43 protein-coding genes and 11 pseudogenes (1 of these 54 running past the window's edge) are annotated in these 57671 nt (G+C 70.8%); 30 read left to right on the top strand and 24 right to left on the bottom strand.

The window, feature by feature from the left end; all coding sequences use genetic code 11:
* The 7 genes and pseudogenes from H8R17_RS09550 to H8R17_RS09520 form a co-directional block, all read left to right on the top strand.
* A pseudogene (locus H8R17_RS09550) lies at positions 1 to 315 on the top strand (thiamine pyrophosphate-dependent enzyme) (its annotated part extends 149 nt beyond the left edge of the window); the annotation flags it as partial.
* 281 nt (positions 316 to 596) lie between these two features.
* The gene (locus tag H8R17_RS09545) at positions 597 to 1112 is read left to right on the top strand and encodes a hypothetical protein (RefSeq protein WP_187822711.1); all 516 of its coding nucleotides are present in this window, start codon (positions 597 to 599) and stop codon (positions 1110 to 1112) included.
* Positions 1113 to 1372: 260 nt separating this feature from the next.
* A complete protein-coding gene (locus tag H8R17_RS09540) occupies positions 1373 to 2227 on the top strand; it encodes a serine hydrolase (protein WP_187822710.1) in 855 nt (284 codons plus the stop codon).
* A gap of 51 nt (positions 2228 to 2278) precedes the next feature.
* Entirely contained in the window at positions 2279 to 3421 is a 1143-nt protein-coding gene (locus tag H8R17_RS09535) for an esterase-like activity of phytase family protein (RefSeq protein WP_187822709.1), read from the top strand.
* Between the two features lie 62 nt (positions 3422 to 3483).
* A complete protein-coding gene (locus H8R17_RS09530) occupies positions 3484 to 7263 on the top strand; it encodes an ABC transporter ATP-binding protein (RefSeq protein ID WP_187822708.1) in 3780 nt (1259 codons plus the stop codon).
* 98 nt (positions 7264 to 7361) lie between these two features.
* Complete coding sequence (locus H8R17_RS09525; RefSeq protein WP_187822707.1) at positions 7362 to 7772, top strand: hypothetical protein; 411 nt, start codon at positions 7362 to 7364, stop codon at positions 7770 to 7772.
* Positions 7773 to 7881: 109 nt separating this feature from the next.
* Positions 7882 to 9336: a S28 family serine protease gene (locus tag H8R17_RS09520; protein ID WP_187822706.1), complete on the top strand. Its 1455-nt coding sequence runs from the start codon at positions 7882 to 7884 to the stop codon at positions 9334 to 9336.
* A gap of 100 nt (positions 9337 to 9436) precedes the next feature.
* On the opposite strand, the gene H8R17_RS09515 is transcribed toward H8R17_RS09520, so the two are convergent.
* From H8R17_RS09515 to H8R17_RS09505, 3 genes are all read right to left on the bottom strand, one after another.
* Positions 9437 to 10087, bottom strand: a complete 651-nt coding sequence (locus H8R17_RS09515; RefSeq protein WP_187822705.1) for a hypothetical protein — start codon at positions 10085 to 10087, stop codon at positions 9437 to 9439.
* A 106-nt stretch (positions 10088 to 10193) separates the two neighbouring features.
* Positions 10194 to 12035, bottom strand: coding sequence for a glycoside hydrolase family 3 protein (locus H8R17_RS09510; RefSeq protein WP_187822704.1), 1842 nt, complete (start codon positions 12033 to 12035; stop codon positions 10194 to 10196).
* Positions 12036 to 12345: 310 nt separating this feature from the next.
* Entirely contained in the window at positions 12346 to 13263 is a 918-nt protein-coding gene (locus tag H8R17_RS09505) for a LysR family transcriptional regulator (RefSeq protein ID WP_187822703.1), read from the bottom strand.
* Between the two features lie 102 nt (positions 13264 to 13365).
* On the opposite strand from H8R17_RS09505, the gene H8R17_RS09500 reads away from it, so the two are divergent.
* The 3 genes and pseudogenes from H8R17_RS09500 to H8R17_RS09490 all read left to right on the top strand — a co-directional run.
* Positions 13366 to 14277: an EamA family transporter gene (locus H8R17_RS09500; RefSeq protein ID WP_187822702.1), complete on the top strand. Its 912-nt coding sequence runs from the start codon at positions 13366 to 13368 to the stop codon at positions 14275 to 14277.
* Positions 14278 to 14328: 51 nt separating this feature from the next.
* A pseudogene (locus H8R17_RS09495) lies at positions 14329 to 14770 on the top strand (3-phosphoshikimate 1-carboxyvinyltransferase); the annotation flags it as partial.
* 87 nt (positions 14771 to 14857) lie between these two features.
* Positions 14858 to 15286, top strand: a pseudogene (locus H8R17_RS09490) (GNAT family N-acetyltransferase); the annotation flags it as partial.
* 110 nt (positions 15287 to 15396) lie between these two features.
* On the opposite strand, the pseudogene H8R17_RS09485 reads toward H8R17_RS09490, so the two are convergent.
* The 6 genes and pseudogenes from H8R17_RS09485 to H8R17_RS09460 all read right to left on the bottom strand — a co-directional run.
* Positions 15397 to 15609: pseudogene (locus H8R17_RS09485) on the bottom strand (lasso peptide biosynthesis B2 protein); the annotation flags it as partial.
* A gap of 82 nt (positions 15610 to 15691) precedes the next feature.
* Positions 15692 to 15961, bottom strand: a complete 270-nt coding sequence (locus H8R17_RS09480; RefSeq protein WP_187822701.1) for a lasso peptide biosynthesis PqqD family chaperone — start codon at positions 15959 to 15961, stop codon at positions 15692 to 15694.
* A gap of 82 nt (positions 15962 to 16043) precedes the next feature.
* A pseudogene (locus tag H8R17_RS09475) lies at positions 16044 to 16989 on the bottom strand (asparagine synthase-related protein); the annotation flags it as partial.
* 230 nt (positions 16990 to 17219) lie between these two features.
* The gene (locus tag H8R17_RS09470) at positions 17220 to 18020 is read right to left on the bottom strand and encodes a sugar phosphate isomerase/epimerase (RefSeq protein ID WP_187822771.1); all 801 of its coding nucleotides are present in this window, start codon (positions 18018 to 18020) and stop codon (positions 17220 to 17222) included.
* A gap of 277 nt (positions 18021 to 18297) precedes the next feature.
* Positions 18298 to 19230: a helix-turn-helix domain-containing GNAT family N-acetyltransferase gene (locus H8R17_RS09465; RefSeq protein ID WP_187822700.1), complete on the bottom strand. Its 933-nt coding sequence runs from the start codon at positions 19228 to 19230 to the stop codon at positions 18298 to 18300.
* Positions 19231 to 19342: 112 nt separating this feature from the next.
* A pseudogene (locus H8R17_RS09460) lies at positions 19343 to 19736 on the bottom strand (dihydrofolate reductase family protein); the annotation flags it as partial.
* On the opposite strand from H8R17_RS09460, the gene H8R17_RS09455 reads away from it, so the two are divergent.
* The gene (locus H8R17_RS09455) at positions 19716 to 20291 is read left to right on the top strand and encodes a hypothetical protein (protein WP_187822699.1); all 576 of its coding nucleotides are present in this window, start codon (positions 19716 to 19718) and stop codon (positions 20289 to 20291) included. The pseudogene H8R17_RS09460 and the gene H8R17_RS09455 overlap by 21 nt on opposite strands.
* A gap of 50 nt (positions 20292 to 20341) precedes the next feature.
* On the opposite strand, the gene H8R17_RS09450 is transcribed toward H8R17_RS09455, so the two are convergent.
* The 3 genes from H8R17_RS09450 to H8R17_RS09440 are packed head-to-tail and all read right to left on the bottom strand — an operon-like array spanning position 20342 to position 23474.
* Entirely contained in the window at positions 20342 to 21139 is a 798-nt protein-coding gene (locus tag H8R17_RS09450) for a sugar phosphate isomerase/epimerase family protein (RefSeq protein WP_223124843.1), read from the bottom strand.
* A 35-nt stretch (positions 21140 to 21174) separates the two neighbouring features.
* Positions 21175 to 22326, bottom strand: a complete 1152-nt coding sequence (locus H8R17_RS09445) for a dihydrodipicolinate synthase family protein (protein WP_187822697.1) — start codon at positions 22324 to 22326, stop codon at positions 21175 to 21177.
* Positions 22323 to 23474: a Gfo/Idh/MocA family protein gene (locus tag H8R17_RS09440; RefSeq protein WP_187822696.1), complete on the bottom strand. Its 1152-nt coding sequence runs from the start codon at positions 23472 to 23474 to the stop codon at positions 22323 to 22325. Before H8R17_RS09440 ends, H8R17_RS09445 begins: the two co-directional genes overlap by 4 nt.
* Positions 23475 to 23818: 344 nt before the next feature.
* Between H8R17_RS09440 and H8R17_RS09435 the strand changes: the two genes are divergently transcribed.
* Positions 23819 to 24865: a LacI family DNA-binding transcriptional regulator gene (locus H8R17_RS09435; protein ID WP_187822695.1), complete on the top strand. Its 1047-nt coding sequence runs from the start codon at positions 23819 to 23821 to the stop codon at positions 24863 to 24865.
* 274 nt (positions 24866 to 25139) lie between these two features.
* On the opposite strand, the gene H8R17_RS09430 is transcribed toward H8R17_RS09435, so the two are convergent.
* The 9 genes from H8R17_RS09430 to H8R17_RS09390 all read right to left on the bottom strand — a co-directional run bounded on the left by H8R17_RS09430 (position 25140) and on the right by H8R17_RS09390 (position 33693).
* Positions 25140 to 25418, bottom strand: coding sequence for a hypothetical protein (locus H8R17_RS09430; RefSeq protein ID WP_187822694.1), 279 nt, complete (start codon positions 25416 to 25418; stop codon positions 25140 to 25142).
* 66 nt (positions 25419 to 25484) lie between these two features.
* Entirely contained in the window at positions 25485 to 25748 is a 264-nt protein-coding gene (locus H8R17_RS09425) for a hypothetical protein (RefSeq protein ID WP_187822693.1), read from the bottom strand.
* Positions 25749 to 26220: 472 nt separating this feature from the next.
* A complete protein-coding gene (rbsD, locus tag H8R17_RS09420) occupies positions 26221 to 26610 on the bottom strand; it encodes a D-ribose pyranase (RefSeq protein ID WP_187822692.1) in 390 nt (129 codons plus the stop codon).
* The gene (locus H8R17_RS09415) at positions 26607 to 27509 is read right to left on the bottom strand and encodes a ribokinase (RefSeq protein ID WP_187822691.1); all 903 of its coding nucleotides are present in this window, start codon (positions 27507 to 27509) and stop codon (positions 26607 to 26609) included. The genes rbsD and H8R17_RS09415 overlap by 4 nt, the downstream gene beginning before the upstream one ends.
* A 32-nt stretch (positions 27510 to 27541) precedes the next feature.
* Entirely contained in the window at positions 27542 to 29494 is a 1953-nt protein-coding gene (locus H8R17_RS09410) for a substrate-binding domain-containing protein (protein WP_187822690.1), read from the bottom strand.
* A complete protein-coding gene (locus H8R17_RS09405) occupies positions 29484 to 31004 on the bottom strand; it encodes a sugar ABC transporter ATP-binding protein (protein ID WP_187822689.1) in 1521 nt (506 codons plus the stop codon). Before H8R17_RS09405 ends, H8R17_RS09410 begins: the two co-directional genes overlap by 11 nt.
* A complete protein-coding gene (locus H8R17_RS09400; protein WP_187822688.1) occupies positions 31001 to 32017 on the bottom strand; it encodes a LacI family DNA-binding transcriptional regulator in 1017 nt (338 codons plus the stop codon). Before H8R17_RS09400 ends, H8R17_RS09405 begins: the two co-directional genes overlap by 4 nt.
* 137 nt (positions 32018 to 32154) lie before the next feature.
* Positions 32155 to 32328, bottom strand: coding sequence for a hypothetical protein (locus H8R17_RS09395; RefSeq protein WP_187822687.1), 174 nt, complete (start codon positions 32326 to 32328; stop codon positions 32155 to 32157).
* 84 nt (positions 32329 to 32412) lie between these two features.
* Complete coding sequence (locus H8R17_RS09390) at positions 32413 to 33693, bottom strand: mannosyltransferase family protein (protein WP_187822686.1); 1281 nt, start codon at positions 33691 to 33693, stop codon at positions 32413 to 32415.
* Positions 33694 to 34524: 831 nt separating this feature from the next.
* Between H8R17_RS09390 and H8R17_RS09385 the strand changes: the two genes are divergently transcribed.
* A complete protein-coding gene (locus H8R17_RS09385) occupies positions 34525 to 36852 on the top strand; it encodes an ATP-dependent RecD-like DNA helicase (protein WP_187822685.1) in 2328 nt (775 codons plus the stop codon).
* Positions 36853 to 37094: 242 nt separating this feature from the next.
* Positions 37095 to 38384: a citrate synthase gene (locus tag H8R17_RS09380; protein WP_187822684.1), complete on the top strand. Its 1290-nt coding sequence runs from the start codon at positions 37095 to 37097 to the stop codon at positions 38382 to 38384.
* Between the two features lie 753 nt (positions 38385 to 39137).
* Here H8R17_RS09380 and H8R17_RS09375 read toward each other — a convergent pair.
* Together H8R17_RS09375 and H8R17_RS09370 are read right to left on the bottom strand one after the other, a co-directional pair.
* Complete coding sequence (locus H8R17_RS09375) at positions 39138 to 41441, bottom strand: cation-translocating P-type ATPase (RefSeq protein WP_187822683.1); 2304 nt, start codon at positions 41439 to 41441, stop codon at positions 39138 to 39140.
* A 55-nt stretch (positions 41442 to 41496) separates the two neighbouring features.
* Positions 41497 to 41736, bottom strand: a complete 240-nt coding sequence (locus tag H8R17_RS09370; protein ID WP_187822682.1) for a heavy-metal-associated domain-containing protein — start codon at positions 41734 to 41736, stop codon at positions 41497 to 41499.
* Between the two features lie 188 nt (positions 41737 to 41924).
* Here H8R17_RS09370 and H8R17_RS09365 point away from each other — a divergent pair, with 188 nt between their 5' ends.
* The gene (locus H8R17_RS09365) at positions 41925 to 42968 is read left to right on the top strand and encodes a zinc-dependent alcohol dehydrogenase family protein (RefSeq protein ID WP_187822681.1); all 1044 of its coding nucleotides are present in this window, start codon (positions 41925 to 41927) and stop codon (positions 42966 to 42968) included.
* A 260-nt stretch (positions 42969 to 43228) separates the two neighbouring features.
* Here H8R17_RS09365 and H8R17_RS09360 read toward each other — a convergent pair whose 3' ends face one another.
* Positions 43229 to 43429 carry an AlpA family transcriptional regulator gene (locus H8R17_RS09360; RefSeq protein ID WP_187822680.1) on the bottom strand — a complete coding sequence of 67 codons (201 nt, stop codon included), beginning with the start codon at positions 43427 to 43429 and terminating at the stop codon, positions 43229 to 43231.
* Between the two features lie 550 nt (positions 43430 to 43979).
* On the opposite strand from H8R17_RS09360, the pseudogene H8R17_RS09355 reads away from it, so the two are divergent.
* The 15 genes and pseudogenes from H8R17_RS09355 to H8R17_RS09290 form a co-directional block, all read left to right on the top strand.
* Positions 43980 to 44141: pseudogene (locus H8R17_RS09355) on the top strand (PfkB family carbohydrate kinase); the annotation flags it as partial.
* A pseudogene (locus H8R17_RS09350) lies at positions 44141 to 44308 on the top strand (deoxyribose-phosphate aldolase); the annotation flags it as partial. The pseudogenes H8R17_RS09355 and H8R17_RS09350, both read left to right, overlap by 1 nt.
* 54 nt (positions 44309 to 44362) lie before the next feature.
* A pseudogene (locus tag H8R17_RS46540) lies at positions 44363 to 44428 on the top strand (5-deoxy-glucuronate isomerase); the annotation flags it as partial.
* A gap of 137 nt (positions 44429 to 44565) precedes the next feature.
* A pseudogene (locus tag H8R17_RS09345) lies at positions 44566 to 45476 on the top strand (thiamine pyrophosphate-dependent enzyme); the annotation flags it as partial.
* A 14-nt stretch (positions 45477 to 45490) separates the two neighbouring features.
* Positions 45491 to 46999, top strand: a complete 1509-nt coding sequence (gene mmsA / locus H8R17_RS09340) for a CoA-acylating methylmalonate-semialdehyde dehydrogenase (RefSeq protein ID WP_187822679.1) — start codon at positions 45491 to 45493, stop codon at positions 46997 to 46999.
* A 139-nt stretch (positions 47000 to 47138) separates the two neighbouring features.
* A complete protein-coding gene (locus H8R17_RS09335; protein WP_187822678.1) occupies positions 47139 to 49808 on the top strand; it encodes a CocE/NonD family hydrolase in 2670 nt (889 codons plus the stop codon).
* Positions 49805 to 50686 carry an ABC transporter permease gene (locus H8R17_RS09330; RefSeq protein ID WP_187822677.1) on the top strand — a complete coding sequence of 294 codons (882 nt, stop codon included), beginning with the start codon at positions 49805 to 49807 and terminating at the stop codon, positions 50684 to 50686. The genes H8R17_RS09335 and H8R17_RS09330 overlap by 4 nt, the downstream gene beginning before the upstream one ends.
* A 322-nt stretch (positions 50687 to 51008) precedes the next feature.
* Positions 51009 to 52562, top strand: a complete 1554-nt coding sequence (locus tag H8R17_RS09325; protein WP_187822676.1) for a VWA domain-containing protein — start codon at positions 51009 to 51011, stop codon at positions 52560 to 52562.
* Positions 52563 to 52829, top strand: a pseudogene (locus H8R17_RS49145) (AMP-binding protein); the annotation flags it as partial.
* A 147-nt stretch (positions 52830 to 52976) separates the two neighbouring features.
* Positions 52977 to 53321 (top strand): hypothetical protein, encoded by a 345-nt coding sequence (locus tag H8R17_RS09315; protein WP_187822674.1) that lies wholly within the window; start codon positions 52977 to 52979, stop codon positions 53319 to 53321.
* A gap of 207 nt (positions 53322 to 53528) precedes the next feature.
* Positions 53529 to 53780: a hypothetical protein gene (locus tag H8R17_RS09310; protein ID WP_187822673.1), complete on the top strand. Its 252-nt coding sequence runs from the start codon at positions 53529 to 53531 to the stop codon at positions 53778 to 53780.
* 261 nt (positions 53781 to 54041) lie between these two features.
* Complete coding sequence (locus H8R17_RS09305) at positions 54042 to 54320, top strand: hypothetical protein (protein WP_316959359.1); 279 nt, start codon at positions 54042 to 54044, stop codon at positions 54318 to 54320.
* A gap of 272 nt (positions 54321 to 54592) precedes the next feature.
* Complete coding sequence (locus H8R17_RS09300; protein ID WP_187822672.1) at positions 54593 to 54835, top strand: hypothetical protein; 243 nt, start codon at positions 54593 to 54595, stop codon at positions 54833 to 54835.
* A 251-nt stretch (positions 54836 to 55086) separates the two neighbouring features.
* On the top strand, positions 55087 to 55335 hold the full coding sequence (locus tag H8R17_RS09295; protein ID WP_187822671.1) for a hypothetical protein: 249 nt from the start codon (positions 55087 to 55089) through the stop codon (positions 55333 to 55335).
* 1121 nt (positions 55336 to 56456) lie between these two features.
* Positions 56457 to 57671: glycoside hydrolase family 26 protein (locus tag H8R17_RS09290; RefSeq protein WP_187822670.1), on the top strand; the 1215-nt coding region annotated here is incomplete at its 3' end.

Genomic DNA, 57671 nt, shown 5'->3' with positions numbered 1-57671 from the left:
TGCCCTCTACTCGATCGCGGAGCTGGCCACGCCCGGCAGTACGACCTTGACGTCACCTGGCTGATCGTCGACGACGGCGGCTGCGGCATCCTGCGCGAGTACATGACGGGTGCCTTCGGCGAGGCGACGGGCACGGAGCTGGCGCGGCCGGACTACGTGGCTCTGGCGGAGTCGTTCGGCGTGCCAGGGATGCGTACGACCCCTGAAAGGCTTGAGACCGATCTGAGGAAGGCACTGGGCATGCCCGGTCCGTCGCTGGTGGTGTTTCCGGCAGTGCTGCGGATGTTCGCGGCGACGCATGTGGGCGTGCAATAGCCGTTGTGCGCGGCATTATCAATACACGACACGCGGGCGGCGGCGTGAATGGGTGTCAGACAAGTCCCCCGAGCGGCTCAACAGCCCCCAAGTCGGCGTGTTTCTCAGCTCATTTGAGCTTACTGATTGCTTGTCATGACTTCCGTCCCGGGGTGTCAGCACCCGGTTGGCCCCCTTCCATCACCCTCCGAAGATTTCTGAGGTGGCGGCAGAAAACGACATGAGTAAGTTCATTCATGGTCGGCCGCTCAGCTGACATCCCTGAGAGATGGAGAAACGGAATGTCTGAGAGAAGGAGAAACGGAGCGCGCAGGCGAGCCGTTGCCGCGATCGCAGCGACGGTGGGTGTCGCCGCTCTGGTCGCAACCGGCGTGAACTACGCCTCGGCTTCCAGTTCCGCCCCCCAGTCCGCCCCCTCCGACGTGCAGGAAGCCGCTGCCTCCGTTCCCCTCGGAGGAGACGGCCAGACGAACTTCGACCCCAGGCATGACAGGCATGACGAGGGCCGGATCCACGTCAACGAGCGAACGTATCCGGCCGATCCGGGTGAGTGCATCGCTGTGGTCAGTAGTACTGCTCCCACCAGTACCACCGCCACCTTCAACGTCCGGAACCAGAGTGACAAGACCATCGAATTCTTCAACGGGATCACCTGCGACAACGGCTCCCCGCTGGCGGAGATTGGGCCGCGAAGCTCTGCCAATCAAATCGCCGCCACGCCGGTCTTCGACGGCGCCGTGGTGCCTTTCGCGATCGTAGGCAGCTTCCGAGTGGTTGACGACCACCGCCACAAGTGACCCCGACGGAATTTGGACCCCGGCCCGCCGTAATCGGGCCGGGGTCCAGGGGCATCATCCCACATGTCCTCGGCGTCAGCCGATGCCGGAGGCGGTGCCGTTCTGGCAGATGTCACACGGGCGTCGTGGTCGGCCGGAGTTGGCGGTCGCTGTGGTGAGGCCGGCCACAGGCTGTGAAGTTCCCCAGGCTTGGTAACGGCTTGTGCAAGCCTTCCCCAGTGCCTACAACCCTTCCGCCCTCCTCGCGTGTCATCACGTGCATGACACCTGGGACTTCCCTCCGCGCGAGAGCGCTGGTGGCGGGCGTGGGCGCCGGCGTGCTCGTGCCGCTCGCCGTCGCCGCCTCGCCCGCCGCCGCGGCCACCGCGCCGACGGTCAGCTGCACCTCCGCCACGGCGGGTCTGGCCGCCAAGCTGACCAAGGACATCACCGCGGCGCTGGCGAACCGCAAGGGCACGATCGCCGTCGGCCTCCACGACCGTACGACCAACACGACCTGCTCCCTGCGGCCCACCACCGCCTACGACTCGGCCAGCGTCGTCAAGGTCACCGTGCTGGCCGCCCTCCTCTGGGACGCGAAGAAGCAGGGCCGCTATCTCACCGACCGCGAGGCCTCCCTCGCCAAGGCCATGATCACCAAGTCCGACAACGCCGCGACCTCCACCCTGTGGAAGCAGCTCGGCATGACAAAGATCAAGGGCTTCCTCGCCGCCGCCGGCATGACCCGGACGACACCCGGCGCGAACGGCTACTGGGGCCTGACCCGGATCAACGTCACCGACGAGCAGAAGCTCCTCGAGCTGATCACCGCGAAGAACGCCGTGCTGAGCGACAACTCCCGCGCCTACATCCTCAAGCTCATGGGCCAGGTCGTCTCCGCGCAGCGCTGGGGCACGCCGTACGGCGTCCCGTCCGGCGTCTCCGTGGCCGTCAAGAACGGCTGGCTGCAACGCTCCACGCACGGCTGGCGCGTCCACAGCGTCGGCGCCTTCAAGGGCCGCGGCCACGACTACATGATCACGGTCCTCACCCACGGCAACAGCACCATGAACTACGGCATCGCGACCATCCAGGGCGCGGCCAAGGTCATCCACCGGGACCTGGCCGCGAGCTGACTTCACGTCGCGGTCTCCCGTACGTCACCGTCTCGCCCTACGGTGACCGCCATGCGCCTGAGAACCGTAATCGCAACCGTCACCGCGGGCCTGGCGGCGGCCACCTGCCTGTCCGCCACCGCCCCGGCGAACGCCGACGCCGGGGAAAACCACGCCTGTTCGCCCGCTGTCTCCATCGACCGCTTCTCCGACGCGCTCGACAAGACGACGTACCGGGGCACCCACGTCGGCAACATCTCCGCGCTCGCCGTCCACCGAGACGGTTCGCTGGCCGCCCTCTCCGACCGCTCGTCCCTGTTCGCCCTGAACGTGAGGACGCTCGCGCCGCAGCGGGTCACCGCACTCGCCGACGAGAAGGGCACCGCCCTGGACTCCGAGGGCCTCGTCGTCGACCTCCCCCACTCTCGGCTTCGCTCGAGCGGGGGGACCCCCATCGGCACGCGGCTGGTCACCTCCGAGACCGAGCCGTCCGTACGCCGCTACTCCCGTGACGGCAAGATCCTCGACCGGCTGCCGGTGCCGGACTCCCTCCGCGTCGCCCCCGCGGGCCGCGCCCAGTCCAACGGCACGTTCGAGGGCCTGACCATGCTCCCCGGCGGCCGCACCCTGCTGGCGTCCATGGAGTACGCCCTGTCCGGCGACGACACGCGCACCGTCCGCTTCCAGACCTGGCACCGCCAGGGCGCCCACTTCACGCTGGGCCCCCAGTACGCCTACCGCACCGACCCCGCCCTCGGCGTCCCCGAGATCCAGTCCCTCCCCGACGGCCGCCTCCTCGTCCTGGAACGCGGCTTCACCTCCGGCGTGGGCAACACGGTCCGCCTCTACCTGGCCGAGCCCCGCCTCGCCACGAACACGAGCAACATCGAAAACCTGACGGGCCAGCCCGAGGTACGCCTGATCAAGAAGACCCTGCTCGCCGACCTGGTGAACTGCCCGTCACTGGGAGCAACGGCCAAGCAACCCCAGCCCAACCCCCTCCTCGACAACATCGAGGCCATGACGATCACGGGCTGGAGCAGAGGCCGCTTCCACCTCCTCCTGGCCAGCGACGACAACGAGAACCCCACCCAGACGACCCGCTTCTACTATCTCCGGGTACGCACAGCGCCCCTTCAGGGGCGCGGGGAACTGCGCGATCAACCACTACGGAGCCGCACCCAAAAGACAACCCAGACCCCTACGGCGGGATGAAATCGGCTCCCCATCACGTTGGTGCCTTCCGGAAGATCAGGCCAAAAGTGGAGGGCACCGGCGTGGGCACGCAACGGGGATGGGCACGACGACTCTGGGAACACGCCTGGCGATATCCCAAGGACGTAGTCCTCGCCCTCGGCTCCTCCCTCGCCGGCATGGCCGTCATGGCCCTCATCCCCCTGATCACCAAGGTGATCATCGACGACGTGATCGGCGACCACAGCCGCAGCATGGCCGTCTGGGCGGGCGCCCTGATCGTCGCCGCCCTCCTCGTCTACGCCTTCACCTACATCCGCCGCTACTACGGCGGCCGCCTCGCCCTCGACGTCCAGCACGACCTGCGGACGGAGATGTACAACACGATCACCCGGCTCGACGGCCGCCGGCAGGACGAGCTGTCCACCGGGCAGGTCGTCGGCCGGGCCACCAGCGACCTCCAGCTGATCCAGGGGCTCCTCTTCATGCTCCCGATGACCATCGGGAACTTCCTGCTCTTCCTGATCTCCCTGGTCGTCATGGCCTGGCTGTCCCTGCCGCTCACCCTCGTCGCCCTCGCCGTCGCCCCGGCCCTGTGGTGGATCGCCGAGCTCAGCCGCAAGAAGCTGCACCCCTCCACCTGGTACGCCCAGGCCCAGGCCGCCGCCGTCGCGGGTGTGGTCGACGGCGCCGTCACCGGCGTACGCGTGGTGAAGGGCTTCGGACAGGAGGACCAGGAGACCGGCAAGCTGCGCGAGGTGAGCCGCAGGCTGTTCGCCGGGCGGCTGCGCACCATCCGGCTGAACTCCGTCTACACCCCGGCCCTCCAGTCCGTACCCGCCCTCGGCCAGGTCGCCATGCTGGCGCTCGGCGGCTGGCTCGCCGTACGCGGGAACATCACGCTCGGCACGTTCGTCGCCTTCTCCACCTATCTCGCCCAGCTCGTCGGCCCGGTCCGCATGCTGGCGATGGTGCTGACCGTCGGCCAGCAGGCCCGCGCCGGCACCGAGCGCGTCCTGGAGCTGATCGACACCGAGCCGTCGATGGACGACGGCCACAAGACGCTGCCCGCCGACGCGCCCGCGACCGTCGAGTTCGACGACGTGTCCTTCGGCTACGACCCCGACCAGCCCGTCCTCGACGGGCTGAGCCTCGAGATCCGCCCCGGCGAGACCCTGGCCGTGGTCGGCTCCTCCGGCTCCGGCAAGTCCACGGTGGCCCTGCTGCTCCCGCGCTTCTACGACGTCACCGGTGGCGCCGTCCTCCTCGGCGGCCACGACGTGCGCGAGCTGACCTTCGAGTCGCTGCGCGCCGCGATCGGCCTGGTTCCCGAGGACTCGTTCCTCTTCTCCGACACCGTCCGCAACAACATCGCGTACGGCCTCCCGGGGGCGACCGACGAGCAGATCGAGCAGGCCGCCCGCGCCGCCCAGGCGGACGGTTTCATCCGGGAGCTCCCCGACGGCTACGACACCACGGTCGGCGAGCACGGCCTGACCCTCTCCGGCGGCCAGCGCCAGCGCATCGCGCTCGCCCGCGCGATCCTCACCGACCCGCGGCTGCTGGTCCTGGACGACGCGACCTCCGCCGTGGACGCCCGGGTGGAGCACGAGATCCACGAGGCGCTGAGGGAGGTCATGCGGGACCGCACCACCCTGATGATCGCCCACCGCCGCTCCACCCTCAACCTCGCCGACCGCATCGCCGTCCTCGACGGCGGCCGCCTCGCCGACATCGGCACCCACGACGAACTCCAGCACCGCTCCGCCCTCTACCGGCGGCTGCTGACCGACCCCGACGAGCTGGGCGCGGTCTCCCCGGGTCACACCCAGCCGCCCTGCCCCCGTGAGGACACCTCCGTACGCGACGAACTGGACGCCGAGTTCGACGCCGAGCGCGGAGTCACCCCACGACTGTGGACCGGCGACCGCGAACCCAGGGACACCGCCCTCACCGACAGCCCGGCCACGCCCGAACTGCTCGCCCAGGTCCAGGCGCTGCCCCCGGCCACCGACACGCCGGGCGTCGACGAGGCGCGGGCCGTCCAGCCGGAGGAGTCCTACGGCCTGCGACGCCTCCTGCGCGGCTTCGGGCTGCCGCTGCTGGTCAGCCTCGGCCTGGTCGCCGTGGACGCGGGCATGGGGCTGCTGCTGCCCGTCCTGATCCGGCACGGCATCGACAGCGGCGTGACGCAGGCCGCCCTCGGCGCGGTGTGGGCGGCGTCGCTGCTCGCGCTGCTCGCCGTGCTCGCCCAGTGGTCGGCGCAGATCGGCGAGATGCGGATGACCGGGCGGACGGGCGAGCGGGTCCTGTACTCCCTGCGCCTGAAGATCTTCGCCCAGCTCCAGCGGCTCGGCCTCGACTACTACGAGCGCGAGCTGACCGGCCGGATCATGACGCGGATGACGACCGACGTGGACGCGCTGTCCACGTTCCTGCAGACCGGCCTGGTCACCGCGTTCGTCTCCGTCGTCACCTTCTTCGGCATCATGGGCGCCCTGCTGGTGATCGACGTCCAGCTCGCGCTCGTCGTGTTCGTGACGCTGCCGCCGCTGATCGTCGCCACGTACTTCTTCCGCCGGGCGAGCGTGAAGGCGTACGAACTGGCCCGCGAGCGCGTCTCCACGGTCAACGCCGACCTCCAGGAGTCGGTGTCCGGGCTGCGGATCGTGCAGGCCTTCAGGCGCGAGCGGGACGGCGGGCGGCGGTTCGCCGAGCGCAGCGACAGCTACCGGCAGGCCCGGATCCGCGGCCAGTGGCTGATCTCCGTCTACTTCCCGTTCGTGCAGTTCCTGTCGTCGGTCGCCGCGGCGGCGGTGCTGTTCGTGGGCGGCGCGCGGGTCGACAACGGCACGCTGACCGCGGGCGCGCTGGTGGCGTATCTGCTCTACATCGACCTGTTCTTCGCGCCCGTGCAGCAGCTCTCCCAGGTCTTCGACGGCTACCAGCAGGCGTCGGTCTCTCTCGGCCGCATCCAGGAGCTGCTGCGGGAGCCGACGTCGACGAAGAGGGCGAAGGAGCCGCTGGAGGTGCTGTCGCTGCGGGGCGAGATCGCCTTCGAGGACGTGCACTTCAAGTACGGCGGTGCCGGTGAGGAGGACGCAGCCCTCGGCGGCATCGATCTGCGCATCCCCGCCGGGCAGACCGTCGCGTTCGTCGGCGAGACCGGCGCGGGCAAGTCGACGCTCGTGAAGCTGGTGGCGCGGTTCTACGACCCGACCGGCGGCCGGGTCACCGTCGACGGCACGGACCTGCGGGCCCTGGACCTCACGTCGTACCGGCACCGGCTGGGCGTCGTCCCGCAGGAGGCATACCTCTTCCAGGGCACCGTCCGCGACGCCATCGCCTACGGCCGCCCGGACGCCACCGACGCCGAGGTCGAGGCGGCGGCCCGTGCGGTCGGCGCGCACGAGATGATCGCCACGCTGGAGGGCGGCTACCTCCACGAGGTCGCCGAGCGGGGCCGCAACCTCTCCGCCGGGCAACGGCAGTTGATCGCACTGGCGCGCGCGGAGCTGGTCGACCCGGACGTCCTGCTCCTCGACGAGGCGACGGCCGCGCTGGACCTGGCCACCGAGGCGCAGGTCAACCAGGCGACGGACCGGCTGGCGGGCCGCCGTACCGCCCGCCCGTCGCCCGACCACCACCCCTCAACGAGCGCTCACGCGCGCACCACCTTGATTGTCGCGCACAGGCTGACCACGGCCGCCCGCGCCGACCGGGTCGTGGTGATGGACCACGGCCGGGTCGCCGAGGACGGCACGCACGACGAACTGCTGGCGCGCGGCGGGCGGTACGCCGAGCTGTGGCGCACGTTCGTCGGCGCGGCCGAGCCGGAGGAGCCGGTCGGCGCGTCCCGCTGACGGTCGTGCAACCGTCCGGCATACGACCTGCGTCCGTACAGCAGTACGCCACTGATACGGCAAGGGTCGTGCGTCGTTCGCGGTTCGGGAGGGGCACAGTGGGCAGTGGTGCGATACGGCGGCGGTCCGCGCTGGCCATGGCCGTGCTGACCGGGTCCGGACTGCTGACGGTCGCGGTGCCGGCCCAGGCGCAGGCCGCTCCGCTGTGCACCGGCCGGAAGGTCCGGACACTGCCGTTCTCCACCGGGGCCGTGCAGCTCTACAAGAGCGGCCGCTGGCTGTGCGCCGTCACCGTCGCCAAGGACCCCGGCACGAGGCGGACGATGTCGGTCAGCGTGCAGGCGCGCGGCAGCGTGCCGGTCCCTGACGCGGGCCACTACGAGCGCTACGCCGGCCCGGTGATCGTGCACGACGGGCGCCGCTGCGTGTGGGTGACGGGGCGGGTCGGGCGGGGGGCGCTCAGCAGCAAGGCGTGGATCCTTGCTGACGCACCGTCAACATCCTGCTGACGCTTCGTCAGCACATTGCCCCTGTACAGGGTTTTCCCCATGTGCCCTGGTGCTGCCGGGAGTTGACCGCTAGCTTCCGGCGCACATCTGTACTCACAGGGGAGGGTGCATGCGCAACGCGCTCAGATGGCTGCTGGCGCTCACGGTGCTCATAGGCACGCTGGGCACGGCGGGAGCGGCCACCGCCGCCGAGCCGGAGGCCACCGCCCGCACGACCGGCACCACCGACACGACCGACATCAAGGACAGGCTGCTGTCCGTACCGGGGATGAGCCTGATCGAGGAGAAGCCGTACCCCGGTTACCGGTTCTTCGTCCTGAACTACACGCAGCCGGTCGACCACCGGCGCCCGTCCAAGGGCACCTTCCAGCAGCGGATCACCGTCCTGCACAAGGACGTCGCCCGCCCGACAATCTTCTTCACCAGCGGCTACAACGTCTCGACGACGCCCCGGCGCAGCGAGCCGGCCCAGATCGTGGACGGCAACCAGGTCTCCATGGAGTACCGCTTCTTCAACCCGTCCCGGCCCGACCCGGCCGACTGGTCCAAGCTGGACATCTGGCAGGCGGCCAGCGACCAGCACCGCATCTTCAAGGCCCTGAAGGGCATCTACGCGAAGAACTGGATCTCCACGGGCGGTTCGAAGGGCGGCATGACCGCCACGTACTACGAGCGGTTCTACCCGCGCGACATGGACGGCGTCGTCGCGTACGTCGCGCCCAACGACGTCGTCAACAAGGAGGACTCGGCATACGACCGGTTCTTCGGACACGTCGGCACCAAGGAGTGCCGGGACCGGCTGAACGGGGTGCAGCGGGAGGCGCTGGTGCGCCGGGAGCCGCTGGAGAAGCGGTACGCGGAGTACGCCGCCGCGCAGGGGCTGACCTTCGACACCGTCGGCAGCCTGGACCAGGCGTTCGAGGCCGTTGTCCTGGACTACGTGTGGGGCTTCTGGCAGTACAGCCTGCTGAAGGACTGCGACAAGATCCCGGCCGACGCGAAGAAGGCGACCGACGAGGAGATCTGGAAGTCGGTGGACGCGATCGTGGGCTTCTCGGCCTACGCCGACCAGGGACTGGAGCCGTACACGCCCTACTACTACCAGGCGGGTACGCAGCTGGGGGCGCCGACGATCGGGTTCCCGCACATCGAGCAGGAGTACATCCGCTACGGCTACCTGCCCCCGCGGAACTTCGTGCCCCGCTCGATCCCGATGACGTTCCAGCCGTGGGCGATGCGTGACGTCGACACCTGGGTGCGCCACAACGCCCGCCACATGCTCTTCGTCTACGGCGAGAACGACCCGTGGGGCGCCGAGCCGTTCCGCCTGAGCAGGGGTGCGAAGGACTCCTACGTCCTCACGGCTCCCGGCATGAACCACGGCGCCAACGTCGCGGGCCTGGCCCCCGACCAGAAGTCCCTGGCCACGGCCAGGATCCTCGACTGGGCGGACGTCGCGTCGCCGTCGGTCCAGGCGAACGAGTCGACGGCCAGGCCCCTGGCCGAGTTCGACCCGAAGCTCGACAAGCGGGACGTGGAACGCGAGCGGTCGCTACGGCCGTGAGGTGACGGCAGCCACTGACGGTGGGTTCGGCACCGCCGAGCTCCACCGTCAGCGGCTGATCGCCGTTGCCGCGGACAGAAGGGAACGGCGTCCCCCCGGCTCACATCGGGTGGGCGCAGCCCACCGGAGTGGTGCCGCCGAGGCGGACGTACAAGGCCGTTGAGGGTGGGCAGTCGGTGCGAGACCTGACCGCCTTTGTGACCTGGTACTGCGGTTTCTGTCTGCCCTTGCCGTCGCAGCTGGTCTCGCGGACCTGGTCGTCGCCGGAGCCGTAGACGCAGTCGCCGACGATCGTGCGGGGACCGCCCCCGCCGCCGGGGTCGCCGGGATGCGGTGGCTGGAGGTTGCGCATGCAGGCGTAACCCTGCGGTACCGCCCCGTCGCCGTCCTCGTCGGAGGACGGTCGCTGTTCGCTGATGTGCAGGACGAAGTCGGTGGTCGCCGGACAGCGCGGCCCGTCCCGCACCGCACCGTCGTACCGGGCGACGACCCGCGCCGCTGCCCGCTCACTTACACACGGCACCTCGGTGAAGCTGCGCGTGCCGAACGAACTGCACTCGTCGACGGCGAGGAACACCGCCCCGTACCCCGACGTCGGCCCACTCGTCGGCACCGACGCCCCCGCGTCGCCCAGCCGGCCGTCCTCCCGCGCCGCTCCCGACAGGCTCTGACAGCCTGCCAGCAGTACGGCGACGAGCAGTGCCGCCGGCGCGTACACCGCCCCCGCGGGCCATCTCTCACGCAATGCCATCCCCCGAGCACCCCCGGCCCAGCGTGACCCGCCGCGGCGGCCCACGCCAGACAAACAGGGTGCTTTGCGCATGTTGGCGGTGGAGTGCCCGGTACGGGGCGTAGGTCTAGTACGACAGCCCGTACCCGACGGGGTACAGCACCTGTTCCCCAGCGTCCGCCCGGACCACGTCCACCGGCAGTTTCCCGCGTGGCTCGACCCGGCCCGCGATCACCCGTGCCGCGGCCCGCAGTTCGACGTCCGTCCAGGAGTAGGCGGCCAGGCAGGCGGGGACGGAGGGCAGGTGGGCGACGTCGTACGGGTTGCGCAGGGCGATCGCCACGACCGGCCTGCCGGTTGCCGCGAGGCGTTCGACCAGGGTCTTCTGGCTGCTGCTCGCGGTGACGTTGTATGTCCCCACGACCACCGCGTCCGCCGCTGCCGCCGCCGCGACCGCCCGCTCGATCACCGCCGCCGACGGTGCCGTACCGGTCGACCGGGCCGTCGCCGTGAAGCCCAGCTCAGTGAGCGCGTCCGCGAGGACTCGCGTCGGAGGACCCGTCGTACCGGACGGGGAGGCCGGGTCGGCGCCGACGACGAGGAGTCGCGGGTGCCTGCGGCGGGACAGGGGCAGCAGGCGGCGCTCGTTGACCAGCAGGGTCGTCGTCCGCTCGGCGATGCGGTCGGCCGCCGCCAGGTGCGGGCGTACGCCGACCGTGCGCGAGACGCCGGCCCGGCTGACGTACGGCTCGTCGAAGAGGTCCAGCTTCGCCTTCAGCCGCAGGATGCGCAGGATCGACTCGTCGAGGCGTTCCTCGGTCAGTTCGCCGTCCTGTACGGCCTTCAGGACGGCGTTCCACGCCACGTCCGGCTCGGGCGGGTTGAGGAGTTGGTCCACGCCCGCCTTCAGCGCGAGCACCGGCACCCGGTCGTCGCCGTACTTCGTGCGCACGCCCGCCATGCCGAGGGAGTCGGTGACCACGACCCCGTCGTAGCCGAGCTGCTCGCGCAGGATGCCGGTCAGGATCGGGCGGGAGAGGGTGGCCGGGTCGCCGGCGTCATCGAGGGCCGGGACCATCAGGTGGGCGGTCATGACCGAGTCGGTGCCCGCCGCGATCGCGGCCCGGAAGGGCGGCGCGTCGAGCCTCTCCCACTGCTCACGGCTGTGCTTGATGACCGGGAAGCCGGTGTGGCTGTCGACGTCGGTGTCGCCGTGGCCGGGGAAGTGCTTGGCGGTGGCGGCGACCCCCGAGCGCTGGTAGCCGGCGACCTCGGCCGCGACCAGCGCGGCCACCGCCTGCGGGTCGGCGCCGAAGGAGCGGACGCCGATGACCGGGTTGGCCGGGTTGACGTTCACGTCGGCCACGGGGGAGTAGTCCTGCCGGATGCCCATCGCGCGCAACTCCCGCCCGGCGATCCGCCCGAGGGCGCGCGCGTCGGAGCGTGAGCGGCCGGCCCCGATCGCCATCGCCCCCGGGAACAGCGTCGCCGGTTTGCCCACGCGGGCGACGATCCCGTGTTCCTGGTCGGTGGAGATGAGCACGGGCACGCCGTGCGGCAGCTCCAGGGACGCCTTCTGGATGCCGTTGGACAGGCCGGCGATCTGGTGCGGGTCGCGGGTGTTGTGCGCCCAGGCGAAGTAGATGATGCCGCCGACGCGGTACCTGGCGATCAGCTCGGCGGCGCTGCGGACGCCGATCTCCCGGAGGTTGGCGTCGACGTCCGCCTGGTCCGGGGCGGTGGCCGAGTGCCCGTACACCCGCATCACGAACAGCTGGCCGACCTTCTCCTCCAGTGTCATGCGGGAGATGAGGCCGCGAAGCCTGTCGCCGGTGCCGGCGTGGACGGTGCCCGCTTGGGCTGTGCCGCCGACCGTGGCGGTCGCGGTCACGCCCGCGGTCGCGGTGAGGACGGTGCGTCTGGAGGGCCGTGCGGTGTTTCCTCTGCCTTCGGTGCCGGAGTCGCGCATGTGCGCCCCTTCCCTGGTGCCCTGCTGAAGGAAACTTCCGAGAAGTCACCAATATCCGGGAAGTTTCCGCCGGTCAAGGGATGGCGCCACAGCCCGGGGAGGTGCCGCCATCGGCGCAGTTGGAGGGGGCGCGCCGATGACGGCATGCTGCCGGCCGCGGTACGGCGGAGAGGGTGGTCAGCGATCGCAGCCAGCAGCGAGGGCCGACACCGGACCGCGGTGACTCTCCGGCAGGCTGCGCATTGGACGAGCCGGGCCGGGACCGGGTTCCCGGACCCGGCCCGATTTCCCGAAGTCGGTGGCCGGGAGGTCAGTGAGGCGTGTGAGCCGATACTTTCGGCCAGTGCTCGCGCAGCGTCCGCACGGTTTCCGCGATCGCCGGACGCCGGGCGGCCCCCGCCCGCCACAGCGCGTACAGCCGTCGTACGGGCATGGGGTTCAGCGGCACCTCCACCACCCCGGCGGGCAGCGGGCCGCGCCCGAGCCGGGGGATGAGGGCGATGCCGAGGCCGGCGGCCACGAGGGCGACCAGGGTCGGGTTCTCGTCCGCCTGGTGGACGATCTCCGGCTCGTGCCCGGCGGCGCGCAGGGTACGGAGCAGCCAGTCGTGGCACACCCGCCCCGGCGGCTGGCAGATCCACCGCTCGCCGCCCAACTCCGCCCGCCGTACCGCCGTACGCCCCGCGAAGCGGTGCCCCTCGGGCACGAGCAGATCGCACAGGTCGTCCCCGATGGCCGCCTGTTCCACCCCGGCCGGGGCGGGCAGCGGCGCGATGTCCCAGTCGTGCGCGACGACGAGGTCCACGGCGCCCTTGGCGACCAGGTCGACGGACAGGTGCGGGTCGATCTCGGTGAGCCGGGCGTCGAGGGCGGGGTGCTGCGCGGCGAGGCCGGCCAGGACGGAGGGCAGCAGGCCGCGGGCCGCCGACGCGAACGCGGCGATGGTCAGCCGCCCGGCCGGCACCCCGCGCCGCTCCTCCAGCTCGGTCTCCCCGCGCTCCACGATCGCCAGCAACTCCCGTGCGGTGGCGGCCAGTTGCTGCGCCTCGTCGGTGAGCCGTACGCCGCGTCCCTCGCGCTCCAGCAGGACGGTGCGGGTCTCCCGCTCCAGCTTGGCGATCTGCTGGGACACGGCGGAGGGCGTGTAGCCGAGAGCGGCGGCGGCCGCGCCGACGGTGCCGTGCACGGAGACGGCGTGCAGGGCGCGCAGGCGCTGGAGGTCGAGCATGGGCGCTCCCGGGGATCAGCGTCCGATGATTAGCGTTGCTTCATCCAACCATGCAGCAATCATCGCTGGTGCTTCATGGTCCATGGCCGTGATCATCGACGCATGCGACCTTCCCACGTCCTCCTAGCCGTCCTCGTCACCGCCGTCTGGGGCGTGAACTTCACTGTCATAGAGATCGGCCTCGACCACTTCCCGCCCCTGCTCTTCTCCGCCCTGCGCTTCCTGGTGGCGGCGGTCCCGGCAGTGTTCCTCGTGGGGCGCCCGAAGGTGGCGTGGAAGTGGATCGTGGCAGTGGGGCTGACGCTCGGAGTGGCGAAGTTCGGCCTGCTGTTCGTCGGGATGGACGCGGGGATGCCGGCGGGGCTGTCGTCGCTGGTGCTGCAGATCCAGGCGGTCTTCACGGCGGCCTTCGCCGCGGTGGTGCTGCGCGAACGGCCTTCCCCCGTCCGCGTGCTGGGCATGATGGTGGCCCTCGCCGGTATCGGCGTCGCGGCCGTCGACGAGGGCACGGCGGGCCCGCTCGGCGCCTTCGCGCTCGTCGTCGCGGCGGCGGCCTGCTGGGGCGCCTCCAACGTCCTGACCCGCAAGGCGGCGCCCCCGGACGCGCTGAACTTCATGGTGTGGGTGAGCACCGTCCCGGTCCTGCCCCTGCTCGCCCTCTCGCTGTGGACGGAGGGCGCCTCCCGCGACCTGGCGGCCCTGCGCGCCCTCGACTGGCAGGGCGCGGGCACGGTGGCGTACGTCGCCTGGGTGACGACGGTCTTCGGCTTCGGCGCCTGGGGCTGGCTGCTGCGCCGGCACCCCGCCTCCACGGTCGCCCCCTTCTCCCTCCTCGTCCCGGTCTTCGGCATGTCGTCGGCGGCCCTGCTCCTCGGCGAGCCGGTGAGCCCGCTGCGCTGGTGCGCGGCGGCCCTGCTGGTGGGCGGCGTGGCCCTGACGTCGCTGGCGCCCGCCCGGCCCGCGGTCCGCCCTGTGGACGCCCCGGCACCGGAACCGGCCGTCGGGCGATCATGACGGCATGCCCGTGGTCGGCATCCCCGTTCCAAGTCCGTCACTGCCCGCGCCCTGTTCCTGGGTGCCGCGGCCGACGGGGTCACGACCCTCTACGGCCGCTGAGCTCCGACGACACGGAGAGCTTCGCCGCGGACCTGGTGAGCCTCGGCCACCGCGTCATCCGTATCCCGGACACCTGGCAGATCGACGGCCGCCCGCAGGGCCCCGCGGTGCGGGAGGCCGACATCCACTGCCGTGACGGCGCGACGACGGCCCGCTTCCTTCCGGTGCCGGCCGCCGCGGGCCGCGGCACCTACCGCTTCGACGCCTCCCCGCAGACGCGCCGCCGCCCGCTGGGCCCCTCACGCGGGCGCTGCGCGACCTCGGCGTGCGTCTGCGGCACGAGGAGCGGGCGGGCGGCCACCCGCTGACCGTCGAGGCGGCGGGCGTCGACGGCGGCGAAGTGACCCTGGACGCGGGCCAGTCCTCCCAGTACCTCACGGCCCTCCTGCTGCATCGCATGGTGATGTCGTTCGCGGCGACCGGGCTGCGGGTGCCGGGTATTTCGTTCGACGACCCCCGCGTGCGGAAGACTCACGTGGTGCCGAGGGCGGACGAGGTGGACGCCTACATCGACGCGCAGCACGCCCGCGCGGCCACGGGGCGGCTGGCGCCGTACGCGCCGGTGGCCCTCGCCTCGGGGCGGGCGGTCGGTGCCACAGCGTACTGGGAGCCGCGTCCTGGCTGACCGACACCGGCTCGACGCCGTCGAGGTCGGCTTCACCTGGCTCGCGGCCTCCGCCCAGGGCACAGGGCTGAACGCCGAGGCCAAGCTCCTGCTGTTCCAGCACGCGTTCGACGGGTGGGGCGTGTCCCGGGTGGACCTGAAGACGGACGCAACTGGTCCCGCTCCTGGGCCCCCGGCGAGGAGGACCGGCTCCGCGACTCCGCGATCTTCTCGATCACGGCGGGGGAGTGGCCGGAGTGCCGCAAGCGGCTGGAGGAGCGGGTGGCGGGGTTTCTGCCGCGGAGTGAGGCGGGCGGGGTGGCGTCGGCGGATTGGGATGGCGGGGCGCGGTGGCGTCGGCGAGCGAGCTCACGGCCGACGTGCGTGTGTTCGGGGCAGGGCACGGTGAGCAGCGGGCGGAAGCAGTCGGCCGGGTTCTCCTCGCCCACCGGCACCCCCTCCGCCTCCACCCAGGCTTGCGCCCCGAACGGCGGCAGGCGCCGCGCCCCCACGCACCAGGTGGGCCACCGGCCGTGCAGGCGGCACAGCAGGACCGTGGCCAGGGACCGCGGCAGGCATCCCTCCCGCCCCGCGCACGCCAGGCTCACCGCGACCACGAGCCGCACCAGGATCCGGCGCGGCTACGGCACCGAGCGCGGATCGTGGACGACGACCTCCGGCGAACTCACGGCCGCCGACTGTGCGCTTTCAACCCTCGACGGGCTCCTCCACCAGGCCCGCAGCACGCAGCTCGCCGATCAGCTCCCGCACGTCCCCCTCCGCGCTGTAGGCGTCCACGTCGTACTCCGCGGTGAGCGCCCGGACGGCCTCGGCGGCGCTGCCGCCGTCCAGTAGCGTGCGGACGACGACGGCGGCCGTGGGATTGAGGGTGAAGTACCGGTCGTGCTCCTCGTCGAGCAGCGCGATCCCGTACTCGGTCTCGGTCGTGAACACACCCTCACGCAGCTTCAGCGTCATGACCTCTCCCTCGCGACTCGGCCTCGTCGGACTGAGGGCACAGAACCGGCCGAGGGGGCTGACCGGCCCCCGGCCCGCCCGGCAGCGTGCGCAGCCACATCTCGCACGCCACGGTCTGGTACAGCGCGTCGAACGGCAGCTCCGGCGGCAGCGGCCGGCGGCACACCTCGCGCAGCGCGTCCGCGTCCACCAGGCCCAGCCGGGCCAGCCGCGAGTCCTCGCACAGGGCGAGCAGTTCGGCGCGGTTGTCCCGCAGCCCGGCCGCCACCTCGTGGGACCCCTCGTCCTTGGTGGTCCGGGCCAGGCTCCCGCCGGGCACGACACCGCGCATCGCCTCGACGATCAGCGGCTTGTAGCGCCACGGGGTGATCCGGTCCCGCGGCCGTACGGCCAGGCCCGCCTCGATCACCCGGTCGTCGTAGTACGGGGCAGCGAGCGCGACCCCGAGCCGGGCGGCCATCTGGCCCAGCTGCCGGACCATGCGCGAGGTGCACGCCACGCCACACGGGCAGGCCCGCCACGGGGTGCAGCGCGGACGAGTTCAGCAGCCGGACCGCCAGCCGCTCCCGGTCGACGTCCGCGCCGGCCAGCCGGGCCAGGATGTCCGCCCGGTCCCCGGCCACCACCACGTCACGGGCCCTGACGTGGAACACCGGCCGCATGCCGGTGACGCTGCCCTGCACGCGCACGCGTCCGCCGACCGAGGCGGTCAGATGGAAACTCCCGGCCCAGGACCTGGCCGCCGCGTCGAGACCGGCGACCGTACGCAAACGTCGGGCCGACGCGGTGAGCCGGCCGGGGGAGAGGGCGTGCTCACCGAGCACCGCGATCCTGGCCCCGCCCGCCTCTCCGACGGCCAGGGCGTCCTCGGACCACCGTCCGAGCAGCCAGGGCCGCCCGGACGGATGACGTACCTCCCGCACCGCGGGGCTCCGCAGGGCGGCTGCCACCGGGCCTGCCGGGGCACAGTCGGGGAGAACGACGAACCAGCCCGGTAGGCCGCCGTCGGCGAGCTCGGCAAGGCCCATGATGATCTCTCACCGGATCTCAGGAACGGTGAACGTGGAATGCGGCGCACCCGAAACTACGTGTATCCAGACATGTCCAGGCTAGACATGGAGTGGCTGACTGCCCACTTTCGTTAAGGATTCAATTGTTGATGCCGGGAGTTGCGTAGGGCGCGACGGCCGACCGGTGTCGCGATCGCGCCGACTCCAGCCGACATCGAGGCCCTTGGGTGGAACCTGGGTCGTCCCGCCTACGCCGATTCGTTGAGCAGGCGCGCGAGGTGGTCGTGGCCCGCGCCCAGCAGGTCGGGGAGCGGGGCGGCGGCCTCGTACCACCGCTTCTCGTACTCCCAGCACAGCCAGCCGTCCCAGCCGTGCCGGGAGAGCACCTCCACGCACTCGGCGAGCGGCAGGACACCGGCGCCCAGCGGCAGCGGGGTCGTGTCGTCGGCGGAGGCGATGTCCTTGACCTGGACGTAGCCGAGGAAGGGGGAGAGGGCCGCGTAACTCTCGGAGGGCTGCTCGCCGCCGAGCCAGGTGTGCATGACGTCCCACAGCGAGCCGACGTGGCGGTGGCCGACCAGGCCCAGGACGCGGATCGCCTCGGCCCCGGTGCGGTGCGAGTCGTGGGTCTCCAGCAGGATGCGTACGCCTACGTCGGCGGCGTACTCGGCGGCTGTGCCCAGGCGCCGCGCGGCCGTCGCGTCGGCGTCCTCCGGCCTCTGGTCCGGGGCGCCGCCGGGGAACACCCGGATGTACGGGGCACCCAGATCCCGGGCCAGGTCGAGCAGCGCACGGATCTCGGCCAGCACGGGCTCGTCATCGCCCGGCGCGGCAACCCGGGCGTACCCGGCCAGCCCCAGGACCTCCACGCCCGCCGCCTTGAACCCGGCGGCCACATCGGCCCGTTCACCGGCACCGATACCGGGATGCACCGGTTCCTCGGGATGCGCACGCAATTCGACACCGTGGTACCCGTGCGCGTCAGCGAGCCGCAACACGTCGGACAGGGGCAGGCCGGGGACACCGAGGGTGGAGAACGCCAGCTTCATGGTCATGGACCCTACTAAGACTTGATCCGGGAGTCACCAAAGGTGAGCTGTGGACCGCACGCGGGGCGGGGTCCGGGCTTTCCGGCGTGGTCGCGCACGAGGCGCGGCTCATCCGGGGTCGCTCGGCCCTGCGGTCCGGCGGTTCGGTGACGTCCAGCACCCGTTGATGTGCACCGGCGGCCAGGTCGCCCGCGCCGTCCGTCTCGGGCCACGCTTTGCGGTCTGCTCGTGCCCCCGGAGCCCACTCATACGCCCGTCGCGCTCATGCCCCGCTCCGTCACTCCGGCACCCCCCGCAGCTCCAGCCTCCAGTCCTGCCCCACCAAGTCCTTGCCGAACGAGCGGTGAGGCTTCTCGCCGACCAGCACGAAACCGTGGCGCTGGTAGATGTGGCGGGCCGCGGTGAGCACGTCGTTGGTCCAGAGGACGAGGTCGCGGTATCCCACGCCGCGTGCGAAGTCGATGACCGCCCGGACCAGACGGTCGCCGATGCCGAGACCGCGTGCGTCGGGTTCGACGAGCAGCAGGCGGAGCCGCGCGGTGGCCGGTGCCTCGTCCCGTACGCACATCACGCACCCCACCGGCCGCCCGTCCAGCTCGGCGATCCACACCCGCTCCAGGTGCGGATCGTGATCCTCGGCGAAGTCCGCGACGATCCGGGCGACCAGCCCCTCGTAGTCGGCGTTCCAGCTGTACTCCGCGGCGTACAGCGCGGCGTTGCGCTGCACGATCCAGCCGAGGTCCCCCGGCCCCGGCTCGCGCAGCACGACGTCGTCGCGGCGCGGCCGGCGACCGTCGGACAGCAGCTTGCGGACGGTCTGCATGGCCTCGGCGAGCCGGGGCCGGTCGTCGGCCGGGACCTTGGACAGCAGCGAACCGACCGCGTCGTTCGACCGCTCCTCCAGCAGCGCGGAGGTCTCCCGGCCCCGCGCGGTGAGCGTGACGCGCCGCCGCCGCGGATCGTCCTTGGACGGCTCCCGCTCGACCAGCCCGTCCCGCTCGAACTTGTTCAGGATCCGGCTCAGATACCCGGCGTCCAGCGACAGCGCACCGCGCAGGTCGGCCGCGTCGGTGTGCGGGGAGTGCGCGAGCTCGTACAGGACGCGGCTCTCGGTGAGGGTGTACGGCGCGTACAGCTGGCGGCTGTAGTCGAGGGCGCCGATGACGTTCGTGTAGAAGCGGTTGAAGGCGCGGATCTCCTGGACGGTCATGGTCGTCGCCCCCGGTCTCGCTGATCTCTGACTCAGTCAGAGATATCCTCGGGTCGAGCGTAGACCGAAGGGGCGCCGCCCGTCCATGCCCATGCGGCGACGCCCCCACCGCTCACTGCGCCTCGCCGGCCGGCCGGTACACGCACACCTGCGCCCCGGTCTTCGCCGAGACCGCCGACACCAGCTCGAACGGCCGCTTCCCCCCGTCCCGCGGGAAGACCGACTTGCCGCCGCCGAGCATCACCGGCATGACGACGAGCTGGAGTTCGTCGACCAAGCCCTCGCTGAGCAGCGTGCGGACGAGGGTGGGGCTGCCCATCATCGCCAGGTCACCGCCCTCGGTGCCGCGCAGCTCGGGATCCGGGCGACGGCCCCGTCACCGGGATGCGCGTGGTGTTGTTCCAGGTCAGCTCGGCATCGGTGAGCGTGCTGGTGACGACGTACTTCTTCAGCGAGTTCATCCGGTCGGCTGGGGGTGCCCCCGCTTGCGGGGGAGGGTCCCCGGCCCGGCGGACCTGGCGACGGCCTGGGTCCTCGTGGCCCTCGCGCTGGCGGCCGTCGTGGGGGCGATCTGCTGGCTGACCGGCCGTGGGACGCCGGTCGCCGGCGGGGCGGCGGTGGCCGGTCCGGCGATGGAGATCCCCACGGGAGAGCGTTTCGTGTGGCTCTCCCGCGCGTCGAACGCCTGGCTCCACGCGCTCGCCGGCGCCGTCGGCCTGCTGGCGATCGGTGTCGCCCTGGCGGGGCTGGTGGGCCTGCTGGACGGCCGGACCGCATGGGTCGCCGCGCCGCTCGCCCTCGCCTCACTCGCGGGCCTCGGCTGCGCGTCCGTACGGGCACAGGTCGGTGAGCAGGGGCTCGAAGTGGGGCTCGAAGTGGGGCTCGGCCCGCTGGGCCGGCCGAGGCGGCGCCGGGCCGCCGCCGACATCGAGTCCGTGATGGTGCGCGGCGGCGAGTTCCTGGTCGTCCGTCCCCGCGGCGGCCGGGAGTTCGCCGTCAGCGTCGACGACGCCGGGCGCGGCGCGGCCCTGCTGAACTCCCTGGCCCAGCAGTCACGCTGATGAGCGGCCCCCGGCTGAGAGCCGAAGCCGGGGGCACCCCAACCACGTGGTCACAGGGCGTGCTCGACGAAACGTGCCGCCGTCTGCGCCAGCACCTCGCGCCCGTCCCGCGCCCACAACCCGTCGTTGAACAGCTCGACCTCGATGGCGCCGGTGTACCCGGCCGCCTCGACGTAGCCCTTCCACTCCCGCATGTCGATCGCGCCGTCGCCGATCTGGCCGCGCCCGGTGAGCACGCCCTCGGGCAACGGTGTTGTCCAGTCGGCGAGCTGGAAGGTGTGGATACGGTCGCCGGCGCCGGCCCGGGCGATCTGCTCGGGCGCCCGGTCGTCCCACCAGATGTGGTACGTGTCCACGGTCACGCCGACCTGCTGCGCCGGGAAGCGCTCGGCGAGGTCCAGCGCCTGGCCGAGGGTGGAGACCACGCACCGGTCGGAGGCGTACATCGGGTGCAGGGGCTCGATCGCCAGCCGTACGCCGTGCGACTCGGCGTACGGCCCCAGCTCCGCCAGCGCGTCCGCGATGCGCTCCCGCGCCCCGTGCAGGTCCTTCGAGCCCGCCGGCAGGCCGCCGGAGACCAGGACCAGCGTGTCGGTGCCCAGCGCCGCCGCCTCGTCGATCGCACGGCGGTTGTCGGCCAGCGCGCCGGCCCGCTCCTCCGGGTCGATCGCGGTGAAGAAGCCGCCCCGGCACAGGGTCGTCACGGTCAGGCCCGCGTCGCGGACCAGCTTGGCGGTCGCCTCCAGGCCGTACGACTGCACCGGTTCACGCCAGAGGCCGACGTTGCCGATGCCCAAGTCCCGGCAGGCGTCGACCAGTTCCGGCATCGACAGCTGCTTGACCGTCATCTGGTTGATGGAGAAACGTGAGAGGTCCGGATTGCTCACTGCTCCACCCCGTACAGCGACAGCAGGGTCTTCATGCGCTCCTCGGCGAGCTTCGGGTCCGGGAACAGGCCCAGGCCGTCGGCGAGTTCGTACGCCCGCGCGAAGTGCGGGAGCGAGCGGGCCGACTGCAGGCCGCCGACCATCGTGAAGTGCGACTGGTGACCCGCGAGCCAGGCGAGGAAGACCACGCCCGTCTTGTAGAAGCGCGTCGGCGTCTGGAAGAGGTGACGGGACAACTCGACCGTGGGGTCGAGGAGTTCGCGGAATCCGGCGACGTTGCCGGTGTCCAGGACCCGCACCGCCTGAGCCGCCAGCGGACCCAGCGGGTCGAAGATGCCCAGCAGCGCGTGGCTGAAGCCCTTCTCGTCGCCCGCGATCAGCTCGGGGTAGTTGAAGTCGTCGCCGGTGTAGCAGCGGACGCCCTGCGGCAGCCTGCGCCTCAGGTCGATCTCCCGCTGCGCGTCCAGCAGGGAGACCTTGATGCCGTCCACCTTGTCGGGGTGCGCGGCGATGACCTCCAAGAACACGTCGGTCGCCGCGTCCAGGTCGGCCGACCCCCAGTAGCCCTCCAGCGCCGGGTCGAACATCGGGCCCAGCCAGTGCAGGACCACCGGCTCGGCGGACTGGCGCAGCAGATGGCCGTAGATCTCCAGGTAGTCCTCGGGGCCGGAGGCGGCCGCCGCGAGCGCCCGGGACGCCATCAGGATCGCCTGCGCGCCGGACTGCTCGACGACGGCGAGCTGCTCCTCGTACGCCGCCCGCACCTCGGCGAGCGACCCGGCGGCGATCTGGTCGGTGCCGACCCCGCAGGCGATCCGCCCGCCGACGCTCCGCGCCTCGGCCGCGGACCGCCGGATCAGCTCCGCCGCCCCAGCCCAGTCCAGCCCCATCCCGCGCTGCGCGGTGTCCATGGCCTCGGCGACCCCGAGCCCGTGCGACCACAGATGGCGGCGGAAGGCGAGCGTCGCGTCCCAGTCGACGGCGGCGGGCGAGTCGGGCGTGACGTCCGCGTACGGATCGGCGACGACGTGCGCCGCGGAAAAGACCGTACGGGAGGTGAAGGGGGCGCCCGCGGCGAGGGAGAGGGGCTCCTGGCGGGACTCGTAGGTCCGCAACCCGCCTTCTGCGGAGGGAAGTCGAATGGTCACAGCGTGATCTCCGGTACGTCGAGACGGCGGCCCTCGGCCGAGGACCTCAGCCCCAGCTCGGCGAGCTGGACGCCGCGGGCGCCGGCCAGCAGGTCCCAGTGGTAGGAGGCGTCGGCGTAGACGTGCTTGAGGAACAGCTCCCACTGGGCCTTGAAGCCGTTGTCGAACTCGGCGTTGTCCGGCACCTCCTGCCACTGGTCACGGAAGACCTCGGTGGCGGGGATGTCCGGGTTCCAGACCGGCTTCGGGGTGGCGCTGCGGTGCTGGACGCGGCAGTTCCGCAGGCCCGCGACCGCGGAGCCCTCGGTGCCGTCCACCTGGAACTCGACCAGCTCGTCCCGGTTCACGCGCACCGCCCAGGAGGAGTTGATCTGCGCGATGGCGCCGCCGTCGAGCTCGAAGACGCCGTACGCGGCGTCGTCGGCGGTGGCGTCGTACGGCTTGCCGTTCTCGTCCCAGCGCTGCGGGATGTGGGTGGCGGTCAGGGCCTGCACCGACTTCACGCGGCCGAACAGCTCGTGCAGGACGTACTCCCAGTGCGGGAACATGTCGACGACGATGCCGCCGCCGTCCTCGGCGCGGTAGTTCCACGACGGGCGCTGGGCGGCCTGCCAGTCGCCCTCGAAGACCCAGTAGCCGAACTCGCCGCGCACGGACAGGATCCGGCCGAAGAAGCCCCCGTCGATCAGCCGCTTGAGCTTGAGCAGGCCGGGCAGGAAGAGCTTGTCCTGGACGACCCCGTGCTTGATGCCCGCCTCGCCGGCGAGCCGGGCGAGCTCGAGGGCGCCCTCCAGCCCCGTGGCCGTCGGCTTCTCGGTGTAGATGTGCTTGCCCGCCGCGATCGCCTTCTTGATCGCCTCCTCGCGGGCGGAGGTCACCTGGGCGTCGAAGTAGATGTCCACCGTCTCGTCGGCGAGGACCGCGTCCAGGTCCGTCGAGACGTGCTCCAGGCCGTGCTGATCGGCCAGTGCCCTGAGCGCGTGCTCACGGCGGCCGACCAGGATCGGCTCCGGCCACAGCACGGTGCCGTCGCCGAGGTCGAGGCCGCCCTGCTCGCGGAGGGCCAGGATGGAGCGGACGAGGTGCTGGCGATAGCCCATGCGCCCGGTCACGCCGTTCATGGCGATACGCACCGTCTTGCGTGTCACGTCATTCCCTTCATTGGCGCCACCGGCGCAACCGGCTCTGCCGTCGTCTCGTGGTGTCGTCGGTTTTACTGGTGACCGTTACAGCAAGCGCTTTCTATTCAAGGAGAAGCTAGCCTCTGAACCGCGGTCCGGACAAGACCGCGCCAGGGGCAAGTTGTTCGAGGGGGCGAACGAAAGGGGGTCGGGGCCGTAAGGTCTGCTCGAAACCATGGCCAAGGGCGGTAGGAACCCCTGGCCAAGGGGCTGTGGAACCGTGCCCATGGGCCTGTGTGTATATGAGTGCGGACGAGGATGGGTCCCATGAGGGGGGCGGACGACGAGATGGGCGACCGGAGGACGAGGACATGACGGTGACCCTGGCGGACGTGGCGGCCCGCGCGCAGGTCTCCCCCGCGACGGTGTCGCGCGTGCTGAACGGGAACTACCCGGTGGCAGCCTCCACCCGTGAGCGGGTGCTGAAGGCGGTCGACGAGCTCGACTACGTCCTGAACGGCCCCGCGAGCGCACTTGCGGCCGCCACGTCGGACCTGGTCGGAATCCTGGTCAACGACATCGCCGACCCCTTCTTCGGGATCATGGCGAGCGCGATCCAGGCCGAGATCGGCGGCCCCGGCGGCCGGGCGGGCGGCGAGAGACTCGCGGTCGTCTGCAACACGGGCGGCTCCCCGGAACGCGAGCTGACCTACCTGACCCTGCTCCAGCGGCAGCGGGCGGCGGCGGTGGTGCTGACCGGCGGCGCCATCGAGGACGTGGCGCACAAGACGGCGGTGGCCGCGAAGCTGCGCAAGCTCCAGGACGCCGGCACACGCGTGGTGCTGTGCGGGCGCCCGCCCGCACCGGAGACCGGGGCCATCGCCCTCACCTTCGACAACCGCGGCGGCGGCCGCGAACTCACCGAGCACCTCATCGGCCTCGGCCACCACCGCCTCGGCTACATCGCGGGCCCCGAGGAACGTACGACCACCCGCCACCGCCTGGAGGGCCACCGCGCCGCCCTCGCCGGCCACGGCATCGCGGAGGACCCCGCCTGGACGGTCCACGGCCGCTACGACCGCCAGTCCGGCTACGAGGCCACGCTGGAGTTGCTGCGGCGCGACCCGACGTTGACCGCCGTCGTGGCGGCGAACGACTCCGTCGCCCTGGGCGCCTGCGCCGCCCTCCGCGACTCCGGCCTCCGCATCCCCGAGGACGTCTCGGTCGCCGGCTTCGACGACCTCCCGTTCAGCGTCGACGCGGTGCCTTCGCTTACGACGGTCCGCCTCCCCCTCGCGGAGGCGGGGGCGCGGGCCGGCCGCATCGCGATGGGGCGCGAGGAGCCGCCGCCCGGGGGGATCGCCACGGTGCGGGGGGAGCTGATGGTACGGGGCTCGACTGGCGTGCCGAGGGCGTGAGGCTGCTGCTGGGGGCGCCCGGGACGCCCGCCCCCGCACACAACGGACTGACGGACCAGATCCACCCACCACCCGCAGGCCGCCGAACCCACCCTGCGTGCAGGCACGCGCCCGCGCCCGCCAACTCCGCGCAGCCCGGCAACCAGCCCTAGGTGTTCTGCCCCGGGAGGTTGTGGACGGCCGGGCACTGCGTCCACATGGGTGACGGCAGCGGCTCTGCCGGCTTCATGAACACCATGACGTTCATTCCGGGCTACCGCGACGGAAGCGGCCCCTACGGGGAAACGATCAAGTCGAAGATCGTCAACGACGACTGGATCGACAGCGGAGACGTGATCAACTCCGCTACGCAGCCCTGGTCCTCAACGATCACCCCACCTACGGCAAGCTGCAGGACAACGTGGGTGCCTTCGGCTACACCTTCGCCGAGAACGTCACCGACCACAGCGACGTCTACGACGCCGGCTACCCAGGCGAGGGCCACCAGCGCACCGACATTCTCTTCCGAGCACGACACGATGGCTGGGAACACGATCGACGCGGCCAACAGCATCAGCTGACCTGCAGCTCCATGAAGGCGGCCCCACACATGGCGTGCGGGGCCGCCTTCATGTGCCGCTCAGCCTGGCTCCGCGTCCTTGGCGAACTCTTTCGTCCACTCATGGATGATCTGCTGCTTGCTCATCTCGTCGACGTTCGGCGGTAGTTCCTTGCCGTCCTCCTCGAGCTCCTGCTGCCAGAGTTTGATGTAGTCTGCGCGGCTTTTCTCGGGCTCATGGTTGATCGTGACACCGGTGTCCTGGTTCCACGGCCCGTACGCTGCGGCGCCGGCTGCGGTGAGCGCAACGCCTGCCACACCTGCTGCGACCAGTAGTTTCTTCATACGGCGGAGGCTAGCGGAGTCGCCTCGGTCGCACGATGCGCCCACGCGGTAGGCCACTGCCCTGTTGGCCTCGACGCGGTCGGCCCACTCGGTGCCCCGGTGGGCGAAACGGACCGTGCCGGTGAGGACGTAGCGGCCGTGCGGAGCGTTCGCCAGATCCTTCAGCGGAGGGCTGGGAAGCACCGGGCTTCAAGCAGGACGGGTACGACTACCGCGCGGTGACCATCGTGCCGCGGCCCCCTGACCAGGCGTGATTCCAGGGAGCACGGCGGTTCGGAAAGATCGCGCAAGAAATCTCCAGGGGCCGTGCAACCCTTCCCCCACCCCGCGGGTCGTACTTGGCATCAGAACTTCTGGGAGGGGGACCTGGGGGGACCGCGGGAGTTCTGATGGGGAGGGACACGCCGAGGGGGCCCGATCGACGGATCGGGCCCCCTCGAAGGCGTTCCGGAGCCCGGAGAGCCTCAGCCGCTCAGAAGAACACCCCGCACCGCAGCAGCACATTCGCATACGGCCGCGCCTCGCCCGTCCGTACGACGAGCCGCGCACCCCCCGACAGCTCCTTCAGGCGTTCGTGCGGGACCAAGGCCAGGTCGGGCAAGCACCCCTCCAGCAGCCCAGCAGCCGCCGGATTGGCCTCACGCACCTCGCTCGCCGCCGTCGCGCCCTCCACGACCAGCTCGGTCAGCAGGCCGTCCAGGACCTCGGCGAAGGACGGCACCCCGGCCCGGAAGGCCAGGTCGACGACGCGCGGACCGTCGGGTACGGGCATGCCCGCGTCGCACACCAGGACGCCGTCACCGTGGCCCAGTTCGGCCAGGGCGCCGGAGAGGTGGCGGTTGAGGATTCCGGTCCTTTTCACGAGCCCAGAACCTCCGAGGCCGTCGGGAAGGAATCCTGCGCGCCGTTCCGCGTGACCGTCACCGCCCCCACCCTCGCCGCGTACGCCGCCGCCTCCGCCAGCGACTCGCCCGCTCCCAGGCGGAACGCCAGCGCCGCGGTGAACGCGTCGCCCGCGCCCGTGGTGTCCACGGCGTCCACCTTCCCGGACGGGATGCGGGAGACTCCCTCGGGAGAGGCGACCAGGGCACCTTCCGCGCCCAGGGTCACCACCACCGAGCCCGGGCCCTTGGCCAGCAGGATGCGGGCCCAGTCCTCGGGGGTGTCCCCGACCGCCGCCTCGCCCAGGATCACCTTCGCCTCGTGCTCGTTGACGATCAACGGGTCGCAGGCGGCGAGCACCTCCGGCGGGAGCGGGCGCGGCGGGGAGGGGTTCAGGACGAACCTGCTGTCCGGGGCCAGGTTCCGTACGACCTCCTCGACCGTCTCCAGCGGGATCTCCAGCTGGGTGGAGACGACCCGGGAGGCGTGGAAGAGGCACCCGGCCGCGCGCACGTCCTGCGGGGTCAGCCGGCCGTTCGCGCCCGGCGAGACGACGATGCTGTTGTCCCCGGACGGGTCCACCGTGATCAGTGCGACGCCGGTCGGTGCGCCGCCGACCAGGACGCCCACCGTGTCGACGCCGGCCGCGCGCTGCGAGTCCAGCAGCAGCCTGCCGTACGAGTCGTCGCCGACCCGCGCCAGCAGGACCGTACGCGCCCCGAGCCGGGCGGCCGCGACCGCCTGGTTGGCGCCTTTGCCGCCCGGGTGCACGGCCAGGTCGGAGCCGAGCACGGTCTCACCGGCGCCCGGCCGGCGCTCGACGCCGATCACCAGGTCGGCGTTGGCCGACCCTACGACCAGCAGGTCGTAGTCGTCCATGAAATGTCTCCCTGTGGGGGTGAGTTGGGGCGTCAGCCGCCGAAACCGGCCGCGTTCTCCTTCGTGACCACCTTCACCGGCACCTTGACCATCTCGTCGGTCTTCTTTCCCTCGGCCGCCCGCAGCGCGTTGTCCACCGCGATCCTGCCGAGTTCCTTCGGCTGCTGTGCGACGGACGCATACAGCGTGCCCGCCTCGACCGCCTTCAGCCCGTCCGGCGTGCCGTCGAAGCCGACGACCTGGACCGACTTCCCGGCCTTGGAGCCCAGCGCCTTGATCGCGCCGAGCGCCATCTCGTCGTTCTCGGCGAAGACGCCGTTGACGTCGGGGTGGGCCTGGAGGAGGTTCGTCATCACGTCGAGGCCCTTGGTGCGGTCGAAGTCCGCCGGCTGCCTGGCCACGACCTTGATGCCCGGGTACTCCTTCAGCCCGGCCGCGAAGCCCGCGCCGCGCTCCCGGCTGGCGGACGTACCGGCCTGGCCCTGCAGGATCACGATCGTGCCCCGGCCGCCCAGCTTCTCCGCCAGCGCCTTGGCGCCGAGCTTGCCGCCCTCGACGTTGTCGGAGGCGACCAGCGCGGCCGTGTCGGCCTTGTTGACGCCACGGTCCACGGCTACGACCGGGATGTCCGCCTTGTTCGCGGCCCGCACCGACGGGCCCGCCGCGTCGGAGTCCACCGGGTTGACGATGATCGAGCCGAGGCCCTCGCTGGTGAAGTTCTGCAGCTGGTTGGCCTGCTGCGAGGCGTCGTTCTGCGCGTCCGTGACCGTCAGGTCCACGCCCAGCTTCTTCGCCTCCGCCTCGGCGCCCGCCCGGATCTGCACGAAGAACGGGTTGTTGAGCGTCGACAGGGACAGGCCGACCTTCTGGGTCTTCGCCGCCGACGAACCGCCGTGCAGGAAGGACATCGCCCCGACGATCGCCGCCGCGACCACGGCCGCGACGAGGTACGTCGCCGCCTGCCTGCCCTTTCCACCGCTGGAAGCACCGGCGGCGACGGGAGTGGCCCCCGCCTTGCGCCGCACCGTGTCCAGCAGCACCGCCAGCGCGATCACGACGCCGATGACGACCTGCTGCCAGAAGGCCGACACCGACAGCAGGTTCAGGCCGTTGCGCAGCACCGCCAGGATCAGCGCGCCGATCAGCGTCCCGGACGCCTTGCCCGTGCCACCCGCCAGCGAGGCGCCGCCGATGACGACCGCGGCGATCGCGTCCAGCTCGTAGCCCTGCGCGGCCTGCGGCTGCGCCGACGACAGGCGCGAGGCCAGCACGATGCCGGCCGCCGCTGCGAACAGGCCGGACAGCGCGTAGATGACGAGCTTCTGCCGCTTCACGCGCAGACCCGACAGCCGGGCCGCTTCCTCGTTGCCGCCGATGGCGTACATCGAGCGGCCGATGTACGTCCGGCCGAGCACGAACGCCGTGATCAGGCCCATGACGACCATCACGAGCACCGGCACCGGCAGCCAGCCGCCGAGCGTGTCGCCCAGGTGCGAGACCGAGTCGGGGAAGGCGATGGGGGAGCCCTGCGAGATCACCAGCGACAGGCCGCGGCCCACCGACAGCATGGCCAGCGTCGCGATGAACGGCGGCAGTTTGCCGTACGAGATCAGGATGCCGTTGACCAGGCCGCACGCGATGCCGGTCGCGATCGCCAGGAGGACGGCTATGACGACCGGGACGCCGTCCGAGGTCGCGCTCCAGGCGAGGACGGTGGCCGACAGGGCGGCGACCGAGCCGACCGACAGGTCGATGCCCGCCGAGACGATCACGAAGGTGACGCCGAAGGCGAGGATGGCGGTCACCGCGGCCTGGACACCGACGTTCAGCAGGTTGTCGGCCGTCAGGAAGTCGCCGGACAGTGCCGACATGGCGATGACGAGGACGATCAGCGCGGTGAGGGCGCCGTTGTCGAGCAGGAGGCGGCGCAGGCCGCCCGAGGCGCCACCCGCGCCCGCGGTGCTCTTGAGCGTGTCAGTGGCCACGGGGGGCCTCCAAATCCGTAGTGGGGTTGCTGACGGCGAGCGCCATGACGGCGTCCTGCGTGGCCTCGTCGGCGGCGAGTTCGCCCGCGATCCGGCCCTGGGCCATCACCAGCACCCGGTCGCTCATGCCGAGCACCTCGGGCAGGTCGCTGGAGATCATCAGGACGGCGGCGCCCTGCGCCGTGAGTTCGTTGATGAGCTGGTAGATCTCGACCTTGGCGCCGACGTCGATGCCGCGCGTCGGCTCGTCGAGGATGAGGACCTTGGTGTCGGCGAGCAGCCACTTGCCGATGACGACCTTCTGCTGGTTGCCGCCGGACAGGGTGCGCACGTGCTGGCCGAGGCCCGCCATCCGCACGCCGAGCTGCTCCGCGATCCGCGCGGCCGACGCCCGCTGCCCCCTGAGGTCGACGAGCCCCGCGCGCGTGGCCGACCGCAGGGTCACCAGGCCGAGGTTCTCCGCCACGGAGGCGTCCAGCACCAGCCCCTGGCCCTTGCGGTCCTCGGGGACCAGTCCGATCCCGGCCTGCAGGGCGGCGTTCACGTCGTGCCGGCGCAGCCGCGCGCCCGCGACCTGCACGGCTCCCCTGTCGTACGGATCCGCCCCGAACACGGCCCGGACGACCTCCGTACGGCCGGCGCCGACCAGCCCCGCGATGCCGACGACCTCGCCGGCGTGTACCTCGAAGCCGACGTCGTGGAAGACGCCGTCCCGGGTCAGCCCCTCGACCTTGAGCAACGCCTCGCCGGTGCCGGGGCGTTCGCGCGGGTACTGCTGCTCGATCGAGCGGCCCACCATGAGCCGTACGAGCTCGTCCTCGGGTGTCGACGCCGGTACCTGTCCGACGCTCTTTCCGTCCCGGATGACCGTGACCCGGTCTCCCAGGGCGGTGATCTCCTCCAGGTGGTGCGTGATGAAGACGATCCCGACGCCGTCCTCGCGCAGCCTGCGCACGATGGCGAAGAGCCTGTCGACCTCCTCGGAGGTCAGCACGGCGGTCGGTTCGTCCATGATCAGCACGCGCGTGTCGAGGCTGAGGGCCTTGGCGATCTCGACCATCTGGAGCCGTGCGATGCCGAGTTCCCGCACACGCGCGCGCGGGGACACATGCACGCCGACCCGCTCCAGCAGGACGGCGGCGTCCGCCTCCATCCTCTTCCGGTCGATCATCCCGAAGCGGCGCGGCTGCCGCCCCAGGAAGATGTTCTCGGCGACCGTCAGATCGGGAACGAGGTTGAACTCCTGGTAGATGGTGGCGATCCCGAGGCGCTCGGAGTCCTGCGCACCATGGATGCGCACCTCCTCGCCGCCGACCAGGATCCGCCCGGCGTCGGGCGTGTAGGCGCCGGAGAGCATCTTGATGAGCGTGCTCTTGCCCGCGCCGTTCTCGCCGAGCAGCACGTGCACCTCGCCACGGCGCAGGTCGAAGTCGACGCCGTCGAGCGCGACCACGCCGGGGAAGGTCTTGCGGATGCCTTCGATGCGCAGCAACTCGTCCGCGTTGCTCACGACGTACTCCTTTGTACGGAGGGGGACTCGCCGCACGAGCGGCGTACGACGAGACGGGCAGTGAGGGTGAGGGACTCGGGGGGCCGCCCCTCGATGCGGTCGACCAGGGCTCGTACGGCGGCCCTGCCCAGCTCGCCCGTCGGCTGGGCGACGGCGGTGACCGGGGGATCGGTGTGCACGAACCACGGGATGTCGTCGAACGCGGCCAGCGCGAGGTCGTCCGGCACGCGCAGCCCGCGCGCGCGTACGGCGTCCAGCGCACCGAGCGCCATCAGGTTGTCGGCCGCGAACACGACCTCGGGCGGCTCGGGCAGGTCGAGGAAGCCGTCGGTAACCCGCCGGCCGCTCTCGGCCTGGAAGTCGCCGTGCCCTGTGTAGGCGTCGGGGAGTTCGAGGCCGTACGCGCCGAGCGCCTCCCGGAAGGCCTCCACGCGCTCCCGGCCGGTCGTGGTCGCCGCGGGCCCCGCGATGATGGCGAGCCGCCGGTGTCCGAGCCCGTGCAGATGCGCCACGAGATCCCGTACGGCCGCCCGCCCGTCCGCCCGGATCACCGGCACGTCCACGCCCGGGATCCACCGGTCGACGAACACCATCGGCGTGCCCGCGCGCGCGGCGTCCAGCATCAGCGGCGAGCCGCCGTCGGTGGGGGAGACTAGCAGGCCGTCGATGCGGCGGTCCAGCAAGTTCCGTACGTGGTGGTCCTGGAGGTCGGGCCGCTCGTCGGCGTTGCCGATGATGACGCTGTAGCCGAGGGCGCGGGCCTCCTCCTCGACCGCGCGGGCCAGTTCGGTGAAGTAGGGGTTCATCACGTCGCTGATGACCAGGCCGAGGGTGTGGGTCTGGTCGGTACGCAGGGAGCGGGCGACGGCGTTCGGGCGGTAGCCCAGCGTCTCCACGGCGGCCAGCACGCGCGTGCGTGCGTCCGTGCTGACCGACGGGTGGCCGTTCAGCACGCGCGACACCGTGGCGACGGAGACGCCTGCCTCGGCGGCGACGTCCTTGATGCCCGCCATCGACGCTCCACCTCCTCGTGGAATCGATTACACATCTGGGACAACGAGGATTGGAATCGATTACACGCCGATCTGGCAACCCCGGTGGGCCCGTCTTGACCGGATCGTGACCCACCCGGTGGCCCGGTGCGGTGCCCTCAGCGTCGCAGGCTGTAGCTGACCAGCGACGCTCCCGCCGCCGAACCGAACGCCGGGACGAGGAACTGCACGAACGCCTCCCAGCCCCACACGATCCCGGCGCAGGCCGCCGTGATGTTGACGGCCAGGGCCACGATCCACATGGCGACACTCTGGGCCTGGGGTGACATCATTCCTCGCCGTTTTCCTGAGGTGTTTTTCCGAGCTGTTTTTCTGAGCCTTTTCTTGCGGGAGGCTTCTGCCCGCGGGGGCGATTTCTAAATGGCGTACTGCCAGACCGTGAGCATGTAGGCGCCGTACCAGCAGCCGAAAAGCGAGGCCACGGCCAGAGTGACGATCGCGGTGGTGGTCCGTACGCGGGCGAGGGCACGGGCGGCGGGAATGAGGAAGACCAGCGCGGGTATCACCAGGCGCAGTTTGGAGTGGTAGTAATTGCTCTGCCCGAGCGTGGTGATGAGGATGACCGTGCCGTAGACCGCCAGCGGCGGCCAGGTCTTGCCGTACCAGGCGAGCGCGGTGGCGGCGACGAGGGCGAGGACCAGTACGGCCGTGCTGACGGCGACCCAGCCGCCGCCCTGCCTGACGGTCTCGACGAGGAAGCGGGTGAAGGCGGCGCCGTTGTCCCAGCGGGTGCCCCAGCCCGCCTCCTGGATCCGGAACCAGGCGTCGGCCTGCCCGGTGCGCACCCCCACCCAGATCAGGTACGCGGGCGTGCCGCAGTAGGACAGCAGCAGGGCGGTCAGCGGGCGCCAGGTGACGCGGCACTCCCGGCGCATGTGCAGCAGGACGGCGACGCCCAGGGCCACGATCAGGGCGACGGCGACGGGCCGGGTAAGACCGGCGAGCAGCGTGAGCACGCCCGCCGTCATCCAGGCCTTGCGGTGGATCGCCAGCAGGGCGCCGGCCGCAAGGGCGAGGAACAGGGACTCGCTGTAGGCCATGAGGAAGACCAGCGCCATCGGCTGGGCGCAGGCCACCAGGACGGTCGCGATGTGCGCGGTGCGCCGGTCGTACAGGCGCAGCATGAGCCGGTGGACGCATATGAGCGCGGCTGTCAGGGCGAGGTGGGAGGCGACGAGCCCGGCGGTCTCGTAGCTGAGCCCGGTCACGGTGTGCACGGCCCGGATGGTGAACGGGTAGGCCGGGAAGAACGCCAGGTTGCTGCCGCTGAGCCCGTCCGCGGTGAAGGAGAAGTCCCGGGCGTAGCCGTGCTGGGCGACGTCCAGGAACCACTGGGCGTCCCAGGTCAGTAGCCGGTCGCGGACCCCCGGGCCGTTCGGCGGGTTCATCGCGGCCAGCGTCACGAGGTGCAGCAGGAGCGATGCCGCGTAGACGCCGAGGGGGAAGCGCACGGCGCGGGCGAGGTGGTGCAGCTGTTTCCGGTACGGCAGCGCCGGCGGCGCAGCGTCGGACGGTTCGGTGCGCGGGGCCGGATCAGGGGGTGTCGGGCCGGCGGCAGGGGGCGGGGCCGCGCCTTCGGCCGGCTTGTCGCGCTGGTCGGGAATGTTCTGTTGGGCGAGGCAGGGATGTGACGGCATGTGGGGGGTTCACATTTCTTGCTTCGATATGTGCAGGTCCGGCGCTTTCGTTTTCCCGGGCAGGCGGGTGTCAGCCCGGGCCGGGGCTCGGATAAGGGCGGGACTCGGGATTCTGTATGCGGTGCAGAGGGGGAGTTTCGAGGGTGCCCGCGTCCGGTGCGGAAGGTCCCGGGGCCACGGTCGAGTGGCTGGTCGAAATCACCGGGGAGATCGCGAGGAGGCTGAGCGTGATGGCGAAGCAGAAGCCGACGAGAAAGACCCCTGCAGCGTACGCACGCGCATGGGGTCGAGGGGTCGCGCTGACATCGTCATTCCGGCTTTGTGGAGGCAGTGACATCGCGATTGCTCCGGGCATGGATCGGTGGGGGGTGACCTCCAAGGGCCGGATTCCGCTTGGAGGCAGTAGGGTGTGGGGCCGACCGGGAAAGAGTCACCGACCAGGCCATGCGGAACGGGCCTCCGGTGCCAGCCGTCGACGCGGCCCTGCGGTGCTCCTGCGCGCCGCCGTCGCGCATCGGGGCACGTCAGGCGCCCCCTTCGCGCGGTTACCGAGCTGCCTCCGGAATCGCGTCCGCTCCTCTCGGTGAGTCCCTTGAATCCTCTCATGTGAAAGGCAGCAGAAAGCGACAATTTGGATTATTGAAGTGTAAAGCTTCGCAGCTTCAATTGTGGATTGCTCGTGAAAATATGAGTCGTTGTTCATGTACTGACCGGTTGGTTTCATGAAATCTTTTCAAACGCCCGCCGGGTCCCTCGCCGCGGCCCGGGACGACCGGCCCGGCCTCCTCGTCTCCGCCCCGGACTGTCGGACCGGGGCGGTAGCGTCGGATCATGTCCAATCAGGCGGAGACCGGGGCGACTCGGGCCGACGGCGGGGAGCGGCGGCTCGCCGTGCTCGAAGGCGTCCTCGAACGCATCACATACGCCAACGAGGAGAACGGCTACACGGTCGCCCGGGTCGACACCGGCAGAGGCGGCGGCGACCTCCTCACGGTCGTCGGCGCGCTGCTCGGCGCCCAGGTCGGCGAGTCCCTGCGCATGGAGGGCCGGTGGGGCTCGCATCCGCAGTACGGCAAGCAGTTCCACGTGGAGAACTACACGACGGTCCTGCCCGCCACCGTCCAGGGCATCCGCCGCTACCTCGGCTCCGGCCTGGTCAAGGGCATCGGCCCGGTCTTCGCCGACCGCATCACACAGCACTTCGGCCTGGACACCCTCCAGATCATCGAGGAGGAGCCGAAGCGGCTCATCGAGGTCCCCGGCCTCGGACCCAAGCGCACCAAGAAGATCGCCGACGCCTGGGAGGAGCAGAAGGCGATCAAGGAGGTCATGCTCTTCCTTCAGACCGTCGAGGTGTCCACGTCGATCGCGGTGCGCATCTACAAGAAGTACGGCGACGCCTCGATCTCCGTCGTGAAGAACCAGCCGTACCGGCTGGCGGCCGACGTCTGGGGCATCGGCTTCCTCACCGCCGACAAGATCGCCCAGTCGGTCGGCATCCCGCACGACAGCCCGGAGCGCGTCAAGGCGGGCCTGCAGTACGCGCTGTCGCAGTCCACCGACCAGGGGCACTGTTTCCTGCCCGAGGAGCAGCTGATCAAGGACGCGGTGAAGCTGCTGCAGGTCGACACCGGGCTGGTCATCGAGTGCCTGGCGGAGCTGTCCCGGGTCCCGGAGGACGGCGAGGACCCCGGCGTCGTACGGGAGAAGGTGCCGGGACCGGACGACAAAAGGGGCGCCCGAAGGGCTTCCGCTGAGGGTGGTGGGCGACGGGCGGGAGAACCCGTCACGGCGGTCTATCTCGTGCCCTTCCACCGGGCCGAACTCTCCCTCTCCGCCCAGCTGTTGCGCCTGCTGCGCACCGAGGAGGACCGGATGCCGGGCTTCCGGCAGGTGGACTGGGACAGGGCGCTGGGCTGGCTGAAGGGGCGTACGGGCGCGGATTTGGCCCCCGAGCAGGAGGCGGCCGTGAGACTCGCGCTCACCGAGAAGGTCGCCGTCCTCACCGGCGGTCCCGGCTGCGGCAAGTCCTTCACGGTCCGGTCGGTCGTGGAGCTGGCGCGGGCCAAGAAGGCGAAGGTCGTGCTGGCCGCCCCGACCGGCCGCGCCGCCAAGCGCCTGGCCGAGCTCACCGGGGCCGAGGCCTCGACCGTCCACCGCCTCCTGGAGCTCAAGCCCGGCGGCGACGCGGCCTACGACAAGGACCGGCCGCTGGACGCCGACCTGGTGGTGATCGACGAGGCGTCGATGCTGGACCTGCTCCTGGCCAACAAGCTGGTGAAGGCCGTACCGCCTGGGGCGCACCTGCTGTTCGTGGGGGACGTGGACCAGTTGCCCAGCGTCGGCGCCGGCGAGGTCCTGCGGGACCTGCTGGCCGACGGCAGCCCCGTGCCCGCCGTCCGGCTCACCCGCGTCTTCCGCCAGGCCCAGCAGTCCGGGGTGGTGACCAACGCGCACCGGATCAACTCCGGGAAGCCGCCCGTCACCGACGGTATGAAGGACTTCTTCCTCTTCGTCGAGGACGACACGGAGGAGGCCGGACGGCTCACCGTGGACGTCGCCGCCCGCCGGATCCCGGCGAAGTTCGGCCTCGACCCGCGCCGGGACGTCCAGGTGCTGGCGCCCATGCACCGGGGCCCCGCCGGCGCGGGCACGCTCAACGGCCTGCTCCAGCAGGCCATCACCCCCGGCCGACCCGACGTGCCGGAGAAGCGGTTCGGCGGCCGGGTCTTCCGTGTCGGCGACAAGGTCACCCAGATTCGCAACAATTACGAGAAGGGCGAGAACGGTGTCTTCAACGGCACCGTGGGCGTGGTCACCGCGCTCGACCCGGTCGACCAGCGCCTCACCGTGCTGACGGACGAGGACGAGGAGGTTCCGTACGAATTCGACGAACTGGACGAGCTGGCTCACGCGTACGCCGTGACCATCCACCGCTCCCAGGGCAGCGAGTATCCGGCGGTGGTCATCCCGGTCACCATGAGCGCCTGGATGATGCTCCAGCGGAACCTGCTCTACACGGCGGTCACCCGCGCCAAGAAGCTGGTCGTCCTCGTCGGCTCACGCAAGGCGATAGGACAGGCGGTGCGCACGGTGTCGGCGGGCCGGCGCTGTACGGCCCTCGACTTCAGGCTCGCTCCGCGTCCCCTGGGTGACTGAGGGACACCTGACGGACGCACTGTGACGCGCATCACGCAAACATGATCGATCAAATGCGTCGCGAAGGTCACAAGACACTTCCAGACGGGGAACACAGGGGGCAGGATGAGCTAGTTGGCGGCACTCAGTGCCGCCAATAGGCCCGATGGTCGACCCCGAGTGCACTCTCCTGAGCCAAGTGGGGGATGGTAGAGACAGTCAGGGCACCTCGAAGATGAGGCACAACGTCGGTGAGGGAAGACGTGAGCGACAACTCTGTAGTACTGCGGTACGACGGCAGCGAATACACCTACCCGGTGATCGACAGCACCGTCGGTGACAAGGGCTTCGACATCGGCAAGCTCCGCGCCCAGACCGGTCTGGTGACGCTGGACAGCGGTTACGGCAACACCGCCGCCTACAAATCCGCCGTTACGTATCTCGACGGCGAGGCGGGGATCCTCCGGTACCGCGGCTACCCGATCGAGCAGCTGGCCGAGCGCTCCACGTTCCTGGAGGTCGCGTACCTGCTGATCAACGGCGAGCTGCCGACCGTCGACCAGCTCACCGCGTTCCGGAACGACATCACGCAGCACACCCTGCTGCACGAGGACGTCAAGAACTTCTACAAGGGCTTCCCGCGCGACGCCCACCCGATGGCCATGCTGTCGTCGGTCGTCTCCGCGCTGTCCACGTTCTACCAGGACAGCCACAACCCGTTCGACGAGCGGCAGCGCGACCTCTCCACGATCCGGCTGCTCGCCAAGCTGCCGACGATCGCGGCGTACGCGTACAAGAAGTCGATCGGCCACCCGTTCGTCTACCCGCGCAACGACCTCGGGTACGTCGAGAACTTCCTGCGTATGACCTTCTCGGTCCCCGCGCAGGAGTACGACCTGGACCCGATCGTGGTCTCCGCCCTCGACAAGCTGCTGATCCTGCACGCGGACCACGAGCAGAACTGCTCGACCTCCACGGTCCGCCTGGTCGGCTCCTCGCAGGCGAACATGTTCGCCTCGATCTCCGCGGGCATCAACGCCCTGTGGGGCCCGCTGCACGGCGGCGCCAACCAGTCCGTGCTGGAGATGCTGGAGGGCATCCGCGACGCCGGCGGTGACGTCGACTCCTTCATCCGCAAGGTGAAGAACAAGGAGGACGGCGTCCGCCTGATGGGCTTCGGCCACCGGGTCTACAAGAACTTCGACCCGCGCGCCAAGATCATCAAGGCCGCCGCGCACGACGTGCTCTCCGCCCTCGGCAAGTCCGACGAGCTGCTGGACATCGCCCTGAAGCTGGAGGAGCACGCGCTCTCCGACGACTACTTCGTCTCGCGCAGCCTCTACCCGAACGTCGACTTCTACACCGGCCTGATCTACCGGGCCATGGGCTTCCCGACCGAGATGTTCACGGTCCTGTTCGCCCTCGGCCGGCTGCCGGGCTGGATCGCCCAGTGGCACGAGATGATCAAGGAGCCGGGCTCCCGCATCGGCCGCCCGCGCCAGATCTACACGGGCGTGGTGCAGCGGGACTTCGTTCCCGTCGAGAAGCGCTGACACCTGCCGGTGAGGGGTGCCGCCACTGGTGCCCCGTCGCTGGGCCGTCTTGTTCCGGCTCGGGGGCCGGTCGGCCGGGTCTTTTCGGCGCCGGGTGCGGTGTTCCCTGAGCAGGACTCGCGGGGCCCCGTGCGCGCAGCGTCGCGTGCGGGGCCTTCGCGTGTCGTCGGGCACGAGTCTGCGGGGCCTTCGAGTTCGCCGCGCGCATGTCTGCGTGGCCGTACCCGTGCTGGTGTGACCGGACAAAACAGAAGGCGCCCTGGAGCGCCGGTCCCCCCACGGGCCGACGACCAGGGCGCCTTCCCGTGTCCCGGTGCGGATTCCCCCCACGGGATCCGGCCGGGCGTCTGAGGACGCAGCGCCTGAATCGCTGTTCAACAGGTTGAGCAGAACGAGCGGAACTCGCCGTACTCAGGGTTGTGCGGTCTGCCGGGACAGCACACGTAGGGAGGGCCGCTCAAAGCTTCCCGGTGTACGTGTCCCGGCAACGCACCTCTGGAGAAGTCCCCCAAGACATCTCCAGGTGCCGGTCAGCGCCCCCCAAGACGCTTCCCGACATCGTCAACTTAGACCTTCGAACCCCTTCGATGGTTACGTTGATATCACTGTGATCTGCGTCTCTCGCATATGTCCTTTAGGTACGCAAGGGCCCGGATTCAACTGACGGGACCCAAGCGTAAGGATGATGCGCGAGCCTTGTGAAGAGCTTATGTGAGGCTCGCGCAGGACTCCAGAGGAGCCCTGGCTTCCGACTCACCGGAATGTCCGCAGCCGCAGGCTGTTCGTCACCACGAACACCGACGAGAAGGCCATCGCCGCGCCCGCGATCATCGGGTTCAGCAACCCGGCGGCGGCCAGCGGCAGCGCGGCCACGTTGTAGCCGAAGGCCCACACGAGGTTGCCCTTGATCGTCGCGAGCGTCCTGCGGGACAGCCGGATCGCGTCCGCGGCCACCCGCAGATCCCCGCGCACCAGCGTCAGATCGCCCGCCTCGATCGCCGCGTCCGTCCCGGTGCCCATGGCAAGACCCAGATCAGCGACGGCGAGCGCGGCCGCGTCGTTGACGCCGTCGCCGACCATCGCCACGCACCGCCCCTCGCCCTGGAGCCGCCGTACGGCGTCGACCTTGTCCTCGGGCAGCACCTCGGCGATCACCTGGTCGATGCCGACCTGCCGGGCCACCGCCTCGGCCACCGTCCGGTTGTCCCCGGTCAGCAGCACCGGCGTGAGCCCCAGCATGCGCAGCTCGCGCACCGCCTGCGCGCTGGTGTCCTTCACGGCGTCCGCGACGGCGACGACACCGCGTGCCGCCCCGTCCCAGCCGACGACGACGGCCGTACGTCCGCCGCTCTCGGCCTCGTCCCTGGCGCGGGCCAGCTCGCGTGGCAGCGTGTCGTAGAGGCGCCCCACCGCCACCTCACGCCCCTCCACACGCCCGCGTACGCCCCGCCCGGGGACGTTCTCGAACCCCTCGACCTCCGGGAGTCGTCCGACGCGCTCCTCGGCGCCGGCGGCGACCGCGCGGGCGACGGGGTGCTCGGAGGCGTGCTCGACGGCGCCCGCGAGCCGCAGCACCTGCTTCTCGTCGGCGCCGTCGGCGGCGTACACCTCCTGGAGGGTCATCCGGCCCGTGGTGACCGTGCCGGTCTTGTCCAAGACGACCGTGTCGACGCGGCGCGTGGACTCCAGCACCTCCGGGCCCTTGATGAGGATGCCGAGCTGCGCCCCGCGTCCCGTGCCGACCATCAGCGCGGTCGGCGTGGCCAGTCCCAGGGCGCACGGGCAGGCGATGATCAGCACTGCGACGGCCGCGGTGAACGCGGCGGCCGGGTCGCCGGTCAGGCCGAGCCACGCCCCGGCCGTGCCGACCGCGATCAGCAGCACCGCCGGGACGAAGACCGCGGAGATCCGGTCGGCGAGCCGCTGCACCTCGGCCTTGCCGCTCTGCGCGTCCTCCACCAGCCTGGCCATCCGCGCGAGCTGGGTGTCGGCGCCGATGCGGGTGGCTGCTACGACGATCCGGCCCCCGGCGTTGACGGTGGCGCCGGTGACGGCGTCGCCGACGGTGACGTCGACGGGCACGGACTCGCCGGTGAGCATCGAGGCGTCCACCGCGGAGGCACCCTCGACGACCGTGCCGTCGGTCGCGATCTTCTCCCCGGGCCGTACGACGAACCAGTCGCCGACCGCCAGCCGCTCCACCGGTATCCGCACCTCGCGGCCACCCGTCCGTCCCCGGTCACCGCCCTCGCCCGAGAGCGCTTCGAGCTCGCTCTCCTCGTATCGCAGTACGGCCACGTCCTTCGCGCCCAGCTCCATCAGCGCCCGCAGCGCGGCGCCCGCACGCCGCTTGGAGCGGGCTTCCAGAAAGCGGCCGAGGAGGATGAAGGCGGTGACGCCGGTGGCGACTTCGAGATAGATCGTCGAGGCGCCGTCGGCCCGGGAGACGGTCAGGTCGAAACCGTGCCGCATACCGGGCATGCCCGCGTCGCCGAGGAACAGCGCCCACAGGGACCAGCCGAACGCGGCCAGCGTGCCGAACGAGACCAGCGTGTCCATGGTGGCCGCGGCGTGCCGGGCGTTGGTCCAGGCGGCCCGGTGGAAGGGCAGGCCGCCCCAGACGACGACGGGGGCGGCGAGGGTGAGGGAGAGCCACTGCCAGTTGTCGAACTGCAGGGCCGGGACCATGGCCAGCAGCACGACGGGCACGGCGAGCAGCGCCGAGACGGTCAGGCGCACGCGGAGCGCCGACAGCTCGGGGTCCTCCTGGGCGGCCGGTGCCGTCTCCTCGCGCGCGGGTGCGGGCTCCTCGGCGGTGTACCCGGTCTTCACCACCGTGGCGATCAGGTCGGCGACCTCGGTCCCGGCCGGGTAGGCGACGCGGGCCTTCTCCGTCGCGTAGTTCACCGTGGCGGTGACGCCGTCCATCCGGTTGAGCTTCTTCTCGACGCGGGCCGCGCAGGAGGCACAGGTCATTCCGCCGATGCGGAGCTCGACCTCGGACAGCTCCGGGGCGGTGCCGTCGGTGGCCGGCTGTGCGGTGGTGGTGCTGGTCATGTCCGGACTCCCGGAAAGTCTTCGGGGGTGCCCGAAAGTCTTCGGGACGTGTGCCTCAGGCCTTGCCGACCAGCTCGAAGCCGGCCTCGTCGACGGCGGCGCGTACGGCCTCCTCGTCGAGCGGGGCCGCGGAGACGACGGTGACCTCGCCGCTGGAGGCGACGGCCTGCACGGAGCTGACGCCGGAAAGCTCGGAGAGCTCGCCGGAGACGGCGCCCTCGCAGTGTCCGCAGCTCATCCCGCTGACCTTGTAGACGGTTGTGACGGAACCCGGGGCGCCGGTCTGGACGCTCATGTCGTTACTCCTCGTCGAGGCGTGTGAGGGTGAGGGGGCCGCCAGGGCCCACCGTGACCCGATTGTACCCCTAGGGGGTATAAATCCAAGAAGGGCTCCGGGAAAGGGGACGGCATTGGGCACGGGATAACGTTCCGCCACGAGAGGCGGATGAGCCAAACAGGGCCTGGCGGGGAGGGCGGCGGCGCATGCGGGCGGTGGTGTTCGAGCGGTTCGGGGAGGCGCCCGAGGTGCGGGACGTGGCAGATCCGCGAGCCCCGGAGCACGGGGTGGTGGTGCGGGTCGAGACGACCGGGCTGTGCCGCAGCGACTGGCACGGCTGGCAGGGCCACGACCCGGACATCGCGCTGCCGCATGTGCCCGGGCATGAACTCGCCGGTGTCGTCGAGGCGGTGGGCGACCGGGTCACCGGCTGGCGGCCCGGCGACCGGGTCACCGTGCCGTTCGTGTGCGCGTGCGGCGGCTGCGCGGCCTGTGCGGCGGGCGACCAGCAGGTGTGCGAGCGGCAGACCCAGCCCGGCTTCACGCACTGGGGCTCCTTCGCCGAGCACGTGGCGCTGGACCACGCCGACGTGAACCTCGTCGCGGTCCCGGACGGCATGTCCTTCGCGACGGCCGCCTCGCTCGGATGCCGGTTCGCGACGGCGTACCGCGCGGTGGTGCAGCAGGGCCGGGCGGCGGCGGGGGAGTGGGTCGCCGTGCACGGGTGCGGTGGCGTGGGGCTGTCGGCGGTGATGATCGCGGCGGCGTCGGGGGCGCGGGTGGTCGCCGTCGACGTAGCGCAGGGGGCGCTGGATCTGGCGCGGAAGTTCGGGGCGGCGGAGGGCGTGGACGCGGCACGCACCTGCGACACGGCGGCGGCGGTCCGCGACGTGACCGGCGGCGGTGCCCACCTCTCCCTGGACGCGCTCGGCTCGCCCGCCACCTGCGCCGCCTCAGTGAACGGACTGCGCCGCCGCGGCCGGCACGTCCAGGTCGGCCTGCTGCCCTCGCCGACGGGGACGACACCCGTCCCGATGGCCCGCGCCGTCGCATTCGAACTCGAACTGCTCGGCAGCCACGGCATGGCCGCGCACACCTACCCGCCGATGCTGGAACTGGTCCGCTCCGGCGTCCTGCGCCCCGACCTCCTGGTGACCGCCACGATCCCGCTGACCGCGGTGCCGCCGGCGCTGGCGGCGATGGGGGCGGCGCCGGGGGCGGGGGTGACGGTGATCGAGCCCTGGTCGTGAAAGCCCGGGGGGCAACGACCCGGGACCAAAGTCCCCGGCTTGCACAACGGGCATCACTGGCGGTGACGCTGCGTTTGCGTCCGGCCCTGTCCCGCTGGCGCGGTGGTGGGACCGTTGACTGGACCCCGCGTCGCCACAACTCCCACGCGCGGGCGCGGATGTTGCGGGAGCTGTCGCGATCCGCGTGCGCAACGACGCCGCAGGACCGGCACGCGAACCAGGCCTGACCGAGGGGGGTTCAAGACGCATCAAGGGGGCGATCAAGCCTGCCGACGCCGGCGGTTGCCCGGCCTTGAGGCGACCCACGCCCGGACCGTGTCCGCGTACCAGAAGGGTTTGCCTCCCTCCACCAGGTCGGGTGGGGGCAGTAGGCCGTGCTTGCGGTACGAGCGCACGGTGTCCGGCTGCACCCGGATGTGTACCGCGATCTCCTTGTAGGACCAGAGCCTGTGGTCGGTCATGAGACGCACCTTCCTGCGCGCGCCGCGGCGGTGGCCGGGGGCGGCCGTCCGGGGAAGCCGGGCGCTGCGCTGGCGATCAAAAACCCTGTGTCCGGTGAACGGCGGAGCGTGACGTGAGGGCAGGGCCTGTGCGCCGGGTGTGACGGAAGACCCGCGTACACGCGACATGTGTGACACGAAGGGGGTGTCTGTGACACAGATACCGCAAAGGCGTACGCCGGCTCGCCGGCGTGGCGCGTTGACGGGTGGGGCTGGTTGGTGGCAAGGGGAGGGGCGTTCGGCGGCAAGGCGAGGCGAGGCGGGGCGAGGGTCGTTGAGTTGTATGCGAGGCCGCCCAGGGCGGTCGGCGAGCACGACGGACGCCTATCGGGCATCGAGGTCCTGCTGATGCGCTGGGCTTCGACCAGCCGGTACGCATCTCACGCGCCGGCCGGCCCCCAGGTCTGGAAAGCGCTGTCAAGATCTCGTCCGAATGTCCGGACAAAACATTGACGGGGCTTCACACACAGGACTACAAAGCCGGGAGGGCCGCGTGAGCGAAGGGGAGCCGATGACGTACGACCTGATCACCATGGGGCGGATCGGGGTGGACCTGTATCCGCTGCAGACAGGCGTGCCGCTGCCGCGGGTCACCTCCTTCGGCAAGTTCCTCGGCGGCTCGGACAGCAACGTGGCGGTCGCCGCCGCCCGCCTCGGCCGCCGTACCGCGGTGGCTCGATGAACCGCGGCGGCCTCCAGGGCGCCCCCTTCGAACTCGACGACCGGTTCACCGGCCACCGCGCCGAGGACATCGAACGGCTCCGCTTCGACGCGGGCAAACTGCTGCTGCGCATCGACTACGCCGACCCGGGCTCGCTGACCACCCTGGAGTCCACCGCCGTAGGACTGCTGTGAGGGCCGCCATGACACCCCGGCGCGCCGCCACACCCCGCGGCGCGCCCCCAGATCGCCTCCAGCGCGGGAGGCCGCTTCGCCCTGGCAGGAGCGAAGAGCGAGCGATGACTCCCCGCCCGCCTCGGCCCCGCGCCGGAGGTCTCGAACGGACAGGGCAACGGCTCGGCCAGGCGGTCGTCGAGTACGCCGGGGCGATGCCGTACCACCAGGGCCGCAACGAGCAGGCCATGGTGCACGCGGCCGTCGGCTACGCCCGGCAGTCCAACCGGCTGTCCACGCACGCCGTGACGACCTCCATCGGGCCGGGCGCCACCAACCTCGTCACGGGCGCGCCGCCCTCGCGACTGTCAACCACCCCCCAGGACGTCGGCGGCATCGGCCACACCGGCACGGCGACGGCGGACGAGCTCACCCGCACCGCCGACCTGGTGATCGGTGTGGGCACGCGCTACACCGACTTCACCACCGCCTTCGGCACCCTGTTCGAGGCGCCGGGCGTCCGCTTCCTCAAACTCAACATCGCCCCCTTCAACGGCCACAAGCTCGCCGGCCTCCCGCCGGTCGCGGACGCCCGCGGCGGCCTGACCTGACGGACGCGCTGCGGCGGCCCGGCCACCGGGTCGGCACCCAGTACGTCACCGACTCCACCGAGGACAAGGAGCGCTGGGAGCAGCGCGTCGACGCCTGCTACGAGGCCGACGAGGCGGACATCCGGTACCACCCGGAGGAAGGCATCGCGATCAAGGTGGTGATCCTGCAGAACCACGGGTACGCGTCCATCGGAGGGCTGTCCGAGACAGTCGGCGGCGAGCGGTTCGGCACGGCCTACCGCCTACCGCCTCCCGTCCGAGGACGGCACGCTCACCGGGCCGCCGCTGCCGGTGGACTTCGCCGCCAACGCGGCCAGCCTCGGCATGCGGGTGCTGCGCGCGAAGACGGTACGGGACCTGCGGGCGGCGCTCGCCGAGGCGCGGGCCGCGACACTCCCACATGTGTCTACGTGGAGACCCAAACGGCAGACACTGTGTCGGGCGCGCCCCCGGCCCAGGCCTGGTGGGATGTGCCCGTGGCCGAGACCGCGACACTGCCGTCCGCGGTCAAGGCCCGTGAGCTGTACGAACGGCACCTGGCCACCCGGCGCCACCATCTGTGAAGGAGTGCTCGGTCATGACGAAGATCGTCAACCACTGGATCGGCGGCAAGACCGTCGAAGGCGCCTCGGGTACGTACGGGCCGGTGACGAACCCGGCGACCGGCGAGGTGACGACGAAGGTCGCGTTCGCCACGGTGGACGAGGTGGACGCGGCGGTCGCGGCCGCCAAGGAGGCCTTCGCCAGCTGGGGTCAGTCGTCCCTGGCCCAGCGCACGTCCATCCTCTTCCGGTTCCGGGCGCTGCTGGACGCGCACCGCGACGAGATCGCCGAGCTGATCACCGCCGAGCACGGCAAGGTGCACTCCGACGCCCTCGGTGAGGTGGCGCGCGGCCTGGAGATCGTCGACCTGGCGTGCGGGATCAACGTGCAGCTGAAGGGCGAGCTGTCCACGCAGGTCGCCAATCGGGTCGACGTCTCGTCCATCCGGCAGCCGCTGGGGGTCGTCGCGGGCATCACGCCGTTCAACTTCCCGGCGATGGTGCCGATGTGGATGTTCCCGATGGCCATCGCGTGCGGCAACACGTTCGTCCTGAAGCCGTCCGAGAAGGACCCGTCCGCTTCCCTGAAGCTCGCCGAGCTGCTGGCCGAGGCCGGTCTGCCGGACGGTGTCTTCAACGTCGTGCACGGCGACAAGGTGGCCGTCGACCGCCTGCTGGAGCACCCGGACGTCAAGGCGGTGTCGTTCGTCGGCTCGACCCCGATCGCCCGTTACATCCACACCACCGCCTCCGCCAACGGCAAGCGCGTCCAGGCCCTCGGCGGCGCCAAGAACCACATGCTGGTCCTCCCGGACGCCGACCTGGACGCGGCGGCGGACGCGGCCGTCTCGGCGGCGTACGGTTCCGCGGGCGAGCGCTGCATGGCGATCTCGGCGGTCGTGGCCGTCGGCGCGATCGGCGACGAGCTGGTGGAGAAGATCCGCGAGCGCGCCGAGAAGATCAAGATCGGCCCCGGCGACGACCCGGCCTCCGAGATGGGCCCGCTGATCACCGCCGCCCACCGCGACAAGGTGGCGTCGTACGTCAGCGGCGCGGCGGCGGAGGTCTGCGAGGTCGTCCTCGACGGTTCGGCGTATACCTACGAAGGCGCCGGCCACGAGAACGGCCACTGGATCGGCATCTCCCTGCTCGACAAGGTGCCCACCACCGCCAAGGCCTACCAGGACGAGATCTTCGGCCCGGTGCTGTGCGTGCTGCGCGCCGAGACGTACGACGACGGCGTGGCGCTGATCAACAGCTCGCCCTTCGGCAACGGCACCGCGATCTTCACCCGGGACGGGGGCGCGGCCCGCCGCTTCCAGCTGGAGATCGAGGCCGGCATGGTCGGCGTGAACGTCCCCATCCCGGTGCCCGTCGGCTACCACTCCTTCGGCGGCTGGAAGGACTCGCTCTTCGGCGACCACCACATCTACGGCAACGACGGCACGCACTTCTACACCCGCGGCAAGGTCGTCACCACCCGCTGGCCTGACCCCGCCGACGCCCCGGCGGGCGTGGACCTGGGCTTCCCGCGCAACCACTGACCGCGCTCCGGCGTGGCGTACGTCTCAGTCCCGTACCGCGCTCGCGGTACGGGAGGTCAGCTCGTACTCCCGTGGGAGGGGCGACGGTTCAGCCCCTGGTAGACAACTTATCGACAGGTTGACCCCGTACCGTTGACGCATGGATCTTCGACTGCCCGCATGGCGGGGGCCGTTGCTTCGGCGGCCGAGGCGGATCATCGCCGCCGCGGCCGCCGTCGTCGTGCTCGCCGGTGCCGGAACGTGGACGGTGGCGTCGGTGGCGTCGGCCTCCGACGACGCGCCGCCGGTGCACCGCACCGACCGGATCATGGCCACGGCCGACGGGGTGCGCATCGACACCTCGTACTTCACGGCGGGCGGCGGTGGCCGCCGCCCCGCCGTGCTGCTCGGGCACGGCTTCGGCGGCAGCAAGAACGACATGCGGCAGCAGGCCGAGGACCTCGCCAGGGACGGGTACGCGGTCATGACCTGGTCGGCCCGCGGCTTCGGCAGGTCCACGGGGAAGATCGGGCTGAACGACCCCAAGGGCGAGGTCGCCGACGTCTCCAAGCTGATCGACTGGCTCGCCGAGCAGCCGCAGGTCGAGCTGGACAAGGCGGGCGACCCGCGCGTGGGCATGGCCGGCGGTTCGTACGGCGGCGCGATCGCCCTGCTGACGGCCGGGTACGACGCCCGCGTGGACGCCATCGCTCCGGCGATCACCTACTGGAACCTCGCCGACGCGCTGTTCCCGAACGGCGTGTTCAAGAAGCTGTGGGCGGGCATCTTCGTCAACACCGGTGGCGGCTGCGCCAGGTTCGAGCCGCAGCTGTGCCGGATGTACGAGCGGGTCGCCGAGTCCGGCAAGCCCGACGCCCAGGCGGTCAAGCTCCTTCAGGAACGCTCGCCGTCCGCGGTCGCCGACCGCATCAAGGTGCCGACGCTGCTGTCGCAGGGCCAGACCGACTCCCTGTTCCCGCTCGGCCAGGCCGACGCCGCGGCGAAGGCCATCCGCGCCAACGGCGCCCCCGTCGACGTCGACTGGATCTCCGGCGGGCACGACGGCGGCGACCTGGAGGCCGGCCGTGTCCAGGCGCGCACGCAGGCGTGGTTCGACCGCTACCTGAAGGACGACAAGGGCGCCGACACCGGCCCCGCCTTCCGCGTCACCCGCACCCTGGGCGCCGGCAGCGGCGACGGCGAACCCCGCCTCGCCGGCATCACCTCGGACACCTACCCAGGCCTTGAGGCCAAGCCGCGCTCCCTGCCCCTGGCCGGTCGCGAGCAGACCGTCGCCAACCCGGCCGGCGCCAGCCCGCCTGCCGTCTCCGCCCTGCCCGGCCTCGGCGCGGCCGGCGGCCTCTCGCAGCTGTCCTCCCTCGGCATCGGCGTCTCCCTCGACTTCCCCGGCCAGTTCGCCGCGTTCGAGTCGGCGCCCGTCCGCGACGGCCTCCAGATCACCGGCTCGCCCACGGTCACCGTGCACGTGAAGTCGACCACCGACGACGCCGTGCTCTTCGCCAAGGTGTACGACGTCGGCCCGGGCGGCACCCAGCCGGTGCTGCCCGCCCAGCTGGTCACCCCCGTCCGCGTGGAGGGCGTGCAGGCCGGCAAGGACGTGACGGTCACCCTGCCCGCGATCGACCACGAGGTCGACGACGGCCACCGGCTGCGCCTGGTCCTCGCCTCGACCGACCTCGGCTACGCCTCCCCGACCGCCCCGGCGACGTACACGGTCTCCGTCAAGGGCGACCTGAAGGTGCCGACGGCTCTCGGCAGCACCGAGGGCACCGGCCCGCTGCCCGCGTGGGTGTGGTGGGCGCCGCTCGCCGGTGCGGCCGTCGCGCTGGCGCTGGTGCTGTCCGGGCGGCGCCGCACGGTGGCGCCCGCGCCGCCCGACCCGGCGCTGGCCGAGGTGCCGCTGGAGATCACCGGCCTGACCAAGAAGTACGCGAAGAACACCGACCGGTACGCCGTGCGCGACCTGTCCTTCCGCGTCGAGAAGGGCCAGGTCCTCGGACTGCTCGGCCCCAACGGCGCCGGCAAGACCACGACCCTGCGCATGCTGATGGGCCTGATCAGGCCGGACGGCGGCGAGATCCGCGTCTTCGGCCACGCCATCCGGGGCGGCGCCCCGGTGCTGTCCCGGGTCGGCGCCTTCGTCGAGGGCGCGGGCTTCCTGCCGCACCTGTCCGGCCGGGAGAACCTGGAGCTGTACTGGCGGGCCACCGGCCGCCCGCCGGAGGACGCCCACTTGGACGAGGCGCTGGAGATCGCCGGGCTCGGCGACGCGCTCGCCCGCGCGGTGCGCACGTACTCGCAGGGCATGCGCCAGCGCCTGGCCATCGCCCAGGCCATGCTGGGCCTGCCCGACCTGCTGATCCTCGACGAGCCGACCAACGGCCTCGACCCGCCTCAGATCCGTGAGATGCGCGAGGTCATGATCCGGTACGCGGCGGCCGGCCGCACGGTCATCGTCTCCAGCCACCTGCTGGCCGAGGTCGAGCAGACCTGCACCCACCTGGTGGTCATGGACCACGGCAAGCTCGTGCAGGCGGGCCCGGTCGCCGACATCGTCGGCTCCGGCGACATGCTCCTGGTGGGCACGGCCACGCCCGTGGACGAGCCCGTCGTCGAGAAGGTCGCCGCGCTGCCCGGCGTGGTCTCGGCGGCCCGCACCGACGAGGGCCTGCTGGTCCAGCTGGACGCCGACGGCACCCCCCAGCGCCTGGTCGCCGAACTCGTCCGGCTGGAGGTGCCCGTGCAGGCGGTCGGCCCGCACCGCCGCCTGGAGGACGCCTTCCTCACCCTGATCGGAGCCGAAGCATGAGCACGCTCGTCGAGTGCAGGGATCACAGGGAGCCCGGCGAGACCGCGTCCGGCTACCGCGCCGGCCGCACGCTGCCCCTCCGGGTCGAGCTGGTACGGCAGTTGAAGCGGCGCCGCACCCTCGTCATGGGCGCGATCCTGTTCGCCCTGCCGTTCGTCCTGCTCGTCGCCTTCCAGATCGGCGGCGAACCGGGCGGCGGCAACAACCGGGTGAACCTGATGGACACGGCCACCGCGTCCGGCGCGAACTTCGCCGCGGTGAACCTGTTCGCCTCCGCGGGCTTCCTGCTCGTCATCCCCGTGGCCCTGTTCTGCGGGGACACGGTGGCCTCGGAGGCCAGCTGGTCCTCGCTGCGCTATCTGCTCGCGGCCCCCGTGCCCCGCGCCCGCCTGCTCTGGTCCAAGCTCGCCGTCGGACTCGGCCTGAGCCTCGCCTCGCTGATCCTGCTGCCGCTCATCGCGCTCGCCGTCGGCACGGCGGCCTACGGCTGGGGCCCGCTCCAGCTGCCCACCGGCGGCACGCTGGAACCGGGCACCGCCGCGCAGCGCCTGGCGATCGTCGTGGCGTACGTGATGGTGTCCCAGCTGGTCACCGCGGGCCTGGCGTTCTGGCTGTCGACCCGCACCGACGCACCGCTGGGCGCGGTCGGCGGCGCGGTGTTCCTCACCATCATCGGCAGCGTGCTGGACGAGGTGACGGCCCTCGGCGACTGGCGCAACGTCCTGCCCGCGCACTTCCAGTACGCCTGGCTGGACGCCGTACAGCCGCAGATCCAGTGGTCCGACATGATCCAGGGCACGTCCCTGTCGGTAACGTACGCGCTCGTGCTGTTCGCCCTGGCCTTCCGGGGTTTCGCCCGCAAGGACGTGGTGTCCTAGGGCGTGTTTCGGAAGTCCCTTCTGCTCTGCGACGCCCGGCACGCACTCTCGCCGCACCGGACGAAAGCCCGAGTACGTCCAGTACGAGGCCTTTCGTCCGGCACGCCGAGAGCACGCACCGGACGCCGCAGAGCCGCCCTTCGGGCGACGAAGGGACTTCCGAAACACGCCCTAGGTCAACGGAAGATCACCTACCGGTCTCGGCAGTCCCCGTCCGTGCCCTCTTCGAGACCCACCTGCAACTCCCCGTACCGCACGTTCCGGCCTCCGTTGCCGTCACAGTCACAGAACGCAACGGCAACGGACCGAGGGGGCACGGACGATGGAGCGGTACGAGAGGCACACGGCGTACGCGAGGCGGCGGCTGCGCGGCGCGCTGCTCGCGCTCACGGCGGCGGGCGGCCTGCTGCTCACCGCCTGCGGCGCGGGCGACAGCGGCAACGCCAGGAGCGAGGCGGCGTACGACTCCGGCGGACGCACGGCCCCGCTGCCCGCGCCCGACGGGTACGGCGGGGAGCAGCGGGGCGACGGCGACTCCCGCGAGGTCGCCCCGGAGGAGCCGGACCACCTCTCCACCTTCGCCCTCGACGTGGACACCGCCTCCTACGGCTACGCACGCCGCGCCCTCGCCGACGGGCAGCGACCCGCCCCGTCGACCATCCGCCCCGAGGAGTTCGTCAACAGCTTCCGCCAGGACTACGACCGCCCGGACGGCAACGGCTTCACGGTCACCCTCGACGGCGCCCGCACCGACGACAAGGACTGGTCCCTGGTCCGGGTCGGCCTGGCCACCCGCCCCGCCGAGGAAAGCGGTGACCGTCCGCCCGCCGCGCTGACCTTCGTCATCGACATCTCCGGATCCATGGCCGAACCCGGCCGCCTGGACCTCGCCAAGCACTCCCTGTCCGTGATGACGGACCGGCTGCGCGACGACGACTCGGTCGCCCTGGTCACCTTCAGCGACGAGGCCGAGACAGTCCTGCCGATGACCCGCCTCGACGACAGCCGCGACCGCGTCCACGATGCCATCGACAGCCTGGAGCCCACGGACTCCACCAACCTCGGCGCGGGCGTCGAGACCGGCTACGAAACCGCCGTCGAGGGCCTGCGCAAGGGCGCCACCAACCGGGTCGTCCTGATCTCCGACGCCCTCGCCAACACCGGCGACACCGACCCGGACACCATCCTGGAACGCATCGCCACCGAGCGCCGCGAGCACGGCATCACCCTCTTCGGCGTCGGTGTCGGCAGCGACTACGGCGACGCCCTCATGGAACGCCTCGCCGACAAGGGCGACGGCCACACGACGTACGTGTCCGACAAGGCCGACGCCGCGAAGGTCTTCAGCGAACAGCTCCCGCGCAACATCGACCTGACGGCCCGTGACGCCAAGGCCCAGGTCGCCTTCGACCCGGAGACGGTGGCCGAGTTCCGGCTCGTCGGCTACGACAACCGCCGCGTCGCCGACGACGACTTCCGCGACGACCGCGTGGACGGCGGCGAGGTCGGCCCCGGCCACACCGTCACCGCCTTGTACGCCGTACGCACGAAGCCGGGCGCCGACGGCCATCTCGCCACGGCCACCGTGCGCTGGCTCGACCCCGACACCCGTACGCCGCACGAGGAGTCGGGCGACCTGGAGGCCGCGGACCTGCACGACTCCGTGCGCAGCGCGCCCACCCGCTTCCAGGTCACCACGGTCGCCGCGTACTTCGCGGACGCCCTCCGCTCCTCCGACCGCCGCTACGGCTCCCTGCCCGGCGCCCCTTCCCTCGACCAACTCTCCGAGCACGCCGAAGAGCTGGCGACCAGGACGGAGGACAGGGACGTACGGCAGCTGGCCGAGGCGATCGAGACGGCGAGCCGCCTGGAGTAAGCCAAAACCCGCTACGAGTGGACGGCCCTCTTCGCGATCTGGGCCGCCGGCGGCAAGACCGTCCCCGGCTACGCCACCTCCTCCGCCGAGCAGGTGGAGTGGATCGTCCGGGACTTCGGCGCCCGGTTCGTCGTCACGGAAATCGACGAGGCGGTCTCCCGTGCCGAGTCCATCCGCGAGTTCCGTCTGCTGGAAGGCGACTTCACCCAGGACAACGGCCTGCTCACCCCGTCCCTGAAGATCAGGCCCCACGCGGTGACGCACTGAGGCGAGGTCATCAGCCGGTCGGCGCACATGCGTTGCGGGGTTGGTGCGCCCGTGATCCCGTCTTCCTGAAAAGGTGCTTAGCGGACATTCTGGCGCCGCGATCGTGAGCGCCGTGCGCGCTCGGCCCCATATCACCCAGGAGGACCAATGCCTCATCGCATGCTCCGTTCGGCCGCCGCCGTGCTGCTGACTGGCGCACCGCTCGTCGCCGCCGCGCCCGCACAGGCCGCTGCGCAGCACGCCTTCCCTTGTGCCGTCGGTGTCCAAAAGGTCAGTGACACCCTGACCAGTAGGGTCAGTGTCGGCATCACATGTGCCGCGACGCGGACCGTCGGCGTGAGTATCACCGCGAACGGCACCGAACTGCTGAGCCTGCAGCAGACCGTCCAGGCCGGGGTTCAGCAGAGCGTCACCCTCACGGTGCCGAGAGTCGAGCAGGTCTGCGCCACGGTGCAGACCGACGGTGAGAGCACCACGATCTGTACCCCCTGACCTCCTCCGGTCGGCACTCCTCTCGTGGGCGGCAACCGCGTGTTCGGCGTGCCGTTTCCCTTCCTTCTGCACCATATATAGGAAGATTCATGACACTCATTCGGGTGTGTCGGGAATGCAGCGTTAAGGAGGGTATGTGTTAGCGTCTGTGATTGTTCGAACACGGTCCGTAAGGAGGGTCGTGTGCGTGGAGAAAACGGAGAAGCGATGCACAAGCTCAAGAAGGCCGCAGCCGTAGCAGCCATGGTCGGCGGCATGGGCCTTGTCGGCGGCGGCGTTGCCCACGCCGATGGGGGCCACGGCTACGGCGACCCGTTCGACCTTTTCATCAACAACGTCCAGGCCGTGGACTGCGAGCAGTCGTTCGAGTCTGGTGCCATCGCCCTCACCGGGGGTGCCGGCGACACGGAGGCGAACACCGGCAACTTCTGCACGGTGGTCGGGTCTGTCGAGGACTGATTCCAAGACGCCTTGAGGGGCGGGTTTCGCGCTGTAGGTGCGAAACCCGCCCCTCAGGTCTTGCCGCGTCGGCTTTCGGCAGGGTTCAACCTCGCTATGAATGTGCCGTCCTCGCTGCGATGTGCTCGGTGGTTCTGGCGTGGCTGAAATAGGTAAATAGGCAAATTCGTGACACTCGTTCGGCTCGTTGGGAATGTGGCGATAAGGCGGATGCATGTTATTCTCTGTGATTGTTCGGACACGGTCCGTAAGGAGGGTCGTGTGCGTGGAGAAATCGGAGATGCGATGCACAAGCTCAAGAAGGCCGCGGCCCTAGCAGCCATGGTCGGCGGCATGGGCCTTGTCGGCGGCGGCGTTGCTCACGCCTGCGGAGACAAGACCGGCGACCCGCACCCGTCCGACGTCGCCATCGGCAACCTGCAGTCTGTGCAGTGCGAGCAGTCGTTCGAGGCTGGCGCCATCGCCCTCACCGGGGGTGCCGGTGACACGGAGGCGAACACCGGCAACTTCTGCACGGTGGCCGGGTCTGTCGAGGACTGATTCCAAGACGCCTTGAGGGGCGGGTCTCGCGCTGAAGGGTGCGAGACCCGCCCCTTCTTTGTCGCCCTTCTGGCGTCGACTGGCCTCAGTGTTTGTCAACACGTGCGGGGTGGCCCAGTGATTTCGACATCGCTAAAAGGTATATAGGTAAATTGGTGATACTCATTCGGGTGTGTCAGGAATGCGGCGATAAGGCGGCGTGTGTTAGCGTCTGTGATTGTTCGGACACGGTCCGTAAGGAGGGTCGTGTACGTGGAGAAATCGGAGATGCGATGCACAAGCTCAAGAAGGCCGCGGCCGTAGCAGCGGTGGTCGGCGGCATGGGCCTTGTCGGTGGCGGCGTTGCCCACGCCGATGGCTACGGCGACCCGTACCCGGGGGACGCCTTCATCGACAACGTGCAGGTTGTGGACTGCGAGCAGTCGTTTGAGTCGGACGCCATCACCCTCACCCCGGGTGCCGGCACCGGCGACCTGGACGCGAACACCGGCAACTTCTGCACTGTCATCGGGTGATTGGGCCTGTCGAGGGCTGACCAAGATGCCGTGAAGAGCTGGGTCTCGTACCTCCTGTGCGAGACCCGCTCCCCGGCCCCTAGCCCTGCCGTATGCCCTGATCGATCTGTCGTTCGTGACGGGACCACGGGGCAGAGAGTCAGAACTCGCGAAAGGGGATGTCGAGACAGCTGGAGCTCGGCCTCCCCTTTCTGCGCTGGTTGAGGCCACAACGTTGCGTAGTGGCCGTGAGTCAACATATGGAGGTCTGTATGCGCAGGTTCAAGAAGGTCATGCTGGTGACCACCGTTGTCGGCAGCATCGGCCTGACGGGTGCCGGGGCCGCCCAGGCTGACGACCACGGTGGCCAGTCCGACGCCACCGTCGAAAACGCGCAGCTTCTGGAATGCGAGCAGCAGTTCCGCGCTTCCACGATCACGATCGCCCCGTCGGTCAGCGTCTTGGGCGACAGCATCACGAATATCGGCAACTTCTGCACGCAGGCCGCTCCCCGCGGCTGATCGGCTGATTCCTCCGGCGGCCGGTTCAGGGCGAGCCCTCGATGTGGAGGACGCGGGCTCGTCCGCTGGATGCCGGCAGGTATGGCGGGCGGCTCGGTGGTAGCCGCTGACAGAAGTAAATCCCCCGACCGGACTCACCTTCGGCCTGTGGTGCAGAGTCGACCCCATATCGGCAGCGGCCACTCTTCCGGTGGCCGCTGCTGTTTTCCCCGGCCGGTGAGCTCGGAACTGTTTTGGATGGCTGCTGAGCTGCGGTGACATCGTCCGAAGCAGCCGTGTCGGTCCGGTGGGAAGTCGCTGCGCCGGCGCACCGGCCGCCGGAGAGGACGCCCTCGAGTTCGCCCCGTATATCGTCCGATCGGCGCAAGTTACATCAATCGCCATACAGGGCCGTTCGGATGAAATCCGATGACTACTCGTCTGTGAGGATGTCACCTGCTTGGTGGGGATTTCCCACCGATGCAGTATCGACTCACATACTTCCCTGCAGAGGGATGTGAGTCGATCGCAGGTCGGAGAAAATATGACTGATACGGTCATCCTGCCGCGTTGTCCGGAGACCGGAAAAGCATCGTTCCGCACTGAATCCGAGGCGAGAACCTGGCTGATCAAGCAGCCGATTCTGGAGAAAATCCCAGACCGCATCTACCGATGCTCGGAGTGTCGGTACTGGCACTTCACCGGGTCCCATCACTGGACCAGCCAGAAGATCAAGCGGAGGCGGAACTACGGGAGGCGGGAAGCCGTCTCGGGACACAGCCGAAGGAAGAGGAGGAAACGCTGACGAGAGAGTCAGTCCTCTCGTCACGCAGGCACAGCCGGCATCGCTCGCCCCCCAGTGGTCGCCACCCACCTCTTCGCACCCCGAACCAGTGCCTTCCCGGCCTCGTACCACCCCGTATCCCTCCGCCCGTTCGGCCCAATTCGGCCGGGGGGGGGGACAGCGAATTCACCGCATTTTCCTCGGCCATGGCTCACTCGTGCGGGTGGTCAGGGGGTGCGAAGGCACAGGACTCAGTTGGAACAACGGGCATACATATGACTGATCAATGGAGCAGATACGGATAAACGGGTGGCGGCGCGCGCTGCGGCTGCCGCCGATGAGCGAGAAAGGGGAAGCCATGGCCGCTCAGCATCGGCGCTGCAGAAGATGGCCTGTGTACGTCGCGGCCGGGTTTCTCGCGTCGGCCGCCCTGGTACCGGGAGTTGGCCACGCCGTGGGCGCAGAGGCCGAGGAGGCCACCCAGCCTGTACCGACGACGCCCGTGCCGACATCGCCCGCGACGACAGCCACCGTCGTACCGCCCGCGCTGCCCGTACCGCTCGCCCCGCAACCCGCCGTCGGCGCCTACCTCGACTACTCGTTCAGGGGCGTGGCCCTGATGGCGGGGCTGAGCCGGTGGCTGGGCGGCGCCGAACTGCGCGTGGGGCACACGTATCTGCCCGGCGACCGCTGGAGCAACATCGAGGGTGCCCCCCGCTTTCTCGACTCCTGGGCGGCCTGGCGCCGGGAGCGGGACGACCGGATGCTCGTCCTCAACGTGCCCATGCTGGAGCGCAATGAGGAGGCGGTCTCCGACGCCGAGGTGCGAGCCCTGCTGCGCCGGGGCGCGGCCGGGGAGTACGACGCGCATTTCCGCCGTCTGGCCGAGAGACTGGTCGAGCTGAGGGTGCCGGACACCGTGCTCGTGCTCGGCTGGGAGATGAACGGCACCACGTACACCCACCGCTGCGGGCCGGACCCGCAGGCCTGGAAGGCGTACTGGAACCGGATCGTCACCACCATGCGGTCGGTGCCCGGGCAGCGGTTCCGGTTCGACTTCACGCCGAGCCGCGGGCGCGACGCGGTTCCCTGGAACGAGTGCTATCCGGGAGACGACACGGTCGACATCATCGGCATGGACGCGTACGACCAGCCGCAGGGAATGTCGTTCGACGAGCAGGTGACGGAGCCGTACGGATTGCAGCAGCACGTGGACTTCGCGAAGGAACACGGCAAGCCCATCTCGTATCCGGAGTGGGGTCTGTTCCGCAACGGCGACAACGCGGAGTACATGCGGGGCATGCTCGCCTGGTTCGACCAGCACAAGCCGCTCTACCACACGATCACCGACTACTGCCCGCACGGCGTGTGGCGGTGCCGGCAGAACCCGCGGGCGGCCGCGGTGTACCGGTCCGTGCTCCCCAGCACCACCGCGCCCCTGCCGCTGCCCGTGCCGAAGCCCCAGCCCGAACCGGTGCCGCTGCCTCGCCCGAACTGCTCACCGCTGGAGCTGGGCGACTGGATGGAGTACTGGCTCGGCGGACGGCTCTGCTTCCGCTTCGACTGGTGGTCT

The sequence above is a fragment of the Streptomyces sp. TRM68367 genome (genome assembly GCF_014495685.1).
GTDB lineage: Bacteria > Actinomycetota > Actinomycetes > Streptomycetales > Streptomycetaceae > Streptomyces.
Note: the sequence above shows the minus strand (reverse complement) of the source record. Positions and strands in the feature narration are given on the sequence as shown.

Bases quoted from the DNA above. Each gene is read 5' to 3' on its own strand.
- H8R17_RS09415 (WP_187822691.1), bottom strand. From the start codon at position 27,509: ATGGACGACTACGACCTGCTGGTCGTAGGGTCGGCCAACGCCGACCTG.
- H8R17_RS09370 (WP_187822682.1), bottom strand. From the start codon at position 41,736: ATGAGCGTCCAGACCGGCGCCCCGGGTTCCGTCACAACCGTCTACAAG.
- H8R17_RS09510 (WP_187822704.1), bottom strand. From the start codon at position 12,035: ATGCGCGACTCCGGCACCGAAGGCAGAGGAAACACCGCACGGCCCTCC.
- H8R17_RS09540 (WP_187822710.1), top strand. From the start codon at position 1,373: ATGACACCTGGGACTTCCCTCCGCGCGAGAGCGCTGGTGGCGGGCGTG.
- H8R17_RS09325 (WP_187822676.1), top strand. From the start codon at position 51,009: ATGGAGCGGTACGAGAGGCACACGGCGTACGCGAGGCGGCGGCTGCGC.
- H8R17_RS09425 (WP_187822693.1), bottom strand. From the start codon at position 25,748: ATGAAGAAACTACTGGTCGCAGCAGGTGTGGCAGGCGTTGCGCTCACC.
- H8R17_RS09465 (WP_187822700.1), bottom strand. From the start codon at position 19,230: ATGACCGTCCAGGAGATCCGCGCCTTCAACCGCTTCTACACGAACGTC.
- H8R17_RS09450 (WP_223124843.1), bottom strand. From the start codon at position 21,139: ATGACGGTCAAGCAGCTGTCGATGCCGGAACTGGTCGACGCCTGCCGG.
- H8R17_RS09480 (WP_187822701.1), bottom strand. From the start codon at position 15,961: ATGACGCTGAAGCTGCGTGAGGGTGTGTTCACGACCGAGACCGAGTAC.
- H8R17_RS09310 (WP_187822673.1), top strand. From the start codon at position 53,529: ATGCACAAGCTCAAGAAGGCCGCAGCCGTAGCAGCCATGGTCGGCGGC.
- H8R17_RS09295 (WP_187822671.1), top strand. From the start codon at position 55,087: ATGCGCAGGTTCAAGAAGGTCATGCTGGTGACCACCGTTGTCGGCAGC.
- H8R17_RS09365 (WP_187822681.1), top strand. From the start codon at position 41,925: ATGCGGGCGGTGGTGTTCGAGCGGTTCGGGGAGGCGCCCGAGGTGCGG.
- H8R17_RS09505 (WP_187822703.1), bottom strand. From the start codon at position 13,263: ATGCTCGACCTCCAGCGCCTGCGCGCCCTGCACGCCGTCTCCGTGCAC.
- H8R17_RS09375 (WP_187822683.1), bottom strand. From the start codon at position 41,441: ATGACCAGCACCACCACCGCACAGCCGGCCACCGACGGCACCGCCCCG.
- H8R17_RS09385 (WP_187822685.1), top strand. From the start codon at position 34,525: ATGTCCAATCAGGCGGAGACCGGGGCGACTCGGGCCGACGGCGGGGAG.
- H8R17_RS09435 (WP_187822695.1), top strand. From the start codon at position 23,819: ATGACGGTGACCCTGGCGGACGTGGCGGCCCGCGCGCAGGTCTCCCCC.
- H8R17_RS09300 (WP_187822672.1), top strand. From the start codon at position 54,593: ATGCACAAGCTCAAGAAGGCCGCGGCCGTAGCAGCGGTGGTCGGCGGC.
- H8R17_RS09315 (WP_187822674.1), top strand. From the start codon at position 52,977: ATGCCTCATCGCATGCTCCGTTCGGCCGCCGCCGTGCTGCTGACTGGC.
- mmsA (WP_187822679.1), top strand. From the start codon at position 45,491: ATGACGAAGATCGTCAACCACTGGATCGGCGGCAAGACCGTCGAAGGC.
- H8R17_RS09520 (WP_187822706.1), top strand. From the start codon at position 7,882: ATGCGCAACGCGCTCAGATGGCTGCTGGCGCTCACGGTGCTCATAGGC.
- H8R17_RS09470 (WP_187822771.1), bottom strand. From the start codon at position 18,020: ATGAAGCTGGCGTTCTCCACCCTCGGTGTCCCCGGCCTGCCCCTGTCC.
- H8R17_RS09535 (WP_187822709.1), top strand. From the start codon at position 2,279: ATGCGCCTGAGAACCGTAATCGCAACCGTCACCGCGGGCCTGGCGGCG.
- H8R17_RS09335 (WP_187822678.1), top strand. From the start codon at position 47,139: ATGGATCTTCGACTGCCCGCATGGCGGGGGCCGTTGCTTCGGCGGCCG.
- H8R17_RS09500 (WP_187822702.1), top strand. From the start codon at position 13,366: ATGCGACCTTCCCACGTCCTCCTAGCCGTCCTCGTCACCGCCGTCTGG.
- H8R17_RS09545 (WP_187822711.1), top strand. From the start codon at position 597: ATGTCTGAGAGAAGGAGAAACGGAGCGCGCAGGCGAGCCGTTGCCGCG.
- H8R17_RS09360 (WP_187822680.1), bottom strand. From the start codon at position 43,429: ATGACCGACCACAGGCTCTGGTCCTACAAGGAGATCGCGGTACACATC.
- H8R17_RS09395 (WP_187822687.1), bottom strand. From the start codon at position 32,328: ATGATGTCACCCCAGGCCCAGAGTGTCGCCATGTGGATCGTGGCCCTG.
- H8R17_RS09330 (WP_187822677.1), top strand. From the start codon at position 49,805: ATGAGCACGCTCGTCGAGTGCAGGGATCACAGGGAGCCCGGCGAGACC.
- H8R17_RS09515 (WP_187822705.1), bottom strand. From the start codon at position 10,087: ATGGCATTGCGTGAGAGATGGCCCGCGGGGGCGGTGTACGCGCCGGCG.
- H8R17_RS09400 (WP_187822688.1), bottom strand. From the start codon at position 32,017: ATGGCGGGCATCAAGGACGTCGCCGCCGAGGCAGGCGTCTCCGTCGCC.
- H8R17_RS09390 (WP_187822686.1), bottom strand. From the start codon at position 33,693: ATGCCGTCACATCCCTGCCTCGCCCAACAGAACATTCCCGACCAGCGC.
- H8R17_RS09430 (WP_187822694.1), bottom strand. From the start codon at position 25,418: ATGCTGTTGGCCGCGTCGATCGTGTTCCCAGCCATCGTGTCGTGCTCG.